Genomic DNA, 57,671 nt, shown 5'->3' with positions numbered 1-57,671 from the left:
TTTGCACCAATGGTATGGAAATACCGTTTTCTTCCAGCAGGTGAATTTGTTTCAGCAGCGCCTCCATATTCATATCGGGATTGCGGCGGCATTCATCCTGCAGGAAGTCAAAAAATCCATTCAGCAATTTCATCAGCCACGCTTTATCTGGCTGCTTCATGATGTAGGAAAGAATTCCGGCCTCGTTGAATAACAACTCAAACCATTTTAGTAAGGGAAGGTTCTCTACATCAGAAATAAGTTGCTCCAACACCTGGTGAATACGTATGAACTTGTCGGTGGTCTCATCATCACTGAATAATTTTTGTTGATTGGCAGTAGTAAGCCTGCCCAGGTAATCCCTCAGGAATACAGGTTCTTTCCTGGTTCTTTTATTCGTGTTCACTTCATTGCAAATGGAAGCGATCTTTAATGCCGGCAACTGGTGAAATTGATGATGCAGGATCTCGAAAAGAATGGATTCTCCACTGAAGGGAATTTCTCTCTCGGCTATTACATATTGGGCATAGGATAAGATCCTTTTTATCAGTGGTTCTTTTAAAAGGTTCAGGGATTTCCTAGTATAGTAGGGAATGCTTTGAAGCTGCAGGAATTTCTGCAGTTCTTCCCCGGTTTTATGTTCCTTATAAATGACGGCTATCCGCCCGGGCTCTACTCCATCGGTTATTAATTGCCTGATCTCTTCCGCAATAAGTATGTTCTCTTCAAATTCATTATTCACACTGCGGATAACAGGTGCGATCTGCATATCCTTATGTGCTTCATTGGCTGAAGTCAATATCTTCTTCAGGTCCTTGTATTCATTTACCAGCCGCTGCACATTGTTTTGAATCAGTGAATGGGCTGCATCCAGAATAGGCTGCACACTTCTGTAGTTCTGAGTCAGCACTACCCGGAGCAGATCCTTTTCATATTTACGTGCCAACTGCATCATGTTTTCCATGTTGGCCCCCTGGAAGCGGTAAATGCTCTGGTCATCGTCACCCACCACAAAAAGATTGGGACTTTCTTCCTGCCAGTAGCTTACCAGCAGCTCAACGAGTTTATTCTGTGCACCACTGGTATCCTGGTATTCATCTACTAAAAAGAACTGGTATTGCTCCTGGTAAGATGCCAGCACATCAGGGTCTTTTTCAAATACAGCGATCACCCAGTTGATCATATCATCAAAATCATAACGCTGCTTTTCTTTTAATATCTGCTGGTATTGTGGAAAGGCTTGCACGGCAGCCTTCAGCTTGACCATCTTTTCTATTTCCTTCTTTCCCTCAACCGTTATTTCTACAATACCTTTTTTGAATTTTACCTTATTATAAAAGGTATCGGGGATGATATTTTCTACATAATCCTCTATCTTTTGCAGCAGGAATTCCGTTGTCCATCCCTCCCGCTTCATACTACCAAAAAGATCTTTCAGGTAGTTGGCTTCAAAATAAGCATCCGTTTTAAAACGCTTTAATGGGTTTGTATTTTCAAAAGAATCAATCAGTTCTATCAGGCATTGCACCTGTTCGAGTTCATTTATGGGCTGGAGGTCCTTTTTGTGGAATAAATGCATATTCTGCTGTATCACCATATTGCAGAATGAATGGAAGGAATGGATCTGCACCGTATAAGCATCTGGTCCTATAAGTGAAAGCAAACGTTTCCGCATGGCCAGCACACCCGCATCGGTATACGTCAGGCAAAGTATATTGGAGGGGAGCACATCAGTTTCCAAAAGTATCTTGCCTATGCGTACACTGAGTATCTGGGTTTTCCCTGTTCCGGGACCAGCTACCACCATCACTGGCCCGTAGATCTTGTCTACTGCCTGCTTCTGCTGCTCATTCAGCTTTTCATATTCTGCACTAAAGTTTTGGAGTAGTTTATCTTTCAGTAAGGACATAGCTCAAAGGTAGCGGTGATTTGCTATAATGTTTAGCATTGTGGAAAACGCGTATATTTTCCGGTTTAATTATGGAATCACAGGTGAATAAATAGTAGTAAATTGATACAGAGGGCTTAAAAATAAAAACACCTTTCAAACTGACTTTCACAGTTTGTTAAGATTTAAAAACGAAATCATTCGTTTAACGACTAACCAACCAACATGCATACACACAAAATCCAGCATGAGCTCATCATTCATGCCCTGCCTTCTAAGGTATGGAAAGTTCTTACCTGCTCCGATTATGCCCGCCAATTCCTGTTTAATGAAGAGTTGCGATCCGATTGGATGAAGGGAAGCCCTATAGTTCTTGAGGTTGAAAGTAATGGCATCCGGCAGTCCATCAGCAAAGGCCAGGTCCAGGAAGTAGTGCCTGGCATATCCATGCAATATACCCTATACGAATTGCCGGAATTCTCAGAATCCCCGGTTTCCTGTTCCTATGAGTTGGCCCCTGAAGAAGGAGGCATCAGGCTCATCATCTCCCAGGAACTGGAATTACCTTCTTCAGGTTTATACCAACTGGTTTCAGATAATTGCCAGATGATGCTGCAAAAGATCAAATGGCTGGCAGAATACTGTTGAACTGAGGCTGATTGTATAAAACACAATTACCCCTGAGACTTCCTTTGACGGATAGGTAAAAATGAAATAGATTTAACCTGCAGTGAATGCTCCAAAAAAGCATCTCTTCTTCCAAACCTATTAATTCCCTTCCCAAATTCCCCTTTGAATAAACCGATTAGTGAATGGTTTAAAATCAATGGTATGAAGCTATTTTATTTTTTGGTGGTACTCTGCCTGGCAGGATGTAGGAACCATAAAAACGATTCCCTCCTGGGCAGGTGGCAGATCATTTTATTAAAAGGAAAAGATTCCTCCGGGAAGGAAGTGGCTTTGTACAATGCCCATACTGATACTACTAAAAGATACCTTTCCTTTATTAACGATACCTCGATACATCAAACTGCTGGTCCTAATAAAAAAGCAGCAGACACTATTAATTATTTACTGGTGGGTGACACAATTTTTTCTAAAAGAGGTATCCGCAATTATTCCCTTGATGCCATCACCAGCGATTCCATGATCATCACCGGCGATGATCAATCAAAGATCACCATTGTCAGAATGAAGGAAAAAAACCCATAAACTATAATTTCACCCTTGGATAACCCTTGTCCAGCCAGTCTGTTTTCATATTATGGGGAAGGTCCAGCAATTTATAATGGGTGAAATTCAACTCTTTTAGTAAGGCCACAGCCGGCCGCACATTGGGACAATGCTCATAAGGGCAGCAGCCACAGTACACTACCACTTCTTTGTTCCTGTCTATTGACTTCAATTCCTTGGTTAGCTTCTCTACGTTTTCCTTTTCCTGTGCAGGACCTGCCACTATTGAATGAGGAATAAGTGCACCCGGACCCACACTGATGATCACGGGCAAAGAAGCCGTACTGTCATTTAAGCGTTGGGCCAGCTCGGATGGCTGCATTAAATGATCCGCTGTCCAGTTCACTGGATTTTGAGCATAGCCGGAATGCGTTATAATCAGTAAGGCAAAGGATAGGGTCAATGTTTTGATCAGAAGGCACAGTGATTTCATGGATTAAAAGTAATGAGGAATCATATGGGGCGGCGTTAAAAAATAACAAAGCCCTTCATAAAGGATGATTGGCATAGCTTTTTCAAGCATTACAATAAATCATCGGTATGAAAGAAAAGATATATAACCCTGCTTCAACAAATGAGCAATCACCCGCAGAAGGCATGGGAGCAGTCAATACCTTCAATCCTGAAGAAGTAGAGGATATGAAAGGGCATGAGCATGAACCCATTCCGAAAAATTTTGACAGGGATGAGCGCAGGGGCCAGCGGGATGATACTAAAAAAACAGATGAATAAAGACTATTCAAAATAAGGGTAATAGAACAGCGAAATGGTAAACAGGAATTTGCCACCCTTTTCGCTTTGCGATTGTCCAATGTGTGCTACTGTAATCTTATGATGCTGAAGCCATTCATTCACCCTGGTTTCAACAAGTGCATGGGTTGACTCAGTAAATACTTTCATTTTAAGAACAGCACGATCAGTGGTTGTTACCCTTGAAAGGGATAATTGCATTTCTTCCATGGTATTTATTTGATTTGCCTGATTTGTTCCATAACCGTGTTGACCATCTGGTCGCAATAAACCAGGTTGAATTCAAAAATATCTGCAGTGCTGTAGCTTTCCTCCAGTCGTTTTTGCAGCACTGCCTTGGCACGGTTAAGTCTCACTTTTACACTAACAGGTGAAATGTCTAAAAGTTCAGCCGTCTCGGCCACGGAAAAGCCTTCCACTTCTCTTAAAATGAAAACTGTCTTATAAATGAGCGGCAATTTTTCCAATTGAAAGGCCACCACCTTACCAAATTCTTTACGCATCAGGTCCTTTTCTGGGGAAGTAGTATTAGAATGCATGGGTTGAGCATTTTCTTGAATAGCAGGTTGGCTGGTCTCTCTTTTATAGGAACCATAGGTTTTTTTATACAGGCATTTATGGATCATTATCCGGGTGATCCATGTCTTAAACGATGACCTTCCTTCAAACTGCGCCAGCTTCGTAAAGGCATTGATATAGGTTTCCTGCATCAGGTCCTGGGCGTCCTGGTGATTGAACCCATAACTCCTGGCAACTTTATAAAGGCTGGCATTGTTCTTCCGGATCAATGCCGCAAAAAGTTCGGTGTCCCCATCAATGATGGACCGGATCAGGGCTTGTTCCCCGGCATCATGGCCGGGAGTTATAAGAGTTTGCATGTGCATTGTATATTTTAATGAAGGATGATGAAATTTTATCATCCAGCTTAATAACCCTGCTGCGCAAAAGAGCATTATACAACCTTATCCATGTAAAGACAGTTTTGCTTGCAGCAGGGTTGTTTCCAATTATCCGGTTAAAAACTCAACCTGGTGATTTCACAGGTACAGTTTATTGGATCGTAAACGGGTCATGGCACATAATTCCTTAACAAAACACTGAATAATATACGTAAATATCTTTCTTTCGGATGCTTTTCCCAGCTATGTTCATTCATTCTTCGGCGCGATACATCCGGTCATTTGAAAGAATAGAGCAGCCGGATAGTAAAAAGGTTACAAGGATCAATAGATATTTTCCCGGGATACTAAAAATAAGCCCATCAATAAGCAGATAAAGGGTATTTGTAAAATTTCCTAGTCGATGAATGAAACCCCGAGACCTAATTAATTATAGAAGTAGGAAAGAATTGACAGGTAAAAACAATGATCGATAAATCTTTGAGACCTGATGAACGATAAATAATCAATCAATCTATTTCTCCATAAACTTCCTGAAGCCTTCATAGCTCAACACCTTAAAAGCACACCAGAGCACCCCGACCACTTTCAATAGGGTAGCCATCAGGGATACGGAATACCATCCCTGCCAGTGCATAATTCGCATTTGCTCACCTATATAACCCAGGCAAAACCCAAATGCGATCAGCAGTATCGTATATTTTGCTTTCATAAGCACTCTAATATTGGGATATTTTTCAATGGTTAATTGTTAATTGAATAGTACAAGAGCGTACTTCAATATTGACCTTCCTTATGTTGAAGAAAAAAATGATACATAAATATTCGTCTTTTTTATCTTAATAATCCGCTGAGGTTGAATATTGAAAATTTAAAATGGCTTAAGAATAGATAGCTTTAAAAAAATGCCTCTTTGACCTAATTACTTCATCCTTCGAAATTCCTTGTTCGAAATTCTGCGGTTCCCTCCCTCCTCAATAATCCTCTCCAATCCTGCAAAATCCTAGTTCTTTCTCTTTCCCTTGAAAATTGAACATTGAGCATTTCAAAATGACCTAAAAATTGATTGCTTCAAAAAAAAGCTTCCCCGACCTAATCCTTCTTTATTCGAAATTCCTTGTTCGACATTCTGCGGTTCCCTTCCTCCTCAATAATCCTCTCCAATCCTGCAAAATCCTAGTTCTTTCTCTCTCCCTTAAAAATTGAACATTGAGCATTGCTCATTGACCATTTCAAAATGACCTAAAAATTGATTGCTTCAAAAAAAAGCTTCCCCGACCTAATCCTTCTTCATTCGAAATTCCTTGTTCGACATTCTGCGGTTCCCTCCCTCCTCAATAATCCTCTCCAATCCTGCTAATCTTAGTTCTCTTTTCTTCACCTATTCGACAATCCCACCACCTTATCCCAAAGCTCCGGTATCCTCTTTATCCAGGCCACCTCCTTTCGCTTCTTGGTATAGTCCTCTGCAGGAGTGCCCCAGTATTTCTTTCCACCTTCAATGCTCCCCACCACACCACTCTGGCCAAATACTTCGGCACCCTTTCCAATGGTGATCGTTTTATTCACCCCCACCTGTCCCCACATGATCACTTCATCTTCCATGGTCACTGCACCCGCCACACCCACCTGGGCGGCAAATAAACAATTCTTGCCTGTCACCGTATCATGACCAATATGAACAAGGTTATCAAGCTTTGTTCCCGCACCAAGAATAGTATCGGCACTTACCCCTCTGTCAATAGTACAGTTGGCACCAATCTCCACATAGTCCTGTATCACAACCCTTCCACCACTTAACATCTTTTTGAAATAGATCTCCCTGTTGGTCTTCTTATTATAATAAAATGCATCGCTGCCAATAACAGTTCCGGCCTGTATGATCACATGATCACCCAGAACGCAATGATCCATGATCACTACGTTGGGATGAATGATGCAATGTTCCCCAATAGTTACATGATTTCCGATCACAGCTCCATGCATGATGATAGAGGTTGATCCTATTGTACTCGTATCACTCACTGCTTTCACCACGGGTTCAAAAGGCCTGAAATGTTGCACGATCTTCTGGTAAGCTTCAAAGGGTTCATCTACTACCAGCAATGATTTATCGGGAGGAAATTCCGTAGGCGTATTGATGATAATATATGTAGCTGCAGAGTTGATGCATTTGGAATAATACTTCGGATGATCAACAAATACCAGGTCGCCTTCCTGCACTTTATGAATTTCGTTGATACCTGTAACCAACCCTGATGATGTACCAACTATTTCCGCGCCTATCAGTTGGGCAATTTTTGTAAGAGGTACTGGTTTTTCAAAACGCATGCGATAAATTTTTGACAAAGGTAGGGGCTCGTACCAGTAATGAAGGGTACTGAAAAAGGGAATCAAATTTTATGGGTCAATACTAATTCCTGTGATCAGGCAGCGAGAATAACATCCTGTTTTTTACGATGGCTCATTGCATGGAAGAACAACAGATGCTAAAAAGGATCTGAAACTAGTTCTCTATATTGACCCACCTACTCTTCCTTTTTGTTCTTCCAACACCATCGATTGCCTTTTTTTCGAAAAAGAGGCGAAGAAAATAAAAAAATATTTTCCGCCTTTTATGCCTTCATCAAGGTCATTTACTCCTGTCATTTTATAGATGAAAAATTCAATTGGCTGACCATCTATTTTCATTACTTCAAAATCATCATCGGCTGAAACATTGATGAATAGTGCGTTTCATAAGATGATGCGATGCATGGTACAATGTGATGCAGAAAGAATTTATCCCATCAAGACTTTATAAATCCCGCTGCAATGGGGTCTTGAAAGGCAAGGCAATCCACAAATGCATAAAAAAAATGTGAATAATTTTTACACTAAAATTTTTTAGTTAGAGAAAAATCTTTTTAATATTGTGTTGGGAATTTTATTCCCGTACTTACTAACCCATCTACATATTAGCTCCGCTTTCCGCGGGGCTTTTTGTTTATAGTAATTACAATACAGGATAGATGCGTACTTTCAATTAAAATAATTGTACTTTCTTCATAAAAAAATACTGCATGTTAAAATCTATGACCGGTTTTGGAAGAGCGGAACAAGCTGTTGGTGACAAGACCTTTTTAATCGACATCAAGTCCCTCAATGGAAAACAATTTGACCTGCAACTGAAGATGCCGGCCTTTCTCAAACCCTTCGAATTTGATATCCGCAAGATCCTTTCAGAGAAACTGGGCCGCGGAACGGTGGACTGTTCTATCAACCTGAAAGAAACAGGCAATGCAAAACCTGTCACCATCAATACAGACCTGGCTAAGGCATACTATAAACCACTGGCAGCCCTTTCCAAAGAATTGGGACTGGATACAGAAGGCATACTGGCAACTCTAATCAAACTACCCGAGGTGATCACACCTACCAGTGATACTTTGAATGATGCAGAATGGAAACAATTCACTACCGCCATCGAGGCTGCCATCGAAGACCTGAATGCACACCGCATTGAAGAAGGCAAGTCATTACAGAAAGATCTCCAGCTGCGCATAGATAATATCCTGGTGCAACAATCGGAAGTGGAAAAACTGGAACCCCTTCGCCAGGTAAAGATTAAGGAAGGGATCACCAAACTGCTGGAAGACAATGTGGGCAAAGAGAACTATGATGGCAACCGCCTGGAGCAGGAGATCATTTATTATATAGAGAAAATAGATATCAGCGAAGAGCAGGTGCGCCTGCGCAACCATTGTGATTATTTCTATTCCGTCATGAATGAGCCGGAAGAATCTAAGGGTAAAAAATTATCCTTCATCCTGCAGGAGATCGGTCGGGAGATCAACACCACCGGCGCCAAAGCCTACGATTCCACCATCCAGAAATGCGTAGTGTTGATGAAAGATGAGCTGGAAAAAGCAAAAGAGCAGGTATTGAACGTATTATGATATGTCCTCGTAAATCAAAGCAATTTAGATTTGTAACATGTTCTCCCAAAAAATGATGCGTTCCTTTTTCATGGTGCCACTGCTGGTGGCCCTTTTTTCAATCTCTTCCTGCACATCCATCGACCTCTATGAAAAAACAGTTCCCATACCCCACCATGCCTGGGACAGTAAGTTTAAACCCCAGTTCAAATTCACCATTACTGATACTACCGTTCCCTACCAGGTATATATCATCATTCGTCACAACGACCGATATAACTTTAATAATATCTGGCTGAACCTTTACACCAAGGCTCCCAATACTGCAGCGCAAAAAGTTCAATACGAATTGCCGCTGGCATCAAAAGAGAAAGGTTGGCTGGGCAGCGCCATGGATGATATTTATGAGCACCGTATCTCCATCACGCCACAAAATCAAAAGCTTTATTTCCAGCATACCGGCGAATACATCTTCACCCTGGAACATATCATGCGTGAAGATCCACTGCAGCAGGTGATGGATGTAGGCCTGCGGCTGGAAAAGAAACCCTGATGACCATGGCCGATGAAAGCAAACGCAAACTGCAACTGACCACTATTATCTACTGGGTACTCCTGATCTATATCATAGCCGCCCTGGTATGGTGGGCACTCTCTCTCCAAAAACAAAATGAAGAGATCTACCTCTTACAAAAGCAGCACCTGGTCACGCATTACAGTAAGGCACCCTTCTTCCAGGCCGAACTTCAAAAGATAGAGCTCGAACGTAAAAGGGCCATCTCCAAATTCATTGGTGAAGGCAGCACCTTTTTATTATTGATACTGATAGGTGCTGTATATATCTATCGCTCCGTGCGCCGGCAGTTCCGCCTGCAGTTGCAGCAACAGAATTTTGTCATGGCTGTCACACACGAACTGAAAACGCCCATTGCCGTTTCGCGGTTAAACCTGGAAACACTTCTCAAATACCAGCTTGATGACCTTAAAAAGAATAAGCTGCTGCACATGACCCTTCAGGAAACCTTGCGCCTCGATACACTGATCAACAATATTCTCATTTCCTCCCAGTTGGATGGCAATTCCTACAAGCTATCAAAAGAAGACATCAACTTCTCTGCACTTACAGAAGATATGGTGCACCAGTTTTCCAACCGCTATCCTGACAGGCCGATGAATATAGCCATCGATGAAGAAGTGGAAATGGCCGGCGATCCCCTTTTACTAAAGCTGCTGGTGAGCAACCTGCTGGAAAATGCCAATAAATATTCTTCCCGCGATAAACCAATTTATGTTGAACTCACCCGCCAGGATGGCGATATATCCTTGCAGGTTCGTGACGAAGGCCCTGGCATTCCTGATGATGAAAAGAAAAAAGTATTTGATAAGTTTTACCGCATTGGCAGTGAGCAGACCCGCAAGGCACAGGGCACTGGACTCGGTTTATACCTATGCAAAAAAATTGCGGCCGATCACGATGCCACCATACTGTTGAAAGATAATCAGCCCCAAGGCAGTACTTTTATTGTACAATTCCCGGTATAAATAAGCAAGCATGGCCAAACCATCCATACTATTAGTTGAAGACGAAGAAAACCTGCACGAAGCACTTAAAATGAACCTCGAGCTGGAAGGCTACGAAGTAACCTCCGCTTACGATGGTATCCAGGCTATGAAGGCCGTACAGAATGAATACTTCGACCTGATCATCATGGATGTGATGATACCCGAGATCGATGGATTCAATGTGACCCAAAATATCCGCCTTACCAATACGGAAGTGCCCATATTGATTTTAAGCGCCAAAGACAGCAGCGAGGACCGCGTGATGGGATTGCGCAAGGGCGCCGATGATTACCTGACCAAACCTTTCAACCTGGAAGAATTATTATTAAGGGTGCAAAAGCTCATTCGCAAGAACAAGCAACTCCAGGACAAATCAACCGTTGGTGACACCTACAGCTTTGGGGGACATACCATCGACTTCCGGGGACAGGAAGCTATTACCGCCACCGGCGAGAAATTACCCTTAAGTAAGAAGGAGGCTATGTTGCTGAAACTCTTGATTGAAAATAAAAATGAAGTAGTGCCCCGCGAAAAGATCCTCCAGTCGGTCTGGGGCTACAATGTGTATCCCACCACCCGCACCATCGATAACTTCATCCTCAACTTCCGCAAATACTTCGAAGAAGACAGCCGCAATCCAAAGCATTTCCATTCAGTGAGAGGCGTAGGGTATAAGTATTCGGAATAGTTGAAGGAAAGCAGGAAACCACAGCGGCACAAAGACAGGGAGATTCACGGAGACTGCTTAAGCAGGCAATGATCAATATCATACTTTATAACCAATTCCGCCGCTTCGATGCAATCCAAAGATTTCTCGTGCCTCGGAATAATCCCGCCATTCTTCGGGACAAGCAAGGACAACAACCAGGTTTATACTTTGCGGTCAGAACTGTGCATATACTTAAATCTAACGAGAGGAAAAACCACTCCGATATTTCAGTCTCGTCCAGCGCCTCATTGCGGAAATTCGATTACTGAAACCTTTATGGTCCGAAGCCCTCCGTCCGCAATTCAGCGCCTTTAGTTTCTGCGCATAGCACGTGATTGAGCTTCCAGAGCCAAACTATATGAAGTGAAGTAAACACTTACAAGCAATAACTGTAATCCAAATGCATCAAGCTATCAGTAGTTAAAACTGTTGTGCGCTGGCCTGGCAAAACCCGCGGAGCGTTGGGGTTTGCCTGCCCTTTTTTTTGGTTCTTTTTTTTGGGCAAGCAAAAAAAACGAACAATAATCACTGAAGACACAAAATAAAAAAATCATCTGCCATCTAAAACAATATTCAATTGCCGCCAGCCCTTAGCCATGATGCAATTTTTCAATGCTTGCATACAAAAACATAGCTACTCTCTGGCGAAGTATGCAAATGTTCCTATTTATGCATGCTCACCAGATCTTCTACGCCAAAACGCTTCACAAAGTGCAATCCAAAGATTCCTCGTGCCTCGGAATGATCCCGCCATTCGGGACAAGCAAGGACAACAACCAGGTTTACACTTTGTGGTCAGAACTGTGCATATACTTAAATATAACGAGAGGAAAAACCACTCCGCTCTTTCAGCCTCGTCCAGCGCTTCATTGCGGAAATTCGATTACTGAAACCTCAAAAGTCCGAAGCATAACGTCCGCAATTCTGCGCCTTTAGTATTTAGGCATAGCACGTTGTTGAACTTCCATAGTCTAACTATATGAAGTAAAGTAAATACTATCAAGAAAAGTTTGTATTTAAATCGATTGTTGCAATTAGTAGTTATGACTGTTGTGCGGTGGCCCGGCAATTCAAGCGGAGTCCCGCTATGTCAGGACCTGCCCTTTTTGCCTGCCCCGACGAGCGCAGCGGAACTCGGGGGTTCCTTTTGGGGCACCTGCGAAGCACTCATCAAGACCAAAAAACAACTACAGATACCTTGATAATGCCAAAAGGAACTCGCCGAAGGCAATCAACAATAAACAAGAATCAAGTGAATTAAACTCAAAAAATCCCTTCCAACTCCTTCAATGCAGTCACCACATACGTAGCCTTCACCCCTTCCACCACCGCACCAGAAAAATTCACATGCACCGCATCCATCCCCGCATTCAGCGCACCCGCCACATCAATCTCCAGGCTATCGCCAATCATAATACTCTCCTCTACAATGGCACCAGCTTTCCGCAACGCATAATCGAAGATCTCCTTCTGCGGCTTCAGGCTGTTGGAGCCCTCCGAGGTGATCACCTCGCGGAAGAAAGGTGTCAGCCCGCTGTACTTCAATTTGCTGTGTTGCGTTTCTTCAAAGCCATTGGTGATCAGGTGAAGCTGGTAACCCTTATCCAGTAAATATTGCAAAACTTCTTTAGTGTCCGGGAATAATATGGTACGTCCTGGCAGCAGCTGCAGAAACAATTCATTAAGCTGCTTCGCCAGTTCCTCATCTGCAATTTTAAAATCCAGCAGTGTCAGCCACATGCGCTTCAACCGAAGCTCCTCCTGCTTGATATAACCATTGCGGTAGCGGGCCCACAGCTTTTCATTATGCACCAGGTAGTTTTTATAAAACAAATCAAAATCATGGATCCCCTTGCTCACCAGGTCAAGGTCTATATGTAATTGTTGCAGGGTTGCCCTTGCATTGGCATCAAAATCCCACAGGGTATGGTCAAGGTCAAAGAACAGGTGTTTATACTTCATGTATCGTTTAGAAATAGAGAATTAGATTTGTAAAGAAAGATTTCAAAAATACAGAACAAAATGAATGCTGTCATTACAGGTGCCTCAAGAGGAATAGGAAAGGAAGTGGCAAGGATCTTTGCGCTGCATGGTTACGATCTCTACCTCTGCTCGCAAAATGAAGAAAGCTTGCTGCAGACCATTGAAGAACTAAAGATGCTTTATCCCAATGTCAGCATCAATGGGCAAGCACTTGACCTGGGCAAAAAACAAAACGCCCGGCTCTTTGCTGAATGGATCCTCAACCAGGTAGATACGGTAGATATCCTGGTGAATAATGTAGGCACCTTCATCCAGGGCAATGTGAGTGATGAACCAGAAGGCGCACTGGAAAAAATGCTGGAAGTGAACCTGTACAGCGCCTACCATACCACCAGGGCTTTATTACCAAAGATGATAGCAGCGGAGCAGGGACATATTTTTACTGTTTGCTCTATCGCTTCCCTGGCAGCATATCCCGGTGGCGGTGCATACAGCATCAGCAAATATGCCCTATTGGGATTCACTAAAAACCTCAGGCAGGAGATGAAGTTCCATGGCATCAAGGTCACTGCCGTGATACCCGGTGCTGTATATACTGATTCATGGAAAGGCAGTGGCGTACCCCATGAGCGCATCATGGAAGCGGAGGATATTGCCAAACTCATTTACAATGCTTCGCAATTGTCGCCACAGGCGGTGGTAGAGGAGATAGTGGTGCGGCCGCAGATGGGTGATCTCTGACCATTGGCAAATGGTATGGTCCTTCCCACCCATCGATGAAAAGCTTCAATGATCATTTTTTATATTCACAGGCCCATGAGATTTACTGTGTTCAGTTTACTGCTACTACTTCACTTTTCCTGCCTTGCGCAAAAGGTGCAGTTGATCGTGCCCGGCCAACCTGTGATCGTGGGCACGGCCTTCCAGGTGCAGTATGTCATCACCAATCCTGGCGAATTACTCGAAGCCTCCCAACCGATCTTTGATAGCTGCCAGGTCATCAGCGGTCCCAATGTTTATAAAGGAGATGCTATGATAGATGGAAGGCTGCAGCCCATAGAGAATATTACCTATACCCTGCAACCTAAGACAGTGGGTGTGTTGCGCATAGGCGCTATAACGGTCATGTATAAGGGTGGTGGTCAGGTGGTAAGTTCTAATGGTGGCATTACCTCGGTACCACCGCCTAAGGCAAGCTTCAGCACTTCGTCCAGTTATACCGATGTATCACTATATGCGCCTCCCAAAGCTATGGACCGCCAGGCCCTGGTGGACCAGAACCTGTTCATCAAGACAACAGTAGACAAACGTAGCTGCTATGAAGGGGAACCTGTAGTAGCCACCTTTACACTTTACTCAAGGTTACAATCTTCCTCGGAGGCCGAAAAGTCTCCCTCTTTTTATGGCTTCAGCGTAGTAGATGTGCTGGACATCAACCAGGCACATATGGCAGTGGAAAAAATAAATGGAAATATTTTCAATACCTCCATTCTCCGCAAAGTGCAACTTTACCCCGTGCAGGCAGGCAAGCTGACCATCGATCAGTTGTACGTGGACAATGAAGTGGAGTTTGTGGATAGTCTCACTGGCGGCAGAACAACAGTGGACAAAGAACTGATCACCGAGCCCATAACCATCACCGTGAAGCCCCTGCCGGCAACAAAGCCAGCCAGTTTCACCGGTGCCGTAGGCAATTTTACCATTGAAGCGCAACTGGACCATCCTCAATTACAACAGCACACCCAGGGCAAACTGCTGATCACCATCAGGGGCTCTGGTAACTTTATACAGTTTGGACAGCCAGTAGTGCACTGGCCCCATGGCATCGAACCATTTGAGCCGGCCATTACCGACAAGCTAATAAAGGAAAAGATTCCTTTAGAAGGCCTGCGCCAGTACGAGTTTGGCTTTGCCGTAGATTCAGCAGGCAACTATTCGATGCCCCCTGTAAGCTTTTCATTTTTCAACCCCCAGAAAGAAAGCTTTGTGGAGGTTCAAACAGATACGCTGAAACTGAAGGTCACTCCACGCACCATCCGCTCCTATGTGAGCCAGTTAGGCAAACGCTCCTCTTCACCCTATATTTGGATACCTATCGTATTACTCTTTTTGGCGAGTTCGGCCTTCTTATGGTACCGCTACAAATCTGCCAGCCAAAAGAACCAGCTCACCCAGCCCTCCCCCGAAATAATTTACCAGCAGCAACTCGATCAACTCGAATCCGCTAACCTCACAGGAAAGGAAAAGCTCATTGAACTGCAAAAGATCCTCTCTGATTTCCTCCACCAGGATATCGAGGGACTATCGCCCGACAAAAGAAAAGAAGGCCAGTCATTACTCACAGCCTGCCAGGCCGCCATTTATTCCAGCGGCGAAGAAGCCATGGAAAGCAGGGAATGGATCGCCAGGGCAAGGGAGTTGAGTCGGTAGTCGGGAGTAGAGGCCACAAAGACACCAAGGCACAAAGCAACACGAAGGGGAAAGAGTTAACAGGTTAAAAAGTTGAAATGTTGACAAGGAGAGAACACATCTTTGAAAAAGTAAATAAACTTTACATCGAGGTCGAACCATACCAATTTAAACCAGTTTAACCGCAACGAAACCTAAAAACCAATCGAACCTACAGACTCGTCCAGCGCCTCATTGCAGGTATTCGATTACTGAAACCATAATAGTCCGAAGCCCTCCGTCCGCAATTCAGCGCCCTTTGTCCGCCGTAGCTAAGCGGAGGAGGATTTAGCCTCTGCGCATAACACGTGATTGAGCTTCCATACTCTAACTATATGAAGTGAAGTAAACACTTACAATGAATGACTGCAACCCAAATAAATCTAGCTACCAGTAGTTAAGACTGTTGTGCGCTGGCCTGGCAAAACCCAGCGGAGCTATTGGGTTTGCCTGCCCTTTTTTTTGGTTCTTTTTTTTGGGCAAGCAAAAAAAACGAACAAATCACTCGCCGAAGGCACCAACATTAAATATTAAAACTAACATCAAAGTACCCACTATAAAAATCAATTGTTCTTGATAGAGCCACGACAACGAGTAATCCATTAAGTTTTATAACTCGTCTAAGACCTTAAATCTGCCTGCCATATCCCAGGCATGTTCGACCTAAAAAACCAGAAACAAAAAACCAAAAACCAGAAACCTATTCTCCGAAGGAGAATAATATCCTTATGCCTGCATTCGCACTCAGCGGCAGCGGCACCCGCCTTGTATCATGCAATAATGGCGAAGGATAATCAGAAGCAGGTAGCGTGGTCCTCACATCACCATATAAAAAAATACCCGCAGCCAGCGGATACTCCGCACCAAGACCCAGGTCAAGTGTCAGCCTTTTAAAATCATCCGTACCAATAGCAGGTGACAGCGATAAAGTATACAGAGAAGTATCAACAGGCGTCAGTAATTCATTCACCACTCGGGTAAACATCAGCCCAAAGCCAATAGCACCATAAATATTCCAGTCATTCTCTACATCATAGCCCCCTTTAAAATAATGCTTCAACCCCAATGATACCTGGCGGAAGCGCCACTTGCCCTTCACATCATACCCTTGGGTTTGCGGCACTGTGAAGGAAGAATCAGCGGTAGCTGTAAAGCGGTTGGTAAAAGCACCCTGTGTATGGTAATTGAGCCAGGCATAGCCCGAATTCTTTTTGGAAAAATGAAAGTCCGACTCTACCCCCTGTCCAAAAGCCCAGAATTTTTGATGCGGACTGAAATTGCGCAATAGAGAAATATCAGTAGCAATACTAAACCGTACCTGTGCAAAAACAGCCTGGCATACACATATGGCCAGCCCTATAAAAATGATCCTTTTCTTCAAACCTTTTGATTGTGCTGTAATATTAAGGAGAAATTGCAGTGAACAGCTACTTGCCATGTGAATCATGTAAATCTCGTTTCCATTAAGTTCATTCCCACTCACCGTACAATCGCTTAAGGTAATTAATATAATTCCATTAGAATGGGTTTCATGAACAAGACTCTCAGGTGTCGCATTCAAATTACAATAGTCCTAAAACAGCAGCCCTTTCTTTTATTAATGATATGTATTGATCCTGCAAATCTTTTTCTATAAAACTTACAGGTATTAAGTCAAACCAACGCGGCACAGTAGTCCTGAATTTATTGTATATATTTTCAACAGACCTCTCCTCCAAAAGTTTGACAGCCATAACAAAAGCATCGAAATCCTTTTTCTGCAGCTTTCTTTTTTTACCATTTAAGTTTAATGCCAATTCTTCATTATCACCTTCTGTCACCAGGCTTGATGGTATCATATCATAAGCCGGTGATAACATATATCCAATGCCCGGTCTTTTGATAAGGGAAAAATTTTTAAGATGCATGTCTGCATTCCCGGTCAAAAAAGAGAAGACCAACTGCTCAAAAAAATCAATCATATCCAGCCCGGGATTTATTGAATATTTGATGATAGCCTTTGCTATCTGTTCATAAGATCCCTTGTATTTATTTTCCGTCAGTCGCTCTGTTAACTGGCACATATCCTCCATGTGTATCTTTTCACCCCTAACCCTGTCAATTCGCTTTGTAATGTATGCCAGGTTTCCACTTTGCATCCTGATCAGGGAATGCGGGACGGTAGCAATACCTGACAATGAAGCCAGGTGCATGGTAAGATCCTCTAATTGTGGCAACTGGGGATAAGTAGAGGTAGGAGGTTTCAAAATATATCCACCCCAAAGACCTACAATAGTAAAACGTTTAGGTTCCATTTTACCAGTATGCCTTCCAGGCTTTTCTATGTCAAGAGAAAGCTTTGGCTGTACACCGGTTACAGCAACATGACTTTTAATTACCTGCTTTCCCAATTCAAGCATTTGCTTTTCATCATAGGGAAGCAGGGGTGGCACTGTTGTTCCAAATAATTTTTTACTGCAGCCCGGATGAAAATCTACCTGGCCATCTTCCAATTCATTATAGCAATACAGGCAACGCATCAGTCTCCCTCATTTTTAACACCAACAATACTTACTGCACCTATACAATCCGTACAACAAACCATTAATAAACCCATTCTATCCCTTTCATCCAGTTTCCAGTTTTTTTCTGCAACTTCCAAAAGCCAACCCTCTGGTATGAGTCCATCAAAAAAGGAAAACATTCTTTCACTGGAATAGGGTACATGCGACAATGGAAGCGTGAGGCTCACAGCTTCCGCTTTAGGATCTTGCAGGTAATGGATATCATATATAAACTGGTATCCTTCATCTGTTTCAGAAAGATAGCCAGCCAAATGATCGAACATAAAAACATTAGCTTTTCTCATCTGTCAGTTTTTGACGATTAATGGGCACAGGTCCGATTTCATGCCCGAATAATCGCAGCACCTGGTTTACTTTATCCATGCGAACCGTAGTTTTACCCTGTTCCAATTCCCTGATAAAGCGAAGTCCTACACCCGCCTTATTTGCTAGTTCAGGCTGTGTTAGATTGGAAACCTTTCTTCTTTCCTTGATAAAATCTCTTATTGGCAATGATTTCAACTCCATAATTATACCTCTTCGGGTATGAATTTACAAATAATTATTAGATTTATACCCCTTAAGGTATAATAATGCTTATTTGACACAAATTATACCCTATCAGGTATATAAAATACCAATGCCTCGACTTCTTTGTAAGTCTGGCAGGTGAGGTAGCTTCCTTTTAAAGCTTTTCTCCATGGGGCTGTGTGTTCATGCCGTCTTGGTCCACTTCGACCTTCGTAATTCCTTGTTCGATATGCTGCAGTTCAAATTTATCACTCCGTGATTCTCCATTGTTCTGACTACCGACTCCAAACCCCCGATTCCCGACTTTCTCCCTCCTTGTCAACCTTTCTCCCCTTCGCGCCCATCGGCGTCCTTCGTGCCTTCGTAGCACTTTCTCTCCTTCATCATTCGAAATTCCTTGTTCGATATTCTGCGGTTCAAATTTATTAACCCGCGATCCCCATGTCGTTATGTATTCTCCATTGTTCTGACTACCGACTCCAAACTCCCGACTCCCGACTTTCTCCATCCTTGTCAACCTTTCAACTTATAAACCTTTCTACCCCTTCGCGTCTTTTGTTGTCTTCTTGCCTTCGTGGCACTCTCTCCCTCATCATTCGAAATTCCTTGTTCGATATTCTGCGGTTCTCTTCCTTCTCCCCCTTCGTGTCCCTTTGCGCCTTAGCGTCTTAGCGGCCTCTCTTCTCCCGACTCCAGACTCCCGACTCTCTTTTCTTATATTTACCCCTTACTAAACCCCCGCTATGCAGCACGGCACTACCATTGAATCGATAGAGATCTATAAACTGTTTTTACCCCTCAAGGAGCCTTTTGTCATTTCCCTCGGACCCATCTATGATGTGCAGAACGTAGTGGTCATCATCCGCACCCATGACGGATGCGCCGGCTATGGCGAGTGCAGTCCCTACATGACCATCAATGGAGAAAGCATAGACACCTGCTTCATAGTAGCACAGTACTTCGCTAAGGTGCTCAAGGGAAAGAATGCCCTGGATATCGCCGGCTGCATGGAAATCATGGACCGAACCATCTATGGCAATACCAGCATCAAAAGCGCTTTTGATATTGCTATTCATGATATTGCCGCCCAGCACTCCGGGGTGCCCCTCTACCAGTTTTTGGGAGGAAAGAAAGACAGGACCCTGGAAACAGACATGACCGTGAGCATCGGCGATCCGCAGAAGATGAAGGAAGATGCCATTCGCTTCAAGCAAGCCGGCTTCCCCGCTATTAAGGTCAAGCTGGGAGAGTCAAAGGATATGGATGTAGCCCGCATCAAAGCCATCCGCGAAAGCATAGGCAATGACCACCCCTTGCGTATAGATGCCAACCAGGGATGGAGTACGGCTGACAATGCTATAGAGGTGTTGCAGGCACTCGCCCCTTTCAATATCGAGCATTGCGAAGAGCCCATAGCCCGCTACCGTTTTATGGAACTGCCACGCGTATCGGCCGCATCACCCATTCCCATCATGGCCGACGAAAGCTGTGGTGATGATCACGACGCCGAAAGGCTGATAGCCATCAGGGCCTGCACTATGATCAATATTAAATTAGGAAAATCATCAGGATTTTATAAGGGACTGAAGATAGCACAACTCGGTGCCGCCGCAGGACTCCATATGCAGGTAGGAGGATTCATGGAATCACGCCTTGGCATGACCGCAGCAGCGCACTTGGCACTGGCTAATGACAATATCTATCACTGCGATTTCGACACACCGCTAATGTACACCGAAGACCCGGTGATAGGTGGCATACAATACCTCGATAAGGGCGTGATTGACACGCCGGAAGTTCCCGGTTTGGGAGCGGTCATTGATGAAGCTTACCTGAAAGATACCGAACGGGTAATTATATAATGGTATCGTCAACTGGCTGGAAGTACACGGTACCCACCAGTTGTTTTTCGTAATAGATGGTGCTTTCACCCAGCCTGTTTAAAATGCGGAAAGTTTTCCTTTCTTTCCAGCTTGGCACATGTCCCAGGAATTGAACGATCCTTTCCTCTATCAGCCTTGTCCTTTCCAGGGTCATTTGCAACAAAATGTTAGCGTCCGACATAGCAATATTGTTTAGGATTCCAATCAATGAATATCAGCAATCGTTTCGTAGTGTATGGATGAGTATTTCCAGGGAAGGACGGTTCTATCAGTACATTAAATTTAGAACTAATAGCCGATAGGACAAAATTTAACCGGAATTCAGGAATTGAACCACAGCGGCAGGACGGCACCGGGTGTCACGGAGAGATTTGGGCAGTATACGGCAGGGATAGAGGGACGCAAAAGGAAGGTTGACCAGTTAACAAGTTGGAAAGTTGACAGGGAGAGAGAAAAGAGGTTTAAGGGTTGAAAGGCTGTATTGAAAAAAAATATTACAAATTTGAACGTTAACCTAGGATTTATTCATGATTGCATTCTGAATTAAAGTTTGACTGCAATATATAAACCTGGTTGTTGTACTTGCTTGTCCCGACGAATGGCGGATCATCCCACCATAGTGGGAATCCATGGCAAAAGCATAAGCGATCGTTGAAATAGTAAAGACTGTATGACCTAACCTTTCAACGTAACCAAAAAACTGATCGAACCTGCAGACTCGACCAGCGCCTCATTGCGGAAATTCGATTACACTGCCGCTTATAGGCCGAAGCCTAGAGAGGGCAAGTCAAAAGTCAAAAGTAAAAAGTAAAAAACCGGAGCTTGGATGTCGCCTGCACTATTCATACTTTTCTCTAAGCTAACCAGGTTGAAAGACGCTATATTAGTAAGCATGTTTGGCTTAACTGACTTATAGTTAGGCCGCCATCATGCAGTTTCCAGATGTTTTCTTCGTCAATATGACAAACTCACAAGTCTTTATTTATTGCAGCCAGTCTAAATGCGTAAGAGCTAGTAAAAAGTAAAAAACTGCAGTTTGAAGACTACCTATGTAATACAAACAACACGAAATTCAACGTAACGCAAAAACTCTCAGATTTAATGACTGGTCCAGCGCCTCATTGCGGAAATTCGATTACACCGCCGCTTTAGGCCGAAGCCCTCCCTCCGCAATTCAGCGCCTTCAGACGCTTCGCATTGCACGTGATCGATCTTCAGACTGTAACTATTTATAGTGAGGTAAACACGCTCAAGGGATGACTGTGATCCAAATGCATTAAGCGCTCAGTAGTAAAGACCGTTGTGCGCTGGCCTGCCAAAAACCCGCGGAGCGATGGGTTTTGGCTGCCTTTTTTGGTTACTTTTTGGGCAAGCAAAAAGTGACTCGCCGAAGGCACTTAAAAACGATTAACACGTTACCCCTCAAACCAAATCCCCCTCTGGCAAGATCGAAATGTGCGGAGAAACCGAAATGCCCCTTTGCTTTAGGGCCTGTTTGATTTGTAGAGAGCCTGCTCGCTTCCTTTTTTTGAAAAGGCTATAAACAACCAGGTTTAATTTTTAAAGCCTGATTAAAAAATGCAGGTCTAAATTTTAGGAAAAAGGTGAAATTTGATTGCCAATATGTACCTAATTAGGTACCTTTAACTAATGCCTAATATAGACGTAGTCTATGGAATAAAAAATGAATATTTACAGTGCGGATCATTTGCCACCCCATTTTCATGCAATCTATAATGAAAGGGAAGCAGTGATCATAATCAGCGATGGCGCTGTTTATCAGGGCTCGCTACCTGCAAAATAGCTACAAAGGACCAGGACCTGGCTAGCAGAGAACAGGGCCGGGGTGTTAAAAATAATTTACCAGTTAAACCCTAATTTGAAGCCAAAATGAAAGAAAAGAAAATAAGAACCCTTCCAAGGGTCATAAAAATAGATAAAGCCGATAAAGGTTTACTGTCTGTAGTTTTTAATAATGGAGCTCACCGTTCTATAGACCTGAGAAAATTATTAAAGGAAAGGGGCGTTTCTCCTTCCATAAGCAGGAAATTATTAAACCCTGTGAAAGGACAAGGTATGGAGATTGTTGATGGTGCCATCTCCTTCCCATTTGTAACGCAGCTCATTTCATTCCGGGGAAAAAAAATGGAAGTCCCTTTTGAAATTGGAGCTGATACCTTATACGAGTTGAGTATCCCTGATAGCAATGAAACAACTATAAACATCGGAGAGTTAATCCAAAAAGAACGCAGGAAGGCCAATCTTTCGCAGGAAGAGTTAGCCAGGCGCAGCGGCACTTCCAGGACTTACATTTCCAAAATTGAAAACAATCACGCAGGCCTGGAAGTAAGAACCTTACAAAAAGTTGTAGAAACCGGTCTGGGAAAAAGGCTCAGAATTTCAATCAAGTAAAACGGCAAAGTCTGCCGCAAATGCGCAATAGATACCTTAATAGGTCGAAGCCCGGACAGAGCAAGTCAAAAGTCAAAATTAAAAAGTAAAAAACTGTAAGCGGAAGGCCGCCAGCACTATATAAACAGCTTCAACTTCACGAAAGGATAAAACACTTCGAACTTTTAGAATGACTGCAGCGCCTCATTGCGGGTATTCGATTACACCGCCGCTTTAGGCCGAAGCCCTCCCTCCGCAATTCAGCGCCTTCAGACGCTTCGCATAGCACGTGATTGATCTTCAGACTGTAACTATATATAGTGAGTTAACACGCTCAAGGGATGACTGTGATCCAAATGCATTAAGCGCTCAGTAGTAAAGACCGTTGTGCGCTGGCCTGCCAAAAACCCGCGGAGCGATGGGTTTTGGCCGCCTTTTTTGGTTACTTTTTGGGCAAGCAAAAAGTGACTCGCCGAACGCACTTAAAAACGATTAACACGTTACCCCTCAAACCAAATCCCCCTCTGGTAAGCTAAGAATGTACGAAGAGACCGCCCTCCCCCTTAAAAGGGGGAATGAAGGCACTCCGCAAATCAGACACGTCCTAAAGGGGGATTTCGTTTGAAAATCAAATGCCAGAAGCAGCTTTTCTAATCATGTTACTTAGCGTACAGGCGTAACCAGTATCGCAGAGAATAAACAAAGATTTTCGCAGAGGTTCGCAGAGAAGAGTGCAAGACTCTTTATATATTGCCATCATTCAGGAACAAGTGAAGTCTACTAATAAATAAAATTGAGTCATCCTATTTTATCCAGGTTTGATTATGCTTCAAAAACAATTCCGCCGCTTCTATGCAGTCCAAAGATCCTTCGTGCCTCAGGATGACAGAACAACCATCGTTTATATATTGCTGTTAGTTATAAACTACATACTATTCTTAGAAAACCGCTAACCACCCCAGTTAACTTCACTAAATAAAAAAAGCCGCCACCGGCAGCCATCATCATTTTCTATTACACCAAAATCTTTCTATAAATCAGCACTCCAAGAACCACCCGGGGTCCCGTGCAATTCACAAAGCAGAAAACTAGGCCCCAGGTGTAGCGTCTTCTTATTAAAACTTTTCCTGTTCTACCTAAACCTAACTGCAACCCATAAGGTATCTCCCACCTAAAGAATCAGAAACAAAAAACTATAAACCAAAACTACCCTTACTGTCGACCAACTTCGTGCTTCTTTGTGCCTTAGAGCCTTCGTGGCATACATCACTCCGTGAACCTCCGTGCCGTCGTGTCGCCGTGGTTCAATCCCTCCAATCAAAAATCATGATACACATTCTCCAGCGCCGTCTTCACCCCCACACTAAAAAACCCTTCCTTCTGCGAACGCAGATCATTCACCCTCGACCGCTGACCCAGCTCCACCTCCACCCGCAGGTTCAACGCAGGATTCACCACCCATCCCGCCTGCAGGCGGTTATACATCAATGTCGTTTTCTCTCCCTGCAGGGTATAGCTGCCCAACTGAGGCACACCAGCCTCACCACCCCAAAGATTGTTGCCATAAAGAATACCATCCACATCCTCACCTATCAATGCCAGAGTGCTATGCAACAATCCATACCAACGTCCATGGCTATACGAAAGCTGGTTCACTACCTCGTGGAAGTTGGCCCCCAGCGGGTGCGCCAGCGCCTGGTTGTAGTGGGTATAGTTCTGCGCTATCTTTCTATGACCATAGCTATACGGCCGCACGGTATTGTATTCCAGGCGGTAGTTCAGACCCGCAATTTTGAAGAGATCCTTGGTCCATAGTCCCAGCTGTATGCCATATTTATTATTCAGGTGCTGCTTGCCACTGCTGCGGGTGGCACCGAAATTAAAATCATCCAGCATCAACTGGGAGTAGAGGAAGGTATGGCCACTCACCTGGTACTTACCACTGAAGCCAAACATCGAGTTGTCCGGTGAGCCTACAGAGAACTCTACCGGCCGCAGGAAGAGCACGGGGTTAAGGTACTGCAGCTCAAAGCCGCGGCCCGTACTGTCACTGCCCTGCCAGAGTACATTCTCAAAAAATCCCAGCTCCAGCTTGCGACCTACGCGGATGCTGGCATAGTGGGTGGTGGAGAATTTGCGCTGGTAACTGTCACCCACGCGGTAGCGCAGGTTCAGGTACTGGTTGTATAAAACGGTATAGTGTATGCGCCAGAACTGGGCGTTCAGCCGGAGGTAGGGATAGGAGAAGGCATTGTCCGACAGCAGCAGGCTGCGGTAGCCATCACCAATGAAGTTCTTGCCATAGCCCAGCATGGCATTGAAATGGGCGGAAGGCACAAAAGCCACCACGGCCTGCGACTGTGAATAGTCGAATCCCTTCTGCCCGAAGTTGCGGGCCATGCCGCTGCCCGGCACCACGTAGCCATTGTTGCGCACTGCCGAATCAATATAGCGGGGAAAGCGCGCCTGGCTTTCAAGGAAGGAAGTCTTGAAAAAGAATTTATCACCCACGCTCCCCTCCAGCCTGATGCCTCGGGAACTCTGGTACGTAGCTTCAGTGCGGCCGCCGCTCTTGCCCAGTGAAAGGTCAAGCATAGGATCCACGAACAGGTGCACCCCATCTTCGTGCACTTCCAGCAGGTGGCCATTTAGCAGGCGGCTGCCAAATGTGCGCTTCGGCGCTGCCACCCTGTCCCATCCCTTTAGAAGCCATCCTTCAGCGTCTACCCGTTCCTGTGGCACCGACCCTATCATCATCGGTTTCATCGCCGTAAACCGCACCGTATCGCCTCCTGAAAGGCTATTCACCTCGTTGGTGTACCAATGGCCCAAAGGCACCAGTTGGGCTGAGGATTGGAAGTTTGACAACAAGGCCATAAGGATAAGGAAAATGAATTTTTGCCGCAAAGGCGCGAAGGCGCGAAGGAACGCTAAGAAGGAAGCAAGTTGACGAGTTAACAAGTTGATAAGTTGATAAGGAAGGAAATTAGAATTCAAGGGATGAAAGATTTACGAGTTTTAGGATTGAAAGGTTATGATTGAATCCTTAAAATGTTATTGTCATTATAAGCCGCTGTTGTGCTTAATAGACGTCGATTATTAATAAGGCCTGCAATCGTTTAGTTTTTGATTCTGTCATCCTGACGAAGGAAGGATCCTTGGCAACAGCGTAGGCGACTGTTGAAATAGTAAAGCTTCATTGACCTATAAAAAATAACGGAACGTTTTTATTTTGCGCAAGCTCAATCATGATTAATAAGCAATTCCGTCGCTTAAAGTTCAATCCATAGATCCTTCGTGCCTCAGGATGACAGAACAACCAGGTTTATTTTTTTCAGTCAGACCTGTGAATATGCATTAAATCTAACGAGACGAAAAACACTTCAATCTTTCAGCTTCGTCCAGCGCCTCATTGCGGAAATTCGATTACACTGCCATTATTAGTCCGAAGCCCAATGTCCGCAATTCAGCGCAATAAGCATCTCCGCATAGCACGTATTCGATCTATAGGCTTCAAACAATAAGTTGCAAAGACTGCACGATCAAGGAAAGACTGTAATCATCATGCATCAAGCAAACAGTTGTTATGGTTGTTGTGCGCTGGCCTTCGCTTCCCTTGCGGAGCGTTGGGGTTTGCCTGCCCTTTTTTTTGGTTCTTTTTTTTGGGCAAGCAAAAAAAACGAACAAAGGAACTCGCCGAAGGCAATTAGAAACGATTAAACAACAACATTATTAACCTAACAAAATCCCCCTCTGGCAAGCTTAAAATATGCGGAGAGACCGAAGTCCCCCTTTGCAAAGGGGGAAAGCAGGCACTCCGCAAATCAAACACGTCCTAAAGGGGGATTTCATTTAGAAAATAAAATACCAGGAGCATCCTTCTAAAAAACAGATTGCTTCGTTCCTCGCAATGATCCCGCCATTCGTCGGGACAGGCAAGTTCAGATTGTATTGTTTCTTCGAACGTTGTCCTTTAGTAAAGACTGCATTCGACAAAGTATCTGCCACCTAAAAAACTACAAACTACAAACCACAAACTACAAACTATCTATAAAGCCTCTCCCACCTAAAGAACCAGAAACAAAAAACCAAAAACCAGAAACTGCCCCTGAATCACCCGGGGTCCCCCTGGCAAACGCGCATACCCGACGAGGGTAGACCCCAGGTGGAGTGTATTTCCTCGTAAATATTCTATGTCCTAAAAAATGATTGCAATTAAATAGATTCTCCCACCTAAAGAACCATAAACTATAAACCAGAAACCAGAAACTCTTCATAAACCACAAACTACAAACTGTCTTTACTCCCGACTCCAGACTCCCGACTCCAGACTCTCCCTAAAATGCCTGCTTATCCCCCTTGACGGTCGTCCAAACCGTCAAAAAAACAATCCTCACATCCAGCCACAAACTCCAGTTCTCCGCATACCATAAATCATGCTTCACCCTCCCCTCCATCTGGCCCAGGCGGGTGGTCTCCCCGCGATATCCATTCACCTGCGCCCATCCCGTTACCCCAGGCTTCACAAAATGGCGGATCATGAACTGCTGTATCAGCTTGCTGTAATCATCCGTATGTTTCAGCATATGGGGCCGCGGACCCACCACGCTCATCTCGCCCCTGAACACGTTGATGAACTGTGGCATCTCATCCAGGTTGGTTTTGCGCAGCAGGCGACCGATGCGGGTAAGGCGACTGTCATTACGCGAAGCCTGTTTATGGTGGGCATCATCGTTCAGGCGCATGCTGCGGAACTTGATGCACTGGAAGGTTTGGTTGTTCTTGCCCGAGCGGGGTTGCTTGAAGAAGATGGGACCTTTCGATTCCAGCTTGATCAGCAGGCCAATGAGAGGCACCAGCCAGGGAAGCACTAAAAGGAGTATCATGCCGCTGAACGCGATATCAAATATGCGTTTGCGTATGCGGTTGCCGCCATCATCCAGCGGCTCTTTGCGGGTGCTCAGCACCGGTATATCATTGAGGTAGTCGATGTGGAAGGCGCGGTTCATCACGTAGCTCAGGTCGGGGATCACCCTGAAGCGGATGCAGAGTTGGTCGGCCTCGTCCATCACCTGGTAGATGCCCAGGTCCTGCTCAGGGGCGATGGTGGAATATATCTCCTCCACGCCATGGGCACGGGAAGTGGCAATGCTTGCCGATACCGGGCCCAGTATAGGGTAGTGTGTCAGTTCCCGCACGTTCTCTTCCTCCTCGCAAAAGCCCACCACTTCCGCGTAATGATCCTCTTCCTCCAGGTAGGTGGCCAGTTTTTTGGCGGTGTCGTTAAAGCCGATGATCATCACCTTGCGGGTAAGGTACTGGCGGCGCTGGAAATGCTGGCGCACGCCCAGGTAGATAAAGCGGTTCAGCAGCAGCAGCATGCCCTGACCGCATAGTACCAGGAAAATATAGAGGCGCGATAGCTGAAACTCGCGGGCAAAGAACAGGTACACCATCACCAGGCAGAGCCAGTAAAAAAAACAGTGCATGGTGCGGCGGGAAAACCCTTCAAATGTTGCCAGGCTTTTCCTTCGGTACAGGTTGCCCAGGTTGGTCACCAGCATCCAGGATATGTTCAGCCACATCCAGAAGCGGATATAGCCCACCACCTGCCCTCCCTGTGTGCGTTGTAGCACCAACTGGAAAAGCAGCACCAGTAAGTTGAGTGTAAAAAGGTCCAGGCCAAAAGCAGCCAGCCGGACCACCCGCAGTAAGCGTTGGTTCATGTTAGTTAGTAGATCTTGTTGGTATTAGTTTGGTATTGTTACCTGGCAATTGCCAAAGTACCTATTGATGAATATAATTGCGAAGCGAAATGTTTGCTTTTGCGAAAACGCTACCTCTTTCCCTCACCTGGTCAACTTGTTAACCTGTTAACTTTTCAACTCTCTCAGCTTCTGGCTCCCGACTCCAGACTCCCGACTACAGACTTACTTCGCGTTCCTTTGTCCCTTAGCTCCTTCTCCACAAAAACCCTCCCTGTATCTCCGTGTCCCTCTGCCTCTGTGGTTCCCTTCTCCCGACTCCAGACTCCAGACTCCCGACTTACTCAGCGTTAGTGCCTTCGCGGCAAAAAATCCTCTGTGCCTCTCCGTGACCTTGTGCCTCTGTGGTTCTATTTGTCCTATGTCTAAAAAAAGATTGCTATCTAAATAGTTTTCTGACCTAATGAACTACAAACCACAAACTACAAACTACAAACTGTTCTCTTTGCTCCCGACTCCCGACTCCCGACTCCCGACTAATGTCACTCCCCACGCGGCAGCCACCCCAATCGTATTACTCAAAAAATCCAGTCCCGAGAACGACCTTCCCGGCACTTCCCTTTGCGCCAGCTCCAGTATGTAGGAAAATAATAAGATGGATATAAAGAGGTAGGCAGGGCCCTTCTCCTTTTTATAAAAACTATAAAGCAATACGCTCAGTAAAAAATAATAACCCCCATGGATCATCATATCCAGCCACCAGTGATACCCTGTTCCCAGGTAATGCTCCGGGTGGAAATTGGGAAGCGTGCAAAGCACACCCGTTAAGACCACGAAAAGAATAACAAGGAAATACCTCAAAAATGTACTCATGTAAAATCCTCAGTTCAGATGCTCCGTATATTTTCCCAACACTTTATCAATGGCCAAATGTTCCTCGGCATAACGACGGGCATTATTTCTAATAAAAGATAGATCTTCGTCAATTATCTTCAGCAATGCATTGGAAAAAGCTTCCTCATTCTCTGGATCCACCAGCACCCCCATATTATTTTCCTCTACCACTTCATAAAGGCTGCTTCCCTTTTCGGCAGTAACCAGGGCTACTCCACCTACAGCCAAAATAGTAGTGAGTTTGGAAGGCATTACCAGGTCACTGGCTCCTTTCTTTTGTATCACCAGGTGCACATCAGCCATATTCAGAAAGGCATTGAATTGTTCAAATGGCTGCAATGGTATAAAGTGCACATTATCAAGTTCTCGTTGATTGGCCTGATCAATTAGTTTTTCTTTATAAGGACCTGAGCCACAGACCAGGAATTTAATTCTCTTATTATTTTTTAAACGTGCAGCACTTTCCAATATCATTTCCAGTCCCTGTTTCTCTCCAATAGCCCCTGAATACAAAACCAATATATCATCAGCAGCAAAACCCGCTTTTATTTTTAACTCATTGCGGTTGGATAGCGGGTAAAAGAAATTCATATCCACCCAGTTGGGAAGAAACACAACTTCTTTACCTGTCTTCGCTTCCACCTTTTTAATCATCCCTTTTGATATGCTGCTTACTACATCTGCCTGTTTTAATACAAACTTTTCCAGGCCAAACAATCCCTTGATCAATGATTTTGATTTAATCATTTGAAGATCCCTTGCTGCTTCTATCTGTAGGTCCTGTACATGATATAAGAACTTAGCGCCTCTTAGCTTTTTATACAATAAAGCATGCAGCCCTAATTGAAATGGCGGGACTACCGTAAGCACATAATCATATTTCTTTTTACCAAGCACACCCAGTAAACGAATGAAAGAAGAACAGGTAAACGAAAACTCCTGCAATAATCTTTTTTTGCCACTCGGATTTCCAGGTACATATTGTGGGCAACGGTAAACAGTGATTGGTTTGCCTGGTGTTTCTATAATTTCCTTTAAATACCCTTTGTTAGTATATGGCTCCTGCACCTTCCATTGAGGATAATAAGGTTGTGTAGTAATAACAGTACACTCATATCCATTTTGAGCCAGCCATTGGACCATCTCACCATTGTATTTGCCTATGCCTGTAGGTTCGGGTAAGAAATTGCCACCAATAAGTAATATTCGTTTACTCAAAACACCATAATAATAGATATGAAACTCATGAAAATGACCATTAATTTAGGAGGGAATTCGATCCTTTATCTCTTTAGCAGGATAACCTACACATACTTTGCCAGGAGCAATTGATTTAAATACAGAAGAACGAGCACCGATAACAGAGCCTTTACCTACAGTAACACCAGGCGCTATATAAACATCAGTTGCTAACCAACATTCATCTTCAATATTTATTGGCATACTGTAAATAGGAAAATCCTGCTTTCTATAATCATGTGAACCAGTACATAGATAACATTTTTGAGAGATCACAACATTATTTCCAATGGTTATTTGTCCTAAACTATAAAGTACAACTTCATCCCCAATCCAACTATAATCGCCTATTGACAATTTCCAAGGAAATTGCGTATGTAAAGAGGCCCGAAGCAATACGTTCTTACCTATTTTAGCTCCAAATGAACGCAATAAATACCGGCGCCAACCATACATAAACTGAGGTGATGGTCTAAAAAGAATAGCTTCTACAATCCACCATAGTTGAACATACCATCCTGCCTTTCCACGAAATTCAGTTGGAAGTGAAAATGACTTAAGATTTTGCAACATTTTGAAAAATAGAAATTATTTGATTCGAGAATCTTTCCTCAGTGAAATATTCATTTGCATATTTTATATTATGATCTGAATACTTTCCTAAATAAAATTTTAAATCAGTACTTATAATTTTTAGGCTTTCTGATATTTCAGTATAAGTTTTAGGTGAAACAATAAAGCCATTCAAATTGGTAACAATATCTGGTATACCTGCATGATTAGTTGTAATAATAATATTCCCTGTGGCCATACCCTCTAATAAAGATATAGGCTGTCCTTCCATTTTATAATAAGTGGGAAGTATAAAAACATTTGCATCATTCAAACATTTCTTCTTTTTATAACCTGTTACGGTTCCAATATATTGAACTTTATTAGCCAACTTTTCTAATCTTCCAAATACATCATTTTTTATAGATAACTCTATTCCTCCAGCAATAATTGCTTCAAAATCAATATTACTACTCTGTAAATCTATTAGTGCATCTAGCAAATCAATAACGCCCTTTTCAAGCATTAAATTACTTAAATATATAATTCTTAATTTGTCCAACTTTTTATTGCCTTTGGCTTCACAAAGGCTCTTTTCCACAAAATTTTCTACAACAAATATTTTTTCTGGAGGTAAAAGACCGCAAAAATTATTACTTAAAGTTTTAGAAAGAACAATTCCAGCAGAAGCATGAGATATTAGATATTTAAAAATCCTTTTATTCACTCCTCGAAGATTTCCAAATTCTTCCCCCAGATAATTTCCATGCAAATGGATTATATATGGCTTTCTTAACATTAAACATAAAAGTATAAAGGGAGCATACTTTAAAATGCCATAAAATGTTTGCCCAGGAGTTAAATAAACTATGTCACTAAAAAAGATTCTTCCAGAATTAAAATAAGTATGTAAAAAAGAAAAGAATTTTTTTATAGAAAATTTACTTCCTTGAAAAGAAGATAAAACATTCGTACTTGTATTTAAAATTTGAGTTTTTACACCTTTAAATTGCAAATTTTTAAGCAAAATTTCATTTGCATACGAACACCCGTTAATTGGCTCTGGAAAGGGACCTATCAATAAAACTCTCATTATTCCACTATTCTATTCTTAGAATCCTTTTGCAAATAATTTATCAAGGAAACAAAACTTTTTTGAGAATTGTTTAAATTCCAAATTCCAGCTAAATATTCCGAATATTCTTTTACCAAAGACCTATTTAAATCTAAACTTTTCAAAAATTTAAGCTTAAAATCTTCCTTATTATTTATATCAAATACATATCCGTTATAACCATCTTTAATAAGATCCTTTACACACCCTACTGCATTTGATACTAAAACTGGCAAGTTGCAGAATATTGCCTCATTAATCACTAATCCCCAAGCATCATCAAATGAAGGAAGAACCATTAAATCTGAAATGAAATAGTATTTAAATAATTCTTCAACTTGTACATTACCTAAAAAAATTGCTCTTACATTTAATTCAGAAGAATATTTCTTAAGGTCTTCTAACTCAACTCCATTTCCCAATACAAGCAATGTTGCCTTGTTTTCAATTTGAGATAAAACTTCAATTAATGCTTTAATATTTTTTCCCTCAATAAGTCTGCCACTATAAACTATAACTTTTTCTTTATTTGTAATATTTAAATCCTTCCTAACCTTCAAAGTAATTTCTTCAACAGGTCCGTTTACTAAAAATAAATTTCTATCAATACTCAAATACTGATTGAATATTTTGTAATCATGGACTTTAAAGATTTTATGAAAATAATCTCTACTTATTTGGCCATTTACAAAATATGCAGAAGCATGTTTTATCACCAACTTTTTAATAATATGCTTAAAATTTGAAGTCTGATAGAATTTGATTTTTATTGGAGATATCCCATCAAATAATATTACATATGGCTTTTTGAAAATACGGCACAGAATTGATAATAAAACATAAGATGGCTGTTCATAACCACCTAATATAATGATATCATTTTTCTTTATTATTCTAATTAAACCGGAATTGAGTTTACCATATTTACCAAAATTGAATATTGTTTTTAAAGTATGGTAATAATCAAACTCTTTTTTGTTCCATTCTCTATCTTGCAAATCCTTATTAGAAAAATATACAGATAATCCATCAATTTTTTCCTTAAAAAGGCCAAATTGAGCCATTCTATATGGCGTATAAATATTAGTAATTATAGCAACTTTCACGAAATACTATTAACATTAAAAAGAGTGTATTAGGGGTGGTTCTATAAAATACTTAATGCATTTTCAACCATTTTATCCATGGTTAATTCATTTTCTACATATTCCTTTGCCATATGACCTAAACGCAAAAGTTCAACCTTTGAAATAGAATTTGTGATTTCTATTATTTCTGCAAGTGAATTAAATATCATTCCATTAACTCCATGCTTGATATAGCCATATTCCACTCCTTGACGTATGTTTCTATTTCTTTTAAATGTAAAAACTGGCTTATGATAAGCCATGGCTTCAACAACTGAAAGCCCTAAATATCCTGGTTGAAAATAGATATCAGCTATGCCAAACAAACTATCTTTTTGAGATCTTTCATAAATACCTCCAAAATCATAAACGTTAGTATAAGAATCAAATTTTGGTTTGTATATTCCCTCTCCGATAATAATGAACCCAAAACGATCAGTATTTAATGATTCAATTAAATTTAATAATAACCCGACCTTTCTATGTTTCTCATTAAAACGTGTGCATATTATAAAAATAATTTCCTGTTTAATATTAAACTTCTCTTTTAAATTTTGCTTTTCATCATCCGGAATTATTCGAATTTTTTCAAGTCCTGATATTGTATTTCCAAGAGAAACAGCATTCAATAAAGGAATTCGCTTTTTCCAAATCTTGTATTCATTTTCTGTATAAAACCATACACCATCAGCTAATAAAATCATCCATTCCCGCAATATATTGGGACTAGTTGCTTCCTTTGAATAATTTTTAATGGAAATCCCGTGGCCCCAAAGAATTATTTTCCGCCTATGAATAAATTTTGTTAATAGTAATAACCATGTAGTTAAATGAGATATACTAAGCATTAAAATCGCTGTACCCCTATCCTTTTTAAAAAATCTAATCGGCGAATAAATCAATAAAGGACCAACCTTAATGCTTTTTACTTTAATCTTCTTAAGGGAAGATTCACTTAAATTATTTCTACTTATTTTTTCATCTGAATCAAAACAATAGATCGATAAATTAATTTTCTCATTTATTAATTTAAAGAAGTCTTCCCTATAATTAGGAATCAATGGTTGAAGGAACAGGTACATTATCTTAACTTAAGCACATATTTAAGAGAGAGATATGCTATTAGAAATCCGGAATAATATGCTATACCATTCATCAAATCTCCTCTTAATAAGAAAAATAAGTAAAAGGAAAAATATATAGAAAAATACTTGTCAATAATATTAAACTTGATATTTACTTTAAGCTTGCTAAAATAATAAGCAAGTAAAATAGAGAATAAAACTACCCCGATAATTCCAAAATTTATATATCCTTCAGCTTGTAAGGGACATGAGACATTTGCAAATTCTGATCCATGAATACTTACAAATTTATTAACTACTGTTTCCCCAGACCCTAGAGGCTTATTAATCCAAATACTTCTAGGAATAAAAAAAAATATTGCACCTATCAAAAGATATCCAAACGAATATCCATAGCCATGAACAAAACTAATTACTACAATAATCATATTCCAAGCATCATAATTAATATCTAAAAAATGCTCATAAATGATGTTACCAAAATTGAAAGTATTACTATCACCAATTAAAATAGAAATTCTTTCATCAAAAGAACCCAGTGTATGAGTCAATATTGAGGATAAAGGAAATAAAATTACTATAGCAAAGAAAACTTTTATAAAAAATGAAAAATTAGTAGAAACATATTTCTCAAAAAAGTAAAATAAAACAGTAAGGTATATTGGACCTATTGCATTTCTTTTTTCAGTAAAAGGGTTTTTCAACAGAATTACGCAACCTAGTAATATAAACATCGATGTAATAAATGATTTATTCTTTATTCTATCCTTTAATCCAAATAATATCAATAATGAAGCAAAAGGTATCATCATTATAAATTTTCCAAAAATTAGTTGGATAGATTTTTCATCAACATTTTCGAAAAGAGATTCATTATTATTCAATCCTTTAATCAAATATGGTAAGCTTAATATTGTTGCTAATAAAGAATAAATTACTAAAAAATATAATTGCTTTTTCTTAATAGACTCCTTAAGATTACCATGCTGTTTCATTTCATTCTTTTTGATAATAAGTTTATCAAAATAATTGAATGAGCTAAATGTTGTTATATAAAAAACCAAAATAATAGCATTTGCATATATCCCAATTCCTTGATCTAATCTCATACCATTCAATAGAATGTTATTATTGTGGAATAGTTGAATTATTGGAGCTAAAATGAAGAATAGATAAAAGAATATAAAAACAACTATTAAGTATGGATTGAATATTCGTTTTATAATTAACTTATATCCTAGATAGACAAAAACAGATAGATTTAAAATAAATGAATACTGCAAACTTGCTTCAATAGGGCAATTAATTATAGCAACAAATGAAACCAAATAAATAATAATAAAAATAAACGCTTTCATAATAATTAACTCGAAAGAAGCATATCACTAAATACCGAATGTTTGTTGCTATTTAAAAATGCATTATTACAGTCAATTTGATTGGCATTATCAACCAGAAGTTTTTCAATTCCATTTTTTATGTCAATTGCATCGTAGGGATTAACTGACAATCCTAATAAATACTTCTCAGTCATTACCTTTATAATTCCATAAGAGGAAACAATAACTTTCTTATTATACTTTGCGGCATGACCTATTACTCCGCTAGAGCTATAAAAATTGATATACGGTATTAAAACAATATCTGATGCTTTAAATATTTCTTCTCTTTCAAGATTACTTATAAACCCATCATAAAAAACAATCTGCAAATTCGGACAAGTATCTAAAGCTTTCTTTTTGTAAGAAGTAATATTTTCTAGTTGCCCAGGTTCAAACTTGCCTACAATTAAAAGTGCAATGTTTGATTGAAGTTCAGTAGTAATTAAAACCAGCGATTCTATAATTCGTTTAATATTTTTTCTTTCATCAATCCCACCAAAGACAAGTAATATACTTCTGTTAGATTCCATACTATACCTAGTACATACTTTCTCTTTAGTGTTTTCAGAAATTACCAGTCTATCATCTATTGGATCTGGTAGGTTTCTAAATGCATTTTTCCTTCTACAATGTCTTTTATTTAACTTTAAAACTCCGTTTTCATCATTTAATATATGGAGTATAACATTCTGTTGGAGATGTAGAATCGCTTCTATGGTCATCATTTTTCTAAACCTTCTAATGCTATTCTTTCCGAAAAATGAACCTACATTTTTTAAAACAGGAATTTGGGTATAAGGCTGAAATAAAATTCCTGCTACAGAAAGTTTATATTTTAAAAACCCAGGGCTTAATATTACATATTGGAACATGTCAATATTCATAAATAATATACGTCCGATTGTAGGGTCACTATTTAAAACTTGCTTAATACATTTCCACTGTTGAAAACTCCTTGTAAAAAGATTTGAAGAATAATTATTACTTATTTCAGTTATAGAAATTGTATCTAGCATTTCATTGCTAAGTTTAATTTCCGAAATCAGTTTACAATTCAAAACAAAAACAAAATTTGCTTTTAATTCAGGGTTATTTATCAAATTCAACATAAGATATTCAATAAACTCAATACGATGACCCCCAGTCTCCCCCTCAAAAATTAATGTTTTACAACCCATAATGTATTTTCCTGAAATTCAATCTTTATGAATTCTAATATTAGTGGACTCCATTTCATTTAAGAATTGCAAGACATTAAAATAATTAGATTCAATCTTTTGAAAAACCTTAATGTCCTGATCCCACCATTTAGATAATAATAGCCGTTCAATGATTTCCTTATCAAATCTATATTTGATAATACGAATTGGACACCCTACAGCAATTGCATAAGGAGGAATATTTTTACTCACAACTGCACCTGCACCAATTACAGCACCATCCCCAATTTTTACACCATCTAACACTGTGACATTAATCCCAATAAAAACATCATTCCCAATTTTAACTAATTTTCTTTCTTCTATTTTATCATTTTTACTTAAAGTAAACCCACACTGTTTTTTAGTCGAATAAAAAATAGGGGAAGTTGATATACCTGACACTGGATGAATCCCAAAGCCACAAGAGAAGTTAGGTCCAATCGAACAAAACTTTCCAATTTCTGCAAATGAAATTGAAGCATTTCTGGCTACATATGTCCCAAATTTTATTTTGACTCTATAAAGTGAATAATTTCCATAGACTTTTACACTTTTGTCAATTTCACATTCTTTCTTGTATCTAACGTTGGCACTCCAGTCTACAGATGGAGTTACAAAAAGAGCTTTTAAAAACGATATTGTATTAGAAATAATATTTAACATTATATATTCCATATTTTAACCGCTTTCCCTTTCAATATTTTTTCACACTGAATAAAAAAAACAACTCCCATAATTATAAACAATATTGTATTCGCACTAATAATCCCTGCAAGTCCCAATAATTTTCCTAAATAAAATGATAAAGGAATATTAATTAATGCACTTAAAAGAACCAATATTAATTGGATCCGTATTTTACCAATCCCATTTAATAAATAAACATGAATAGTCTGCCAGATATAGGCAATCACATAAATAGACATTGCAAAAGAAAGCCCCTTAGGTACAATAACAGAATTGCCAAGCCAAACTTTATATATTACGCTTGAAAAAACACATACAATTATTGTAATTAAGGATAAAACCATCCATAACTTTCGCATTTTTGAAATACTAGATTTTATCCACCCTAAATCATTTTTTGTATATGCATCGGTAAAAGCAGTCCAATATGGTATAATGATTATATTGAAACTCATGGTAATGGCAGAAAATAATTTATAAGACACATTGAATGGTGTAACCGCCTCAGGACCTATAATTTGACTTATTATAATATTGTCTGTTTGAAACAATACAATTGCTCCAATTTGAATAAAGAAAAATGCACCTCCGACATTGAATAACTTTTTAACATACCGTAACTCTATAAATTTGAAGTTAGGTTTCAAATTTTTAAACTTAGTATTGAAGTAATATATGCTTGAAAAGAATAAAACCAGAATTGGTATACCAGCATAGATTATAACTAAGAAAAAAAGACTTTCGTGAATGTAAATCGTTACAAGATAAATAAATATTAAAACTGCTAATTGCCCAATGAATGTTATTAACGATGAGTTCGAAACTTGATGAGTTGCTAATAAAATTGTATTTATAGGTTGCACTATAAATTGAACACAAAAAAAACCTATCATTAAAATAATAATAGGTTTTAAATCATATAAGAATTCAGGAGGAGTATTTAATAACTTATTCCAATTAATAAAATAAGAAGTACCACATAAAATCCCGAAAATAATAAAAGCTATAACTATCAATAACCCATAAGTAGTACTTACATAACTCCTAGCTTTTTTAAAATCTCCTACTGCCATTGATTGAGCTAATTTATTTCTTAGGCCATTTCCTAACCCAACATCAAATAAATTCATCCAGTTTATCATTGAGCTCAATGTTATCCAAATACCATATTGAATAGGATTTATATAATTAATTGTCATTGGAATTAAAAGAAAACCAATGACAATAGAGCCACTTTTTATTAGAAAAGAAAGGGCAATATTTTTTCTGATTTTAATGGACCGCTCGTGCCCATGATTAAAGAAATTATAAGCTCTTGATCTAAGTATTGAAAACATTTTCTAATATCTTATCAATTAAATGTGCGCAATTTTCCTTTTTGAATACATTTTAATATCATCTCTAACCATTTCCTTAATTAACATCCCTAGATTATATTTTGGAAACCAGCTTAGTTTATTATTCGCCTTCCTCGCATCTCCAATCAACAATTCAACTTCCGTAGGCCTGAAATAAGCCGGATCAACAGCCACAACCTGTTTTCCAATTTCTACCTGGTATTCTTCATTATCACAAGCCACCACAACACCTTTCTCTTCCAAACCCTCCCCACTAAATGCTACCGTGACCCCCACTTCTGCAAAAGCCATTCTCACAAATTCACGAACCGCTGTTGTCACACCTGTTGCAATCACAAAATCTTCAGGTTCATCCTGCTGCAGGATGCGCCACATGGCATCTACATAATCTTTGGCATGCCCCCAGTCACGTTGTGCATCCAGGTTACCCAGGTACAGGCAGTCCTGCTGTCCCGTGGCGATAGCTGCCACAGCCCTGGTGATCTTGCGGGTAACAAAGGTCTCCCCACGCAAGGGGCTTTCATGGTTGAACAGGATGCCGTTGCAGGCAAACATGCCATAGGCCTCGCGGTAGTTCACCGTGATCCAGTAAGCATAGAGCTTGGCCACTGCATAGGGAGAACGGGGATAAAAAGGCGTGGTTTCCCTTTGCGGTAATTCCTGCACCAGCCCATACAATTCGGAGGTGGATGCCTGGTAGATTCTTGTCTTCTTTTCCAGTCCTAATATGCGAATGGCTTCCAGCAAACGCAGTGTGCCAATACCATCGGCATTGGCCGTATACTCCGGTGTGTCAAAGCTCACCTTCACATGGCTCATAGCCGCCAGGTTGTAGATCTCGTCGGGCTGCGTTTCCTGTATAATGCGAATGAGGTTGGTACTATCCGTCATATCGCCATAGTGCAAACGAAAATTCAAATGCTTCTCATGCGGGTCCTGGTACAGGTGGTCAATACGGTCGGTATTGATCAGCGAAGCACGGCGCTTGATGCCGTGAACAAAATAGCCTTTTTCCAAAAGCAGTTCGGCTAGGTAGGCGCCGTCCTGGCCGGTAATACCGGTAATTAATGCAACTTTCATATTGACAGTTTCTTGTTTATGGTTTCTGGTTCTTTAGGTCGAAGTGGCTTAAAGAGTTGATAAGTTCTTTATTACTAGAGTTTTTTTCGCCGCAAAGTCACGAAGGGACAAATGGGCGCAAAGTTTAGAATATCTCGACTTCTTGCTTCGCAAGGAAGTCGGCATAGGCCAGGGCGATACCCTCTTTGAGTTCGATATTGTGCTTCCATCCCATGGAATGGAGTTTGGAAACATCCAGCAATTTGCGTAGGGTGCCATCGGGTTTGGTAGCGTCAAAGGAAATGCCGCCTTCAAAGCCAACGGCTTCCTTTACCAATTGCGCCAGTGCGGCAATTGACAGGTCTTCACCCGTGCCAATATTCACCAGGCTTTTGTCGTTGTACTGCTCCATCAAAAACAGGCAGGCATCGGCCAGGTCGTCGGCATACAGGAATTCGCGCCTGGGCGTTCCCGTTCCCCATACCACCACTTCGCTATCGCCTCTTTCTTTTGCTTCATGGAAGCGGCGGATCAATGCCGGCAATACATGTGAGTTCTGTGGATGGTAATTATCTCCAATACCATATAGGTTGGTAGGCATCACCGATATAAAATTGCAGCCATACTGGTCGCGGTAAGCTTCACACAATTTGATGCCCGCTATCTTGGCAATGGCATAGGGCTCGTTGGTGGGCTCCAGTGGTGCCATCAGCAAATACTCTTCCTTTAATGGCTGCGGCGCTGCCTTGGGATAGATACAGGAAGAGCCAAGGAACAGTAATTTTTGTACTTCGTTTTGATAAGCTGCATGAATGATATTAGTCTCCATGACCAGGTTATCGTACAGGAACTCTGCACGGTAGGTATTGTTGGCATAGATGCCGCCAACCTTGGCGGCTGCCAGGAACACATAAGCGGGTTGTTCTCCAGCAAAAAATTCGTTCACCGCTGCCTGGTTGCGCAGGTCCAGCTGTTTGGAAGTGCGGGTAACAATATTCTGAAATCCTTTCTTCCGTAACTGCCGTTCAATGGCCGATCCCACCATTCCGCGGTGACCAGCAATGTATATTTTGTCGTTGAGGTTCATTGGGATTGAGAAAAGTTGAAAGGTTGACAGGTTAACAAGTTGATAAGGAACGCTCCGATTTGTAACCTTGTCTTATGAATTTAGTTCTGACTGCAGATATTATTTAAAAGATGCTACTTAATTATGTTAGGAAGCCAATCTTTATTATTTCATCACAAACGCTCTCAAGGAATCTGGGCTTTTCTTACTGAACCAAATCCCCCTTTAGCATCTGTCCGATTTGCGGAGTGGCTGCTTTCCCCCTTTGCAAAGGGGGACTTCGGTCTCTCCGCACATTTTGAGCTTGCCAGAGGGGGATTTAGTTCAAAGAATTGTAGCTTGAATAACTTCTCTCTTTTGAATTGAAGATTTATAGCATCCTATATTGTCTCTTCCACTAAAACAAACTACAAACTACAAACTTCTCCGTGTTCCTCCGTGTCGTTCTGCCTCTGTGGTTCCTATCGACTCATGACTCCAGACTCCCGACTCCCGACTCTCGACTCAATCGGTATCACCTTCACACTCTCCCTCGCTACCTGCGCCACCATGGCAAATCCTAAAGAAGGCAATTGCACCTTCACCAGTTTATTGGTAATCTCTATCACGCGGCCATGCTGGTCCAGGAAGGGACCGGTCATGATGCAGACCCTGTCATTCACTGACACTTCGGTCTTTTCCAGCACCACGTTCTCATGATCATTCAGGAAGCGCTTGATGGTATCTATTTCTTCGTTGCGGATCACGGCAGGCTTGCCCAGCCAATACACCAGGTTTACCACGCCATCGGTCATGCGCACTTTGGTTAATTCTTCTGCAGTGATATGGATAAATACATAGCTCTTGAACAGGGGCTCCAACACCGTCTTCTTCCGGTCGCTCCACTGGCGCACCACCTTATTGAGCGGGCAGTAGTGCTCGATGCCTCTTTTTTCAAAGAGCCCCGCCACCTTCTTCTCCCACCGCGGCTTGGTGTACACTGCAAACCATTGTGCTTCGTTGTTCATGATGTAATTATGTGTTAGTATGGTTTTGACTATTTAATAAGTAAGATTTAATATTTAATATTTTGGTGAACTATACATTAACCTTTACTCACTTTTCAACCCATACTAAATCTTACTTTTTCTATTTACTACCCGACTACCGACTCCAGAGTCCAGACTCCCGACTCTCTCCTTGTCAACCTGTCAACTTGTCAACCTGTCAACTTTTCTCTCCATGATCTTCCGTGTCTCTCTGCCTCCCTGGTTCCTCCCTCGTCCGCCGAAGCTTTAGCGAAGGCGGATCTCCAGACTACCGACTCCCGACTATGCGAGCTCCGCTCGCGTGGCTTCGCCCACGTCACCTACAGGCTCCCCTGTAAATGATGAATTTTTTGACTCATGATCTAATGGAATCGGCGACTTCCTCCGTAGTCCTTTAGGTCAATCTTTCTTTACATCCCCAAATCGTCGCCTAAACATTCCCCACAGATCCTTCGTTCCTCAGGATGACAGGGTCATATAATGACCTATATCAACCCTTACTATTATCAACGACTCTAAAAACTATCTCTCTTCCAACTTCAGACAGCCTGCACCTTATAGTGTATCTTCCACCTAAACAACTACAAACCACAAACTACAAACTGCCCTGGCTCCAGACTCCCGACTCCCGACTCACTTTGCGTTCCTTCCCGTCTTCGTGCCTTTGTGGCTATCTCTCACATACACATTGAACATTGATCGTTGAACATTGAGCATTCGCTTTACTTCTTGTCAACTTTTCAACCTGTTAACTTGTCAACTCTCTATAAATTAAACATCCTCATCACCTTACTCTTCAGCCCCTTCTTCGCCACCGTTTCCTCCTCCGCATATCCGTACCCGTAACCATAGCCATAGCCATAACCATATCCGTATCCATACTTACCAAAGCCCTTGCTCTTGATATCATTGTACACCAGGGCCATGTTCTTCAGGCTGTGTATGCGGTTGCCATCTTCCAGCTTCTGCATGAATACTTTTGGCGTGTAGCCGTCGCGCACCAGGTACAGCGTGGCATCGCAGATGGGCGATAAAATATAGGCGTCCGTTACCGGGCTTACCGGTGCGGTATCTATTAATATGTAGTCAAATTGTCCCTCCAGGTAGGCCAGCAACTCCTGCATCCTGCCGTTCAATAAGAGCTCGGAAGGATTGGGCGGAATGGGACCGGAAGGAATCAGGAACAGGTTGTTGACCGCCGTGTTGCGGATGATCTCCACCGCTTCTTTTTGTTCAATCAGGAAGTTGGTGATCCCCACCTTGCGGTCAATGCCAAAGGCATCCGCCAGCTTGGGCTTGCGAAGGTCCAGCTCTATCAGCACCACTTTCTTACCCATCAGGGCCAGGGAGATGCCCAGGTTGGCCGTCACAAAACTTTTTCCTTCACCTGATATAGAGGAAGTCAGTAAGACCTTTTTCTTTTTCGAATTGATACCCAGGTAGCCCAGGGAAGTGCGCAGGTGGCGGAACTGCTCCGCGATCACGGTGCGCTTGCCTTCAGCGATCACTAAAGGTGAAGTTGTCTTAGCATGCACCACTTCTCCCAGTATGGGGGTGTTGGTATATTTTTCTATTTCCTGGCGGCTCTGTATGCTGCGGGTGAGCATTTCTTTAGCAGAGATGCTGGCAATACCCAAGCCTAATGCCCCTACTACAGCGATAAGGTAGATCAGGGGTCGCTTAGGACTCACAGGCACATCACTTGATTCAGCCCTGTCCACAATACGGCTGTCCGGCACCGTGGAAGCATAGGAAAGTGCGGCTTCCTCTCGCTTCTGCAACAGGAAGGTGTAAATATTGTTCTTGATACCCTGCTGGCGGCTGATGCCCAACAACTCCCTTTCCTTTTCAGGGATGGTGCGCAGCATGGAAGAATAGCGGCTATTGGTAGCTGCCAGGTCGCCCTTGCCGGCTTCGAGGCTGCGGCGCTGGCTGCGGATGTTTTCCAGTATGCCCGGTTTGATCTTTTCCATTTCGTCCACCAGCGATACCACGCTGGGGTTGTTCTCCGGAACGATCTTGCGCAGGCGCTCGTATTCCAGTTCGGTAGTGTATAATTTTTCCAGTAAGGAAGACAACACAGGATCGGAAACGCCCAGTGTGGAAGGAACAATATTGCCCTTGCCATTTTTCCCCTTTACATAGCTTTCTACCTGGTCCAGCGCGGCCAGCTGTACAGAGATATCTGAGATCTTCTGGTCGTTGACACTTACTGTCTGCAAAAAGATCTGTCCCTGCGTAGAGATATCCGTGATCTGGTTGCGGGCCTTGAAATTCTTCAACTGTCCTTCCACGGAATCCAGCTCGTTCACCACGTACTTCAAACGATCCTCGACGAAATGAAGGGTGTTCGCAGCTTGCGTATTCTTATCCTGCACCGCTGCCTGGTTATAGACTGCGATCAGGTTATTTAAAATATCCTCTCCCCTTTTGGGTACATTGTCTTCAATACTTAGGTTGATCACCGTGCTTTGTTTGGAAGAGGCAGCCACCTTCATGCGGGCGATCATGCCATTGGCAGCCGTTTTCACCGCCACCAGGTTAAAATACATGGGCCTTTCCTTCTCCTCCGTGTTTTCATCCTTTTCAGCAGGCTTGAAGTAAGGATTAGGCTCAAAGCGCAGTGTAACATTAGGGGTATTGATCCAGTTGTTGAGGGCAAAGGCCTTTCCATTCAGCTCGACCTGCTGGCTGGCAGCCAGGTATTTGAAATAGAACTTTTCTTTAGATGGAATAAGAGAATCGGGATTTTGCACCGTGATCACTACAGGGGCATTTACATAACCCGGGCGGTCAGTTACACGTCCCTCAATGGTTACGGGTGCATACAAGTGCAGGTTCTTCACCACTTCCTGGGCCAGGGTCTTGCTCTGGATCACCTCAATTTCATTCTCCACGATCTTCTTGCTGCCAAAGATGTCCAGCGCTTCCAGGGCCTTGGAATCATCCAGCCCTTTTTTCTCATCCTTTATTAATATAGAAGCGGAAGTGGAATAAACCGGAACCTTATAGCGCAGGTAGAACCAGGCACCACCAGCTCCCAGCAACATCAGCAGCAGGAACAAGGGCCACCAGGGCAGGAATTTAAAAAGGAGGTCCTGGAAGAGGTTTTCCTCCTCGTCTTCCGTATAGGTCTTTTTATATGGTTGTTTGTTTTCCATGGATTATTTTCTGATAAGTGCGGTAATGACAACAACAAGGATGGAAACGCCACTCAAAATGGAGGGCAGCAATTGCTGGCTTCTGCTGGCGGCAGCCGTTTTTGCCTTGTCGGGCTCCACATACACCACGTCGTTGGATTGCAAAAAGAAATAAGGAGACCGCAGCACATTGGATGAATTGAGGTTCAACCTGTTTACAGTGCGGGTGCCATCATTGTGTTGCCTGATGATGGCCACATTCTCTCTTTTGCCGTTGATGGTCAGGTCACCTGCCTGTCCCAGCGCTTCCAGGATGGAGATCTGCTCCGAAGGAACGGTGATCACTCCCGGGTGGGCTACTTCTCCCAACACTGTTACACGGTAGTTCAGGAAGCGCACATTCACAATAGGATCAAATAATAGTTTCTTATCCAGCAGTTGTTGTGTAATGGTATTTTCCAGTTCTTTCTTGGTCAGTCCTTCTGCTTTGATGGCTCCCAGTATGGGAAACTTCACCATGCCGTCTTTGTTCACCAGGTAACCTACAGCCTGTTGTAAAGCACTATTACCTCCCGAAGCTGTAGCAACCGGCGTATTAGGCGCATTAAACATCAGGGTGGATTGTGGATCAAGCGAACTTACTGAAATGGATAGCAGGTCGTTGGCATGAATGACAGGTTCTGGTATGTTGGTAGCAGCTATCATGGCTGTGTCCACAATATCATTGAAGTAGGTCGCCTTTTTGGTATTCACACAGCTGGTAAGGGCCAGCGCAAAGCCTATAGAAAATAGTAAAGTAGTCAGCCAACGGTTACACATATACACACGGTTTTTATGGAATAGCAAGCCTATTCGCCATAGATATCAAACTATCATCTTCAGTAGGATACGGATCCGCTCTCCATCAAATCCGTTACCAGCAAGGGTTCAACTATAGGGAAAATACCATTCTTATCAAGTGGGCGAAGGTAGGAATAGCAAGAAATGTTTATTTGTTCATTCTTGTTCAGAAGTAAGGCAGGCTACGACTACGCTAAGTCGCAAAGGGCAAAGAGATTGTGTTTTGACTGTAAAAAATGCAGTCTATCTAAACATTATCCTACAAAAACGCATACCGTAAACCATAATTAAATGCCACTTCATCCTGAACCAGTTCCAACTGGGGCAGCTTCACCAGCGCAGATAATGCAATTCCCAGCGAAGGGATTGACAACGTTTCCAAATCGTATTGATCAAATGACTGGATAGTTCTGATCATAGTCGTATTGCACACAACAGATCTATCAAGTCTGATATTCTTGTGCTCATTCACAAATTGAGTAATGCCCGCTATTTCCTTTTCAGGAACCACAACCGGCTTTCCTAGCCAATACACCATGTTGACAACACCATTCATCTGGCACAACGCAGGCAGTTCACTTTCAGTAGCCCTCACAAATACCCACGAAGAAAACAAAACTTCAGAAACGATTTTTCTCCTTCCTGGCTTCTCTACCATATTCATGGGGCAATAATGCTCCAGCATTTTATCAGCTAGCCTGTTGGCCACCTTCATTTCCCACTGGTGGCGGGTATATAGAACATGCCATTGCGGGCTCATAAGCATTCATTTACAGTAGGCATTCAAGAGGAAGGACGGGTTAAGGGTAAAGCCCCTGGGTGAAAAAGATTACAAATATGGAAATAAAAATACATAAGGTTAATTCCAAATATTTGTTCATTTTTGTTCATTCAAAAAAGAAGATAAGAACCCGGCACTACAAAGAGGAATAGAGAAATTAGCTTCAACCACAAAGGCATTCAATGAAAAGTATCCAATTACAGCGATTAGATTCAGATTATACTTTTAATTGCTAAGGCTTTTTACTTATATGTGATATATTCAGTTTCATTACATTAGCGCCCCAATTCGGCTTTATGAACTAAAAAGAACAAATATGATCTTTTTATAATCGATACATTCATTGTTCATTCCAGTTCAGAATTCACAGAACCTGAAGCCGACAACCAAAGGAATTGATTATGAAAGAGATTGATAAAAGTTTGGCTCTATCTATCCTAAAACAGGAAATACAAGACCACTTTGGACGCCCTTTAGCTACTTCCAGGGATTGTATCCAGCTTAGCGAAGAATTATTCCAGAAGACCAGTTATAAAGTGAATCCAAATACATTACGTAGATTCTTTGGACTGGTAAAGGCCACCTACCCGCCTTCTTCCGCCACCCTTTCAATTCTTTCGAAGTACTGTGGTTTCGATTCTCTGGAAGAACTGGTGCGCCACAATAGTAATGGCCAGGCAAAGGAGCAGGACCTGCACTCAAGCGACGCCATCCTGCGCTATTTTATTGGCATCTTTAAAGACACCCAGGTGCTGGAACCTGTAGATAAAACCTTCCTGGCACTGGTGAAGCAAACTATCCTCTTCCTGCAGCAACATCCTGAGATGGCCTCCAAATTTCAAAAGGCCATTGCCAGGACTGTCAACGGCCAGCGATACTATTTTGAACTCTATGCTCATATTGACCAATTAAATTCTTACTATGGCGATGGATTAATGTATTACCTGAAAGAAAAAAAAACAACCGATGCGCAGATACGTGGACATGCTCTGCTGTTACAGCGTGGGTGGCTAACCAATGATGTCGACGCTGTTCGCAAGCATATGGAAAAAATGGGAGATCATCACCTTTGCGAAACCTCTCACCCTGTGATATGTGCCCGATACTTTGCTTCAAAGATCTTTCATGCCAATATAGTAGGATTACCCACAAGCGGAATTTTAGCTGAAGCATTGGTTCAGCACACCCGCATTGTCCCTTCAGAAGGTTTTTACCATAACTTTCCAACCTTTGAATATATTTTTTCCCTGGCACTTACGTTAACACAACATTTCTCAGAAGCACTATATTATCTGGAACAGGCAGAAGTCAAATACAAATCGAAACATAGTTATGTGGAAGATGGTCTTTATGAAACTATGCGCCTGCTGAAGGCCATGGCTCTTGCACGAACTGGCAATACTGTAGCAGCAAAAGAATTGTTTGAAAAACTTAAGCCTTCAAGGTTTTATTTCCTTACCAAAAAAACAAATTCCATTTTTTACCTCCTGCTTGCAGGTTACCTGAATAGACAAACAAGGAAAGGTGAAGATCAATTGAAAATGTTACTGAAAACAACAGGCTTTATCAAGATGCAGGAACTTAAGTTATATTCAAAAGAAAAGAAGGACAAATACCAGGTTTCCTCAGCTTTTATTTAGATTTATAATGATGAATAGCCAAATGAATTTTCAATCATCTTTTACTTTTTAAATACCCTTACATAATCAATCTCTATTGAATCCGCTGAAAAAGCATGATCTACATTGCCGCCGAAATCACCACCTATAGCAAGGTTCAGTAAAATATAAAATGGATGGTTGAAAGGGATGGAAGGACTGTTAAGCACCGTATGGTAAGCCAGGTTATCCACGAAGAATTTGATTTCAGCAGGACTCCACTCTACAGCATATTGATGAAATGCTGTGGTAGCCTCATGGATCATTATCGTTTTGCCATTGCCGTTAGCACCCCAATGATCGGGGTAATGAAGCGTTCCGAAGATCTTATTCTGCTCCATGCCCCTGTGTTCCATGATGTCTATCTCGCCGCAGGCGGGCCAGTCCACTTTGTCAATATCAGTGCCCAGCATCCATATAGCCGGCCAGGTGCCAACAGTTGCCGGAAGTTTGGCAGAAGCTTCTATCCTGCCATATTGAAATGCTGCCTTGTTCCTGGTCACCAGCCTGGCAGACGTGTATTCCATGCCTTCCTTATTTTGCTTGCGCGCAGTGATGATCAACCTGCCGCCCTGCTGCTTTACATTGCTAGTATCATGGTCGGTATAGTACTCCAGTTCATTGTTCCCCCATTTTTTGGCGCCTACATCAAAGCTCCACTTACTGCTGTCCGGCAATCCCTGTCCATTGAATTCATCGTTCCAAAGGAGCCTCCAACCTTTTGGTGCTGTCACATTCATACTGGTTTTTTGTGTAGATGCACAGGAAGAAAAAATTAAGGCAGTGATATACAATAGAAGACGCATGGTGTAAAGTTACTACTGATTTTACCCCTGGTTTAATGACCTTATATACCTGTCAACCTTTCAACTTGTCAACCTTCAACCTACCCATCACACTAGGTCAAAAGCCTGGGCAAAACGCGTGATATCATAATTGGTCTTTGCACTGAGCTTGCTCTTGACATTCTTGCGGTGCGTATTCACCGTGGATTCAGAAAGGTGCAGTTGGGCAGCTATATCGGCGGAACTCAATCCCATGGCTATCAATCTCAGGATCTCCCTTTCCCTTTTGGTCAGCGTGTCAAATAACTTATGGTTATGCCTCAGGAAATTATTTTCATCCAGCAGGCGCTGCGCTTTGGTGGAGATCTGGTGGTGTGAATCTACCGGCGTGGCAGTAGTGATGGTGAGAATGGGTTTACCATCATCATCTCTCAGGAAAATGCGGGTGGCACTGAGGTACCACTCCCAGTCGTGCTGCGGGGAGCTGCGCACCTGCTGGAAAAAGGACACGCTTTCATCATCATTGTTACGTTCCAGCAAACTGAAGATCTTAGGCACATAATCCCTAGCATCTTCAGGATTGAAAAAATAGGTATGGTAATTTTCTCCCATTGCCTTTAGCTGCTCAAGCGTGTGCCCCAGGTGTTTTAACCCTGGCTCACACATGAAAACCACCGAAAAATCACGGATGTCATGGACAATGATATAGGAAGGAAAATCATTTTGCAATATCCTCAGCAGGGTAATTTTCTCGTCAATTCTTTGATCCATTGATTTCACTGATTCAATACCACTCATGAAGAAAGTTTTGAAAGATATTTGGAACATGACGAATATACGTATTGTATAATGAGTCCAAAAGCAAAAGTTATAGAGATAAAATGATGACTTTAATAGCTTTAAGAATTAAGACTTCCCCTTCTTTCCAATTTTTTATATTCACTGTTACACAAAAAATCCCGCCTTGCGGCGGGATGGTTGTTGTTTTGGTTGCTGTCCCGACAAATCTCGTATGGTCAGCAGTGAAGCGTCGACGTTGCCGGAAGTTATTTTGCTAAAGCATACCGGCCTTTCTTAGCGCGGCAATTCGGTTAGTAACTCTTAGTTTGGTGAATATGTTCTTTACATGTTTCTTGACGGTCTCTTCGCTGATGAATAACTTACCTGCGATCTGCTTGTTGCTGCATCCGCGGGCTATTAACTTCATCACTTCCTCTTCCCTTTTCGTTAAACCAATGCCAGTTTTTTGTTTAAATGTCTCTGCCATTGCATACTACCATTTCAAAAATTAAATTTAATTCAATATGTCGCCATCCCAACTACCCATTTATGGGTATTTTTTCTTTAAAGTTGAAAAGTTGACAAATTGAGAAGGAAAAATTCAATGGCCGCGAGGTCCTTTGCCTAAGGTCTTATTTTCGATGCACGCTACCCAATGCAAAGGGGAAGTAGGCTGGCAGGGAAAGGCGGAAAAGAGCTGTGACTTATATCACAGTTGGTAAAGCCAGAATATTGGAATTTTATCAATGATGATAACCACCGCTCAACCTATTCCTGGTGCTGCACCATTACAGGGACTGAAGGCCAATGCAGGGCAGTTCTGGCTGCTGGTGCTGGTGAATGCTTTTGTAGGCAGCATGGTTGGACTCGAACGTTCCATCCTTCCTGCATTTGGAAAGGAGGTCTTTGGCATTGAAGGAAAGACGGCCTTACTTTCTTTCCTTGTAGCCTTTGGAAGCTCCAAGGCGCTCTTTAACCTGGTGACAGGCCAGCTGGTGGAAAAATTATCACGTAAAAAAATATTGTTGCTGGGATGGATTGCAGCCATCCCCGTACCCTTCCTGTTGATGTATGCCCCCTCCTGGGGCTGGGTGATAGCGGCCAATGTGTTGCTGGGCATCAACCAGGGACTGGCCTGGTCATCTACCGTGATCATGAAAATTGACCTGGTGGGTGAAAAGAACCGGGGACTGGCCATGGGTATCAACGAGTTTGCAGGTTATGTATCTGTGGGACTGGCGGCATGGCTGGCAGCAACTATTGCGGCCGCCAAAGGCTATGCCTTTTTCCCCTTCATCCCGGGCATCGTTTTTTCCCTGGCCGGGTTATCACTGACCTTCTTCTTTGTAAAAGACACGGTACACCTGGTGAAACAGGAAGCTATTAAACATACCGGGCCTTTGCTCACCAACCTATGGAGCCATACCAGTTTTTTGCATCCCAACCTGGGCAGCGTCACACTGAATGGGTTGGTGAATACCCTCAATGACGGCGTGATCTGGGGCTTATTGGCCCTGTTCCTGCTGCAGAAAAATTTTTCCATCGGGCAGGTGGGCCTGGTGGCTGGCGTTTACCCTGCCATCTGGGGGCTGGGACAATTATTCACTGGCCGGATGGGTGATACCATCTGTAAAAAACAGGTCATCACGGCAGGTATGTGGCTGCAGGCTATAGGACTGCTCGTCCTGGCCGTAGCGGGAAGTTTTATCCCGGCCCTCTTGTCCATGGTGCTGATGGGAATAGGCACAGCCATGGTCTATCCCAACTTCCTGTCGGAGATAGCTGCCAACACCCACCCGCTGCAAAGAGCGCAAAGCCTGGGCATCTTCCGGTTCTGGCGCGACAGCGGCTACGTGATCGGCGCGCTGGTATCGGGGGTGCTGGCCGACCAGCTGGGTATGTCCACCACTTTTGTTGTCATTGCCTTCATCACTGCCGCCGCAGGACTGGTAGCGCATAAACGTATGTGCTGCACCAATAAAATCCTTTGGAAATCGCAACGCTGCGTGGAAGTATATTGAGTTTCTGGTTGATGGTTTTTGTTTCTCGTTTGTAGATAGTAGATGCCTAAATAGCGTTGACCGTTTTTTCTACTCCTTTTTCTTTGCCAGCGAGTCTCTCTGCCAGGTCAGGAGTACAATAAAAATGAAACATTGATAGCAGAGGACTCGCTGGCGAAGTAAGTCCTTTCAGATTACTGTAGGGGAACACTAATATACCCTACGGCTTGCCGTTATTTTATGTGAATAATTATGTGCCCAATGGGTGTACAACAATATTTGGAAAGGACTATGTTCAAATAGTAATTTAGATTCAGAATTGAGAACGGCAGATTTCCTTCATAAGATTCCTGTCATGATCAGTTCAAAAGCATCGGGTTAGTAAGTAGTATGTACTTCGGTATGTATAAAAAACAAACTCTGGTGCTTTTCTTTTTTTATACCTCATATATTGTCTCTACGCCCACTCCAGGTCACGGGTAACATTGCCTCAAGCTTCAATCACTTCACCCGTCACAGTTTTCTTTTTATAAAAAACGGATACGATCGTTAAGGCCAGTAAGGATGCGGATATACTGATCACGATCATATCATCCTTGCCCGCATGCGGGCCCAGGCGAAGGCGCAGCAGGAATATGATGAATGCAATTACTGCTATTGCGGGCCAGTACAACCAGGTACGGCCCTTGCGGCGCGGCATGGAATGCAGGGGCATGCGCCAGGTAAGCCATCCGAGGAACAATAATCCAATGATGGAATTTACAATATGAATGATGCGGTAAGTGTTGGCAGTAAGGTGGTGGCCCAGGAATTCAGACTCAATGCTCCTCACACCTTCCCAATCCATGGTGGTATGGGTAACGGCATCCCATAGTAAATGAGTTCCGGCACCAATGAGTATGGACAAAATAATGATCACTGCCCGTTCATTGAAGCCTGTCCAGTGACCCTGTGCATAGGGTCCAAAACGGCGGTAAAATGGGCGGGGCAGGTGATTGACCAGCGGCCCTTTGACGATATTATGAAAGATCACGGCCAGGAATATGGCCATAGGCAGGTCGAAAAGGAAAATACCCGGAATGGTATGACTGAAGCGGCTCACTGCTTTTTTCATCTGGATGAAATAGGCAAAATCGGGGGATATGCTGCCTGCCACCAACCCTGTAAGGGAGAACCAGCGTTTTTTAGCGAGGTAAAACGGAACTGCCAGGGCAGGATGCGAAAAGGTGAAGGGCATGGGACAAAGAAAGGAAGAAATGAATTATATGTCCGGGTTGAAAAGTTGAAAAGTAAAAAGTTAACAAGAAAGGGGATGTGTCGGGAGTCGGTAGTTAAAAATCATGGAGGCCAGGTTGCCGCGAAGTCTAAAGTGCCATACGTAAAACTGCCCTGATATGAGGTGCAGTGTTTGAAAATGTCGCTTTGAAATTAATTACCTTTTAAAAACTGGCTGTACCCTGTGAAGTTGTCCGAACTTAAGAAACAGGAACAATAAACTATAAAACAGTAACTGTCTAAAGACCCAGAACAAAAAACCATAAACCAGAAACGGCTCATAGAAATCACCCGGGGTCCCCCTGGCTAACGCGCCTACCCGAGGAGGGTAGACCCCAGGTGGAATGTCTTTCTTTTAAGCTTTTTGTGAATTTTTGAAATGAACTGCATTCAATAAAGTCTTTTCCACCAAAAGAACCAGTAATTACTAATAATTAGATTGTCGCGGCAGTCCAAATACAAAACTAAAAGTGGCCCTCGCAAAGAGTCCGGATGGTAAGATCATTCTGAAAACTTTACCCTAAGGACAGACTGCATTTTATTAAGCCTCTTCCATTTAAAGAACCAGGTACAAAAAACTATAAACCAGAAACAGCTCATATAGTTACAAACCTTTTGTGTTCTTTCCTGCCTTCGCGTCAGAATCCCCGTGCCCCTCCATGCTTCCCTACCATTATATCCACCTGTTTCTAACTGCTGACTCCCGACTCACGACTCACTGTTCCGTTGCCCAGCAGCCGATCAAACGGATGCCATCGAAGTTGACCGGGAATTTGCATATGGAAAACACATGTTCTTTATGGTCACTAAGAATAGCCCTTTCTACTGTATTGATGGGAAAGTTCAGTTCCAGCAGCAGCTCATTGTTGCGCAGGCAGCTCCTGGCAAAATCAAAGGGGAGTACATCCATCACATTCAGGCCGATGGCTTTTTTTGACAAGTGAAAGGCCTTCAGAAAGCTTTTATTGGCAAAAATGATCATGCCCCTGTCATCCATTAGTACGGATGAAATGGGACAATAGTCCATGAATTTTTCAAAGATGGAGTACGAATTCCTGACCTCCTGTGTTCCCGCTGCCATAAAAAAGATTTTCAGGTGATTGTACCACAAACTAATTCTATGGCAGCTGTCATAGAATGATAATGGTCAGTTAAATGGCTGTTAGCTGTCAGGGAGGAGTCATGAAGCGGGAGTCTGTAGTCTGGAGGCGTGAGGCGGAGCAGGGCTAGATTTAATAAGAATCAGATTATTTGAAATGGTTATTGCAGCTCGAAGCTTGCCCACTATTGCAAACTTTCGGACTGCTGCAACATATATAGTTTCTCTGACCTAAAGAACCACAAACATATAAACCGCCCATGGAATCACCCGGGGTCCCCCTGGCTAACGCGCATGCCCGATGAGGGTAGACCCCAGGTGGAGTCTCTTTCTTTAAAGCCTATCGGTACTTCGGAGAGACTGCTTTCTGTAAAATCTTTTCTAATTGAAGAACCATACAAATAAACCATAAACCGCCCAATGAATCACCCGGGGTCCCCCTGGCTAACGCGCATACCTGAGGAGGGTAGACCCCAGGTGGAGTCTCTTTCTTTAAAGCCTATCGGTACTTCGGAGAGACTGCTTTCTGTAAAATCTTTTCTAATTGAAGAACCAGAAACAAAAAAACCAAAAACTGTCCAATGTATCACCCGGGGTCTCCCTGGCTAACGCGCATGCCCGAGCAGGGTAGACCCCAGGTGGAGCCTTTTTCTTTAAAGCCTATCGGTACTTCGGAGAGACTGCTTTCTGTAAAATCTTTTCTAATTGAAGAACCAGAAACAAAAAAACCAAAAACTGTCCAATGTATCACCCGGGGTCCCCCTGGCTAACGCGCATGCCCGATGAGGGTAGACCCCAGGTGGAGTCTCTTCCAAATTGAAGAACCAGGAACAAAAAAACAATAAACCAGGAACTGTCCAAGTATCTCCCGGGATGCCCGAACTATTTAATAAGTAATAGGTAAGAAAAAATATTTAGGTGAACTGATTTCCCGGCTCTCTCCAAATCTCAGACTGCTGCACCTTGTAAAGTTTCTTTGACCTAAAGAACCAGAAACCATAAACCATAAACCAGAAACTGTCTGTCTTGCTGCTTGTCAACCTATCAACTTGTCAACCTGTCAACCATTCCCTATTGGCTTTGCTGCTTGCGGATGCTTTTCTTTATTTCGTCGGTGCAGTGCTGCACGAACTGGTCGGCGATGGATTCGATCTGGCGCACATCCAGGGGCTTGGTGATGAAGCCCGCCTGGTGCTGCCTGGCAAACTCACGGTCTACCGTATACGAAGAAGTGGTAAATAATACTACGGGTATATCATTGAACCGCTGCAGAGTGCGGATCTTTTTCAGGGCTTCCTTGCCATCCAGTCGCGGCATGTTGATATCCAGGATGATCAGGCAGGGGGCAGGTTCAAAATGATCCAGGGAAGCCAGGTAAGAAACGGCCTGCTCGCCATCCGTGGCAGTTACTACTTCCACATTGTCTGAATAACGTGTAAATGCCTCCCTTACCAGCATCAGGTCGTCGGGGTCATCGTCAGCATACAGCACTACGTGCTTGCGGGTATTCGTTTGAGTCATTTGGTGATGGCTTGAAACGATCAAATTTAAAGCAAACTGGTGTATTAAACCAAAAAACGAAACAGCTACCCCTTTTTAAACTAGCAATTGATCAGGAATTCAATATCCATTTTGGCGAGGTATGGATCGAGGTGCTCCGTACTTTCAAAACACCTCATAGCTTGCACAGAATAACGGTACTTACGGTAGGTGATCTCCACATAGAAACTGTTATATTGATACAGAACCCTGAAGAGATTGTTCTTACGGATCTTCCCTACAAAAACGCCTTCTTTATATAACAGGTCCAATTGATCTTCCATTGCCAGCAGGCTAAAATCAAACATCTTCATATGCCAGATTCTCCGTTTATGGTTGCAACAAATTCCATGCTTAATGTGTCAGAAAAGAGAAATAAATATAAAACTTCTGAAATATTTTTATTGATCATTCCGCTGCTCGTTTTTCCTGGATGAACTGCTCAGGCAATATCCCAACATAGTTTTGATGGATTCAACCAAATGGTCGAAGTGCAAGGGTTTGGTTACACATTCCACTCCAAAACAAGAACAATATTCCCGGTCTGATGGGAGCGCTGAAGTGGTAAACGCCACTATAGGTATTGTATTGATAGCAGGATCATTTTTGATCAGGGGCAACAATTCCTTTCCGCCAATACCGGGCATATTCAGGTCCACTATGATGAGGCAGGGTGAACTTTCTTTTACCAACTGTATGAATTGCAGGGGATGTTTGACGCCTTGCTCCTGGCGCAACTGTATGCCTGGATCTGCACTGGCCAGTGCTTCTTTGAACACCAGCAGGTCATCTTCATCATCATCAATATGGAGGATCAGGGGAGCTTGCAACATGGTTAGGGATTTGACTAATGGCCGGTGAAATTATGTAAAATTTACGCGTTACCTGCAAACAGGACATTAAATAATCTACGATTGATCATTGATGCCGGCACCCAAAAAAACAAAATGTTGTTGCAGCTTATTTTGCCCGGTAGGTAGTAACACTTATATGAACATTTTGCGTGCTTTCTATCTTTATGCTTTAAATCAATAGCATGGCAAAAGTTCTGTCTAACGAATTGGCGATAGAGACCCGCAACATTAAAGAATCTGCACAGATCATCCGCGCCATCAGGCACAACCTTCGCAAAGAACTGCTCCAGTTGATCCATGCGCACGGCCGCATGACGGTAAGTGAAATGTACCACAAGCTCGGTATCGAGCAATCAGTGACCTCGCAACACCTGGGTGCCTTGCGCCAGGCTGGCTTCGTTCACACAGAACGCAATGGCAAGAACATATTTTACTCCGTGAATTATGAGCAACTGCAACATGTGCATGGCATAGTGGAGCAGTTGATTGAAAGATGATTGAATCGGGAAGTTGAAAAGCTTTGAACCACAGAGGCAGGGCAACACGAAGATTCACGGAGAAAAAAATATACTCCACCTGGGGTCTACCCTTTTGAGCTTTGTGAGTTTGCCAGGGGGACGCCGGGTGATTCATTCGAACCGCAGAACAATAGAACAAGGAATGTCGAATGATGAAGGCTTAGGTCGGAGGGACATTTCTTTGCAG

At 42.4% G+C, this 57,671-nt stretch carries 55 protein-coding genes (1 of these 55 running past the window's edge); 16 read left to right on the top strand and 39 right to left on the bottom strand.

Features of this window, described 5'->3' with window-relative positions; genetic code table 11:
* Nucleotides 1-1,888, bottom strand: the 5' portion of a protein-coding gene (locus BP74_RS16775) for an ATP-dependent helicase (RefSeq protein ID WP_496375777.1). 1,286 nt of this gene lie to the left of the window's left edge; only the first 1,888 of its 3,174 coding nucleotides appear in the window; its start codon is at nt 1,886-1,888; the stop codon falls past the left edge of the window.
* Between the two features lie 204 nt (nt 1,889-2,092).
* Here BP74_RS16775 and BP74_RS16770 point away from each other — a divergent pair, with 204 nt between their 5' ends.
* Together BP74_RS16770 and BP74_RS16765 are read left to right on the top strand one after the other, a co-directional pair.
* Nucleotides 2,093-2,515 carry an SRPBCC domain-containing protein gene (locus BP74_RS16770; RefSeq protein ID WP_496375775.1) on the top strand — a complete coding sequence of 141 codons (423 nt, stop codon included), beginning with the start codon at nt 2,093-2,095 and terminating at the stop codon, nt 2,513-2,515.
* 183 nt (nt 2,516-2,698) lie between these two features.
* A complete protein-coding gene (locus BP74_RS16765) occupies nt 2,699-3,079 on the top strand; it encodes a hypothetical protein (protein WP_496375773.1) in 381 nt (126 codons plus the stop codon).
* Between the two features lies 1 nt (nt 3,080).
* Here the strand turns inward: BP74_RS16765 and BP74_RS16760 are convergent, their stop codons facing one another.
* Nucleotides 3,081-3,533 (bottom strand): rhodanese-like domain-containing protein, encoded by a 453-nt coding sequence (locus tag BP74_RS16760; protein ID WP_496375771.1) that lies wholly within the window; start codon nt 3,531-3,533, stop codon nt 3,081-3,083.
* 107 nt (nt 3,534-3,640) lie between these two features.
* On the opposite strand from BP74_RS16760, the gene BP74_RS16755 reads away from it, so the two are divergent.
* Nucleotides 3,641-3,832: a hypothetical protein gene (locus tag BP74_RS16755; protein ID WP_496375769.1), complete on the top strand. Its 192-nt coding sequence runs from the start codon at nt 3,641-3,643 to the stop codon at nt 3,830-3,832.
* Between the two features lie 3 nt (nt 3,833-3,835).
* On the opposite strand, the gene BP74_RS16750 is transcribed toward BP74_RS16755, so the two are convergent.
* The 5 genes from BP74_RS16750 to BP74_RS16730 all read right to left on the bottom strand — a co-directional run bounded on the left by BP74_RS16750 (nt 3,836) and on the right by BP74_RS16730 (nt 7,440).
* Nucleotides 3,836-4,060 (bottom strand): hypothetical protein, encoded by a 225-nt coding sequence (locus BP74_RS16750; RefSeq protein WP_496375767.1) that lies wholly within the window; start codon nt 4,058-4,060, stop codon nt 3,836-3,838.
* Nucleotides 4,061-4,065: 5 nt separating this feature from the next.
* Complete coding sequence (locus tag BP74_RS16745; protein ID WP_496375765.1) at nt 4,066-4,728, bottom strand: sigma-70 family RNA polymerase sigma factor; 663 nt, start codon at nt 4,726-4,728, stop codon at nt 4,066-4,068.
* Between the two features lie 535 nt (nt 4,729-5,263).
* Nucleotides 5,264-5,461, bottom strand: coding sequence for a hypothetical protein (locus BP74_RS16740; RefSeq protein ID WP_496375763.1), 198 nt, complete (start codon nt 5,459-5,461; stop codon nt 5,264-5,266).
* A gap of 665 nt (nt 5,462-6,126) precedes the next feature.
* Nucleotides 6,127-7,080, bottom strand: a complete 954-nt coding sequence (locus BP74_RS16735; protein WP_496375761.1) for a UDP-3-O-(3-hydroxymyristoyl)glucosamine N-acyltransferase — start codon at nt 7,078-7,080, stop codon at nt 6,127-6,129.
* Nucleotides 7,081-7,263: 183 nt separating this feature from the next.
* Entirely contained in the window at nt 7,264-7,440 is a 177-nt protein-coding gene (locus BP74_RS16730; RefSeq protein WP_496375759.1) for a hypothetical protein, read from the bottom strand.
* Nucleotides 7,441-7,811: 371 nt separating this feature from the next.
* On the opposite strand from BP74_RS16730, the gene BP74_RS16725 reads away from it, so the two are divergent.
* The 4 genes from BP74_RS16725 to BP74_RS16710 are packed head-to-tail and all read left to right on the top strand — an operon-like array spanning nt 7,812 to nt 10,917.
* Complete coding sequence (locus tag BP74_RS16725; protein WP_496375757.1) at nt 7,812-8,687, top strand: YicC/YloC family endoribonuclease; 876 nt, start codon at nt 7,812-7,814, stop codon at nt 8,685-8,687.
* A 52-nt stretch (nt 8,688-8,739) separates the two neighbouring features.
* Nucleotides 8,740-9,219, top strand: coding sequence for a gliding motility lipoprotein GldH (locus BP74_RS16720; RefSeq protein ID WP_496375755.1), 480 nt, complete (start codon nt 8,740-8,742; stop codon nt 9,217-9,219).
* Nucleotides 9,220-9,224: 5 nt separating this feature from the next.
* Entirely contained in the window at nt 9,225-10,208 is a 984-nt protein-coding gene (locus tag BP74_RS16715; protein WP_496375753.1) for a sensor histidine kinase, read from the top strand.
* A 10-nt stretch (nt 10,209-10,218) separates the two neighbouring features.
* Complete coding sequence (locus BP74_RS16710; protein ID WP_496375751.1) at nt 10,219-10,917, top strand: response regulator transcription factor; 699 nt, start codon at nt 10,219-10,221, stop codon at nt 10,915-10,917.
* Nucleotides 10,918-12,201: 1,284 nt separating this feature from the next.
* Here BP74_RS16710 and BP74_RS16705 read toward each other — a convergent pair.
* Nucleotides 12,202-12,900, bottom strand: a complete 699-nt coding sequence (locus BP74_RS16705; RefSeq protein ID WP_496375749.1) for a YjjG family noncanonical pyrimidine nucleotidase — start codon at nt 12,898-12,900, stop codon at nt 12,202-12,204.
* A 60-nt stretch (nt 12,901-12,960) separates the two neighbouring features.
* Between BP74_RS16705 and BP74_RS16700 the strand changes: the two genes are divergently transcribed.
* Together BP74_RS16700 and BP74_RS16695 are read left to right on the top strand one after the other, a co-directional pair.
* On the top strand, nt 12,961-13,662 hold the full coding sequence (locus BP74_RS16700) for an SDR family NAD(P)-dependent oxidoreductase (protein ID WP_496375747.1): 702 nt from the start codon (nt 12,961-12,963) through the stop codon (nt 13,660-13,662).
* Between the two features lie 75 nt (nt 13,663-13,737).
* Complete coding sequence (locus BP74_RS16695; protein WP_496375745.1) at nt 13,738-15,351, top strand: BatD family protein; 1,614 nt, start codon at nt 13,738-13,740, stop codon at nt 15,349-15,351.
* Nucleotides 15,352-16,069: 718 nt separating this feature from the next.
* On the opposite strand, the gene BP74_RS16690 is transcribed toward BP74_RS16695, so the two are convergent.
* The 4 genes from BP74_RS16690 to BP74_RS16675 form a co-directional block, all read right to left on the bottom strand.
* Entirely contained in the window at nt 16,070-16,807 is a 738-nt protein-coding gene (locus BP74_RS16690; protein ID WP_496375743.1) for an outer membrane beta-barrel protein, read from the bottom strand.
* Nucleotides 16,808-16,931: 124 nt separating this feature from the next.
* On the bottom strand, nt 16,932-17,888 hold the full coding sequence (locus BP74_RS16685; RefSeq protein ID WP_496375741.1) for a HipA domain-containing protein: 957 nt from the start codon (nt 17,886-17,888) through the stop codon (nt 16,932-16,934).
* Complete coding sequence (locus tag BP74_RS16680) at nt 17,888-18,217, bottom strand: HipA N-terminal domain-containing protein (RefSeq protein WP_496375739.1); 330 nt, start codon at nt 18,215-18,217, stop codon at nt 17,888-17,890. Before BP74_RS16680 ends, BP74_RS16685 begins: the two co-directional genes overlap by 1 nt.
* Entirely contained in the window at nt 18,204-18,440 is a 237-nt protein-coding gene (locus BP74_RS16675; protein ID WP_496375737.1) for a helix-turn-helix transcriptional regulator, read from the bottom strand. The genes BP74_RS16680 and BP74_RS16675 overlap by 14 nt, the downstream gene beginning before the upstream one ends.
* A gap of 746 nt (nt 18,441-19,186) precedes the next feature.
* Between BP74_RS16675 and BP74_RS16670 the strand changes: the two genes are divergently transcribed.
* Nucleotides 19,187-20,305 carry a mandelate racemase/muconate lactonizing enzyme family protein gene (locus tag BP74_RS16670; protein WP_496375735.1) on the top strand — a complete coding sequence of 373 codons (1,119 nt, stop codon included), beginning with the start codon at nt 19,187-19,189 and terminating at the stop codon, nt 20,303-20,305.
* On the opposite strand, the gene BP74_RS16665 is transcribed toward BP74_RS16670, so the two are convergent.
* Nucleotides 20,298-20,507 carry a hypothetical protein gene (locus BP74_RS16665; protein ID WP_496375733.1) on the bottom strand — a complete coding sequence of 70 codons (210 nt, stop codon included), beginning with the start codon at nt 20,505-20,507 and terminating at the stop codon, nt 20,298-20,300. The two genes, BP74_RS16670 and BP74_RS16665, sit on opposite strands and share 8 nt — an antisense overlap.
* Nucleotides 20,508-22,010: 1,503 nt before the next feature.
* Here BP74_RS16665 and BP74_RS16660 point away from each other — a divergent pair.
* A complete protein-coding gene (locus BP74_RS16660; protein WP_496375731.1) occupies nt 22,011-22,130 on the top strand; it encodes a DUF4160 domain-containing protein in 120 nt (39 codons plus the stop codon).
* Nucleotides 22,131-22,216: 86 nt separating this feature from the next.
* The gene (locus BP74_RS16655) at nt 22,217-22,738 is read left to right on the top strand and encodes a helix-turn-helix domain-containing protein (protein ID WP_496375729.1); all 522 of its coding nucleotides are present in this window, start codon (nt 22,217-22,219) and stop codon (nt 22,736-22,738) included.
* A gap of 1,296 nt (nt 22,739-24,034) precedes the next feature.
* On the opposite strand, the gene BP74_RS16650 is transcribed toward BP74_RS16655, so the two are convergent.
* The gene (locus tag BP74_RS16650) at nt 24,035-25,063 is read right to left on the bottom strand and encodes a hypothetical protein (RefSeq protein ID WP_496375727.1); all 1,029 of its coding nucleotides are present in this window, start codon (nt 25,061-25,063) and stop codon (nt 24,035-24,037) included.
* A gap of 142 nt (nt 25,064-25,205) precedes the next feature.
* On the opposite strand from BP74_RS16650, the gene BP74_RS16645 reads away from it, so the two are divergent.
* A complete protein-coding gene (locus BP74_RS16645) occupies nt 25,206-25,667 on the top strand; it encodes a hypothetical protein (RefSeq protein ID WP_496375725.1) in 462 nt (153 codons plus the stop codon).
* Nucleotides 25,668-27,054: 1,387 nt separating this feature from the next.
* Here BP74_RS16645 and BP74_RS16640 read toward each other — a convergent pair.
* The 17 genes from BP74_RS16640 to BP74_RS16560 form a co-directional block, all read right to left on the bottom strand.
* Nucleotides 27,055-28,443, bottom strand: coding sequence for an undecaprenyl-phosphate glucose phosphotransferase (locus tag BP74_RS16640; protein ID WP_496375723.1), 1,389 nt, complete (start codon nt 28,441-28,443; stop codon nt 27,055-27,057).
* A 468-nt stretch (nt 28,444-28,911) separates the two neighbouring features.
* Nucleotides 28,912-29,295, bottom strand: coding sequence for a VanZ family protein (locus tag BP74_RS16635; RefSeq protein ID WP_496375721.1), 384 nt, complete (start codon nt 29,293-29,295; stop codon nt 28,912-28,914).
* A gap of 9 nt (nt 29,296-29,304) precedes the next feature.
* A complete protein-coding gene (locus BP74_RS16630; protein WP_496375719.1) occupies nt 29,305-30,534 on the bottom strand; it encodes a WcaI family glycosyltransferase in 1,230 nt (409 codons plus the stop codon).
* A gap of 45 nt (nt 30,535-30,579) precedes the next feature.
* Nucleotides 30,580-31,128, bottom strand: a complete 549-nt coding sequence (locus tag BP74_RS16625) for a putative colanic acid biosynthesis acetyltransferase (RefSeq protein WP_496375717.1) — start codon at nt 31,126-31,128, stop codon at nt 30,580-30,582.
* Nucleotides 31,112-32,200, bottom strand: a complete 1,089-nt coding sequence (locus tag BP74_RS16620) for a glycosyltransferase family 4 protein (RefSeq protein WP_496375715.1) — start codon at nt 32,198-32,200, stop codon at nt 31,112-31,114. The genes BP74_RS16625 and BP74_RS16620 overlap by 17 nt, the downstream gene beginning before the upstream one ends.
* Nucleotides 32,200-33,327, bottom strand: a complete 1,128-nt coding sequence (locus BP74_RS16615; RefSeq protein WP_496375713.1) for a glycosyltransferase family 4 protein — start codon at nt 33,325-33,327, stop codon at nt 32,200-32,202. Before BP74_RS16615 ends, BP74_RS16620 begins: the two co-directional genes overlap by 1 nt.
* A gap of 41 nt (nt 33,328-33,368) precedes the next feature.
* A complete protein-coding gene (locus BP74_RS16610; protein WP_496375711.1) occupies nt 33,369-34,430 on the bottom strand; it encodes a glycosyltransferase in 1,062 nt (353 codons plus the stop codon).
* The gene (locus tag BP74_RS16605) at nt 34,430-35,542 is read right to left on the bottom strand and encodes an O-antigen polymerase (RefSeq protein ID WP_496375709.1); all 1,113 of its coding nucleotides are present in this window, start codon (nt 35,540-35,542) and stop codon (nt 34,430-34,432) included. The genes BP74_RS16610 and BP74_RS16605 overlap by 1 nt, the downstream gene beginning before the upstream one ends.
* Before the next feature lie 254 nt (nt 35,543-35,796).
* Complete coding sequence (locus tag BP74_RS16600; RefSeq protein WP_496375707.1) at nt 35,797-36,993, bottom strand: glycosyltransferase; 1,197 nt, start codon at nt 36,991-36,993, stop codon at nt 35,797-35,799.
* Between the two features lie 18 nt (nt 36,994-37,011).
* Nucleotides 37,012-37,692: a CatB-related O-acetyltransferase gene (locus tag BP74_RS16595; RefSeq protein ID WP_496375705.1), complete on the bottom strand. Its 681-nt coding sequence runs from the start codon at nt 37,690-37,692 to the stop codon at nt 37,012-37,014.
* Nucleotides 37,680-39,041: a lipopolysaccharide biosynthesis protein gene (locus BP74_RS16590; protein ID WP_496375703.1), complete on the bottom strand. Its 1,362-nt coding sequence runs from the start codon at nt 39,039-39,041 to the stop codon at nt 37,680-37,682. The genes BP74_RS16595 and BP74_RS16590 overlap by 13 nt, the downstream gene beginning before the upstream one ends.
* 18 nt (nt 39,042-39,059) lie before the next feature.
* A complete protein-coding gene (gene gmd, locus BP74_RS16585; protein ID WP_496375701.1) occupies nt 39,060-40,142 on the bottom strand; it encodes a GDP-mannose 4,6-dehydratase in 1,083 nt (360 codons plus the stop codon).
* A 124-nt stretch (nt 40,143-40,266) separates the two neighbouring features.
* Complete coding sequence (gene fcl / locus BP74_RS16580) at nt 40,267-41,208, bottom strand: GDP-L-fucose synthase (protein ID WP_496375699.1); 942 nt, start codon at nt 41,206-41,208, stop codon at nt 40,267-40,269.
* Between the two features lie 440 nt (nt 41,209-41,648).
* Complete coding sequence (locus BP74_RS16575; RefSeq protein ID WP_496375697.1) at nt 41,649-42,194, bottom strand: UpxY family transcription antiterminator; 546 nt, start codon at nt 42,192-42,194, stop codon at nt 41,649-41,651.
* Between the two features lie 785 nt (nt 42,195-42,979).
* Nucleotides 42,980-45,376, bottom strand: coding sequence for a GumC family protein (locus BP74_RS16570; RefSeq protein ID WP_496375695.1), 2,397 nt, complete (start codon nt 45,374-45,376; stop codon nt 42,980-42,982).
* 3 nt (nt 45,377-45,379) lie between these two features.
* A complete protein-coding gene (locus tag BP74_RS16565) occupies nt 45,380-46,174 on the bottom strand; it encodes a polysaccharide biosynthesis/export family protein (RefSeq protein ID WP_496375693.1) in 795 nt (264 codons plus the stop codon).
* A 280-nt stretch (nt 46,175-46,454) separates the two neighbouring features.
* The gene (locus BP74_RS16560) at nt 46,455-46,955 is read right to left on the bottom strand and encodes a transcription termination/antitermination NusG family protein (RefSeq protein WP_496375691.1); all 501 of its coding nucleotides are present in this window, start codon (nt 46,953-46,955) and stop codon (nt 46,455-46,457) included.
* 422 nt (nt 46,956-47,377) lie between these two features.
* Between BP74_RS16560 and BP74_RS16555 the strand changes: the two genes are divergently transcribed.
* Nucleotides 47,378-48,616: a hypothetical protein gene (locus BP74_RS16555; RefSeq protein ID WP_496375689.1), complete on the top strand. Its 1,239-nt coding sequence runs from the start codon at nt 47,378-47,380 to the stop codon at nt 48,614-48,616.
* A 41-nt stretch (nt 48,617-48,657) separates the two neighbouring features.
* Here the strand turns inward: BP74_RS16555 and BP74_RS16550 are convergent, their stop codons facing one another.
* From BP74_RS16550 to BP74_RS16540, 3 genes are all read right to left on the bottom strand, one after another.
* Nucleotides 48,658-49,440 (bottom strand): glycoside hydrolase family 16 protein, encoded by a 783-nt coding sequence (locus BP74_RS16550; protein WP_496375687.1) that lies wholly within the window; start codon nt 49,438-49,440, stop codon nt 48,658-48,660.
* Nucleotides 49,441-49,527: 87 nt separating this feature from the next.
* Nucleotides 49,528-50,217, bottom strand: a complete 690-nt coding sequence (locus tag BP74_RS16545; protein ID WP_496375685.1) for a helix-turn-helix domain-containing protein — start codon at nt 50,215-50,217, stop codon at nt 49,528-49,530.
* A gap of 256 nt (nt 50,218-50,473) precedes the next feature.
* Nucleotides 50,474-50,686 (bottom strand): response regulator transcription factor, encoded by a 213-nt coding sequence (locus tag BP74_RS16540; RefSeq protein WP_496375683.1) that lies wholly within the window; start codon nt 50,684-50,686, stop codon nt 50,474-50,476.
* A 259-nt stretch (nt 50,687-50,945) separates the two neighbouring features.
* Here BP74_RS16540 and BP74_RS16535 point away from each other — a divergent pair, with 259 nt between their 5' ends.
* The gene (locus tag BP74_RS16535) at nt 50,946-52,220 is read left to right on the top strand and encodes an MFS transporter (RefSeq protein ID WP_496375681.1); all 1,275 of its coding nucleotides are present in this window, start codon (nt 50,946-50,948) and stop codon (nt 52,218-52,220) included.
* A 469-nt stretch (nt 52,221-52,689) separates the two neighbouring features.
* On the opposite strand, the gene BP74_RS16530 is transcribed toward BP74_RS16535, so the two are convergent.
* The 5 genes from BP74_RS16530 to BP74_RS16510 all read right to left on the bottom strand — a co-directional run bounded on the left by BP74_RS16530 (nt 52,690) and on the right by BP74_RS16510 (nt 56,945).
* On the bottom strand, nt 52,690-53,436 hold the full coding sequence (locus tag BP74_RS16530; RefSeq protein WP_496375679.1) for a DUF4184 family protein: 747 nt from the start codon (nt 53,434-53,436) through the stop codon (nt 52,690-52,692).
* A 753-nt stretch (nt 53,437-54,189) separates the two neighbouring features.
* Nucleotides 54,190-54,555 (bottom strand): hypothetical protein, encoded by a 366-nt coding sequence (locus BP74_RS16525; RefSeq protein ID WP_496375677.1) that lies wholly within the window; start codon nt 54,553-54,555, stop codon nt 54,190-54,192.
* 1,089 nt (nt 54,556-55,644) lie between these two features.
* Nucleotides 55,645-56,094, bottom strand: coding sequence for a response regulator (locus tag BP74_RS16520; protein WP_496375675.1), 450 nt, complete (start codon nt 56,092-56,094; stop codon nt 55,645-55,647).
* An 80-nt stretch (nt 56,095-56,174) separates the two neighbouring features.
* Nucleotides 56,175-56,426 (bottom strand): hypothetical protein, encoded by a 252-nt coding sequence (locus BP74_RS16515; protein WP_496375673.1) that lies wholly within the window; start codon nt 56,424-56,426, stop codon nt 56,175-56,177.
* Between the two features lie 87 nt (nt 56,427-56,513).
* On the bottom strand, nt 56,514-56,945 hold the full coding sequence (locus BP74_RS16510) for a response regulator (protein WP_496375671.1): 432 nt from the start codon (nt 56,943-56,945) through the stop codon (nt 56,514-56,516).
* Between the two features lie 203 nt (nt 56,946-57,148).
* Here BP74_RS16510 and BP74_RS16505 point away from each other — a divergent pair, with 203 nt between their 5' ends.
* Entirely contained in the window at nt 57,149-57,463 is a 315-nt protein-coding gene (locus BP74_RS16505; protein ID WP_496375669.1) for an ArsR/SmtB family transcription factor, read from the top strand.
* Nucleotides 57,464-57,671: the final 208 nt, after the last annotated feature.

The organism is Flavisolibacter ginsengiterrae DSM 18136, from assembly GCF_059568575.1.
This window is presented reverse-complemented; position numbering and strand designations above follow the sequence as displayed.

Excerpts from the sequence above, each read along its gene's own strand:
- BP74_RS16530 (WP_496375679.1), bottom strand. The coding sequence starts at position 53,436 with ATGCCCTTCACCTTTTCGCATCCTGCCCTGGCAGTTCCGTTTTACCTC.
- BP74_RS16610 (WP_496375711.1), bottom strand. The coding sequence starts at position 34,430 with ATGTACCTGTTCCTTCAACCATTGATTCCTAATTATAGGGAAGACTTC.
- BP74_RS16505 (WP_496375669.1), top strand. The coding sequence starts at position 57,149 with ATGGCAAAAGTTCTGTCTAACGAATTGGCGATAGAGACCCGCAACATT.
- BP74_RS16525 (WP_496375677.1), bottom strand. The coding sequence starts at position 54,555 with ATGGCAGCGGGAACACAGGAGGTCAGGAATTCGTACTCCATCTTTGAA.
- BP74_RS16740 (WP_496375763.1), bottom strand. The coding sequence starts at position 5,461 with ATGAAAGCAAAATATACGATACTGCTGATCGCATTTGGGTTTTGCCTG.
- BP74_RS16635 (WP_496375721.1), bottom strand. The coding sequence starts at position 29,295 with ATGAGTACATTTTTGAGGTATTTCCTTGTTATTCTTTTCGTGGTCTTA.
- BP74_RS16590 (WP_496375703.1), bottom strand. The coding sequence starts at position 39,041 with ATGTTTTCAATACTTAGATCAAGAGCTTATAATTTCTTTAATCATGGG.
- BP74_RS16770 (WP_496375775.1), top strand. The coding sequence starts at position 2,093 with ATGCATACACACAAAATCCAGCATGAGCTCATCATTCATGCCCTGCCT.
- BP74_RS16640 (WP_496375723.1), bottom strand. The coding sequence starts at position 28,443 with ATGAACCAACGCTTACTGCGGGTGGTCCGGCTGGCTGCTTTTGGCCTG.
- gmd (WP_496375701.1), bottom strand. The coding sequence starts at position 40,142 with ATGAAAGTTGCATTAATTACCGGTATTACCGGCCAGGACGGCGCCTAC.
- BP74_RS16715 (WP_496375753.1), top strand. The coding sequence starts at position 9,225 with ATGGCCGATGAAAGCAAACGCAAACTGCAACTGACCACTATTATCTAC.
- BP74_RS16675 (WP_496375737.1), bottom strand. The coding sequence starts at position 18,440 with ATGGAGTTGAAATCATTGCCAATAAGAGATTTTATCAAGGAAAGAAGA.
- BP74_RS16655 (WP_496375729.1), top strand. The coding sequence starts at position 22,217 with ATGAAAGAAAAGAAAATAAGAACCCTTCCAAGGGTCATAAAAATAGAT.
- BP74_RS16670 (WP_496375735.1), top strand. The coding sequence starts at position 19,187 with ATGCAGCACGGCACTACCATTGAATCGATAGAGATCTATAAACTGTTT.
- BP74_RS16600 (WP_496375707.1), bottom strand. The coding sequence starts at position 36,993 with ATGGGTTGTAAAACATTAATTTTTGAGGGGGAGACTGGGGGTCATCGT.
- BP74_RS16595 (WP_496375705.1), bottom strand. The coding sequence starts at position 37,692 with ATGGAATATATAATGTTAAATATTATTTCTAATACAATATCGTTTTTA.
- BP74_RS16705 (WP_496375749.1), bottom strand. The coding sequence starts at position 12,900 with ATGAAGTATAAACACCTGTTCTTTGACCTTGACCATACCCTGTGGGAT.
- BP74_RS16555 (WP_496375689.1), top strand. The coding sequence starts at position 47,378 with ATGAAAGAGATTGATAAAAGTTTGGCTCTATCTATCCTAAAACAGGAA.
- BP74_RS16745 (WP_496375765.1), bottom strand. The coding sequence starts at position 4,728 with ATGCAAACTCTTATAACTCCCGGCCATGATGCCGGGGAACAAGCCCTG.
- BP74_RS16685 (WP_496375741.1), bottom strand. The coding sequence starts at position 17,888 with ATGCGTTGCCTGTATTGCTATAATGAATTGGAAGATGGCCAGGTAGAT.
- fcl (WP_496375699.1), bottom strand. The coding sequence starts at position 41,208 with ATGAACCTCAACGACAAAATATACATTGCTGGTCACCGCGGAATGGTG.
- BP74_RS16605 (WP_496375709.1), bottom strand. The coding sequence starts at position 35,542 with ATGAGATTAGATCAAGGAATTGGGATATATGCAAATGCTATTATTTTG.
- BP74_RS16725 (WP_496375757.1), top strand. The coding sequence starts at position 7,812 with ATGTTAAAATCTATGACCGGTTTTGGAAGAGCGGAACAAGCTGTTGGT.
- BP74_RS16535 (WP_496375681.1), top strand. The coding sequence starts at position 50,946 with ATGATGATAACCACCGCTCAACCTATTCCTGGTGCTGCACCATTACAG.
- BP74_RS16575 (WP_496375697.1), bottom strand. The coding sequence starts at position 42,194 with ATGAACAACGAAGCACAATGGTTTGCAGTGTACACCAAGCCGCGGTGG.
- BP74_RS16625 (WP_496375717.1), bottom strand. The coding sequence starts at position 31,128 with ATGTTGCAAAATCTTAAGTCATTTTCACTTCCAACTGAATTTCGTGGA.
- BP74_RS16520 (WP_496375675.1), bottom strand. The coding sequence starts at position 56,094 with ATGACTCAAACGAATACCCGCAAGCACGTAGTGCTGTATGCTGACGAT.
- BP74_RS16565 (WP_496375693.1), bottom strand. The coding sequence starts at position 46,174 with ATGTGTAACCGTTGGCTGACTACTTTACTATTTTCTATAGGCTTTGCG.
- BP74_RS16765 (WP_496375773.1), top strand. The coding sequence starts at position 2,699 with ATGAAGCTATTTTATTTTTTGGTGGTACTCTGCCTGGCAGGATGTAGG.
- BP74_RS16570 (WP_496375695.1), bottom strand. The coding sequence starts at position 45,376 with ATGGAAAACAAACAACCATATAAAAAGACCTATACGGAAGACGAGGAG.
- BP74_RS16755 (WP_496375769.1), top strand. The coding sequence starts at position 3,641 with ATGAAAGAAAAGATATATAACCCTGCTTCAACAAATGAGCAATCACCC.
- BP74_RS16730 (WP_496375759.1), bottom strand. The coding sequence starts at position 7,440 with ATGAAAATAGATGGTCAGCCAATTGAATTTTTCATCTATAAAATGACA.
- BP74_RS16700 (WP_496375747.1), top strand. The coding sequence starts at position 12,961 with ATGAATGCTGTCATTACAGGTGCCTCAAGAGGAATAGGAAAGGAAGTG.
- BP74_RS16550 (WP_496375687.1), bottom strand. The coding sequence starts at position 49,440 with ATGCGTCTTCTATTGTATATCACTGCCTTAATTTTTTCTTCCTGTGCA.
- BP74_RS16660 (WP_496375731.1), top strand. The coding sequence starts at position 22,011 with ATGAATATTTACAGTGCGGATCATTTGCCACCCCATTTTCATGCAATC.
- BP74_RS16720 (WP_496375755.1), top strand. The coding sequence starts at position 8,740 with ATGATGCGTTCCTTTTTCATGGTGCCACTGCTGGTGGCCCTTTTTTCA.
- BP74_RS16750 (WP_496375767.1), bottom strand. The coding sequence starts at position 4,060 with ATGGAAGAAATGCAATTATCCCTTTCAAGGGTAACAACCACTGATCGT.
- BP74_RS16515 (WP_496375673.1), bottom strand. The coding sequence starts at position 56,426 with ATGAAGATGTTTGATTTTAGCCTGCTGGCAATGGAAGATCAATTGGAC.
- BP74_RS16695 (WP_496375745.1), top strand. The coding sequence starts at position 13,738 with ATGAGATTTACTGTGTTCAGTTTACTGCTACTACTTCACTTTTCCTGC.
- BP74_RS16735 (WP_496375761.1), bottom strand. The coding sequence starts at position 7,080 with ATGCGTTTTGAAAAACCAGTACCTCTTACAAAAATTGCCCAACTGATA.
- BP74_RS16680 (WP_496375739.1), bottom strand. The coding sequence starts at position 18,217 with ATGAGAAAAGCTAATGTTTTTATGTTCGATCATTTGGCTGGCTATCTT.
- BP74_RS16620 (WP_496375715.1), bottom strand. The coding sequence starts at position 32,200 with ATGAGAGTTTTATTGATAGGTCCCTTTCCAGAGCCAATTAACGGGTGT.
- BP74_RS16760 (WP_496375771.1), bottom strand. The coding sequence starts at position 3,533 with ATGAAATCACTGTGCCTTCTGATCAAAACATTGACCCTATCCTTTGCC.
- BP74_RS16665 (WP_496375733.1), bottom strand. The coding sequence starts at position 20,507 with ATGTCGGACGCTAACATTTTGTTGCAAATGACCCTGGAAAGGACAAGG.
- BP74_RS16545 (WP_496375685.1), bottom strand. The coding sequence starts at position 50,217 with ATGAGTGGTATTGAATCAGTGAAATCAATGGATCAAAGAATTGACGAG.
- BP74_RS16560 (WP_496375691.1), bottom strand. The coding sequence starts at position 46,955 with ATGAGCCCGCAATGGCATGTTCTATATACCCGCCACCAGTGGGAAATG.
- BP74_RS16510 (WP_496375671.1), bottom strand. The coding sequence starts at position 56,945 with ATGTTGCAAGCTCCCCTGATCCTCCATATTGATGATGATGAAGATGAC.
- BP74_RS16540 (WP_496375683.1), bottom strand. The coding sequence starts at position 50,686 with ATGGCAGAGACATTTAAACAAAAAACTGGCATTGGTTTAACGAAAAGG.
- BP74_RS16690 (WP_496375743.1), bottom strand. The coding sequence starts at position 16,807 with ATGGCAAGTAGCTGTTCACTGCAATTTCTCCTTAATATTACAGCACAA.
- BP74_RS16710 (WP_496375751.1), top strand. The coding sequence starts at position 10,219 with ATGGCCAAACCATCCATACTATTAGTTGAAGACGAAGAAAACCTGCAC.